The organism is Pseudomonas sp. LBUM1657, assembly GCF_059716075.1.
This window is the reverse complement of record NZ_CP166799.1, coordinates 4,486,135-4,530,000: the sequence shown is the minus strand read 5'-3', so window position 1 is coordinate 4,530,000 and position 43,866 is coordinate 4,486,135. Positions and strand designations below refer to the sequence as shown.

Annotated in this window: 36 protein-coding genes, 2 rRNA genes and 1 pseudogene (2 of these 39 cut by a window edge); 27 read left to right on the top strand and 12 right to left on the bottom strand. The window is 60.3% G+C overall.

From position 1 onward, the window contains the following. Both ACA055_RS20855 and rrf read left to right on the top strand, forming a co-directional pair. Window positions 1–1,656, top strand: a 23S ribosomal RNA gene (locus ACA055_RS20855) (it extends 1,236 nt beyond the left edge of the window). A 156-nt stretch (window positions 1,657–1,812) separates the two neighbouring features. Next, window positions 1,813–1,928: ribosomal RNA gene (gene rrf / locus ACA055_RS20850) — 5S ribosomal RNA — on the top strand. Between the two features lie 112 nt (window positions 1,929–2,040). Here the strand turns inward: rrf and ACA055_RS20845 are convergent. After that, a complete protein-coding gene (locus ACA055_RS20845) occupies window positions 2,041–2,964 on the bottom strand; it encodes a TIGR03571 family LLM class oxidoreductase (protein WP_497680367.1) in 924 nt (307 codons plus the stop codon). 231 nt (window positions 2,965–3,195) lie between these two features. Between ACA055_RS20845 and mrdA the strand changes: the two genes are divergently transcribed. Beyond that, a complete protein-coding gene (mrdA, locus tag ACA055_RS20840; protein ID WP_497680366.1) occupies window positions 3,196–5,088 on the top strand; it encodes a penicillin-binding protein 2 in 1,893 nt (630 codons plus the stop codon). A 12-nt stretch (window positions 5,089–5,100) separates the two neighbouring features. On the opposite strand, the gene ACA055_RS20835 is transcribed toward mrdA, so the two are convergent. Next, the gene (locus ACA055_RS20835; RefSeq protein ID WP_497680365.1) at window positions 5,101–6,060 is read right to left on the bottom strand and encodes a LysR family transcriptional regulator; all 960 of its coding nucleotides are present in this window, start codon (window positions 6,058–6,060) and stop codon (window positions 5,101–5,103) included. A gap of 156 nt (window positions 6,061–6,216) precedes the next feature. Here ACA055_RS20835 and ACA055_RS20830 point away from each other — a divergent pair, with 156 nt between their 5' ends. From ACA055_RS20830 to ACA055_RS20805, 6 genes are all read left to right on the top strand, one after another. Continuing rightward, window positions 6,217–7,518: an MFS transporter gene (locus tag ACA055_RS20830; protein ID WP_497680364.1), complete on the top strand. Its 1,302-nt coding sequence runs from the start codon at window positions 6,217–6,219 to the stop codon at window positions 7,516–7,518. Beyond that, a complete protein-coding gene (locus ACA055_RS20825) occupies window positions 7,515–8,270 on the top strand; it encodes a class II aldolase/adducin family protein (protein WP_497680363.1) in 756 nt (251 codons plus the stop codon). Before ACA055_RS20830 ends, ACA055_RS20825 begins: the two co-directional genes overlap by 4 nt. Further along, window positions 8,267–9,208 carry a 2-hydroxyacid dehydrogenase gene (locus ACA055_RS20820; RefSeq protein WP_497680362.1) on the top strand — a complete coding sequence of 314 codons (942 nt, stop codon included), beginning with the start codon at window positions 8,267–8,269 and terminating at the stop codon, window positions 9,206–9,208. Before ACA055_RS20825 ends, ACA055_RS20820 begins: the two co-directional genes overlap by 4 nt. Before the next feature lie 130 nt (window positions 9,209–9,338). Continuing rightward, window positions 9,339–10,718 (top strand): MFS transporter, encoded by a 1,380-nt coding sequence (locus ACA055_RS20815; protein WP_497680361.1) that lies wholly within the window; start codon window positions 9,339–9,341, stop codon window positions 10,716–10,718. 18 nt (window positions 10,719–10,736) lie between these two features. Then, window positions 10,737–11,129 carry a RidA family protein gene (locus ACA055_RS20810; RefSeq protein WP_497680360.1) on the top strand — a complete coding sequence of 131 codons (393 nt, stop codon included), beginning with the start codon at window positions 10,737–10,739 and terminating at the stop codon, window positions 11,127–11,129. Next, window positions 11,122–11,733 carry an RraA family protein gene (locus tag ACA055_RS20805; RefSeq protein WP_497680359.1) on the top strand — a complete coding sequence of 204 codons (612 nt, stop codon included), beginning with the start codon at window positions 11,122–11,124 and terminating at the stop codon, window positions 11,731–11,733. Before ACA055_RS20810 ends, ACA055_RS20805 begins: the two co-directional genes overlap by 8 nt. Here ACA055_RS20805 and ACA055_RS20800 read toward each other — a convergent pair. Then, window positions 11,730–12,650: a LysR family transcriptional regulator gene (locus ACA055_RS20800; RefSeq protein ID WP_497680358.1), complete on the bottom strand. Its 921-nt coding sequence runs from the start codon at window positions 12,648–12,650 to the stop codon at window positions 11,730–11,732. The genes ACA055_RS20805 and ACA055_RS20800 overlap by 4 nt on opposite strands. 161 nt (window positions 12,651–12,811) lie before the next feature. Between ACA055_RS20800 and ACA055_RS20795 the strand changes: the two genes are divergently transcribed. From ACA055_RS20795 to qhpG, 7 genes are all read left to right on the top strand, one after another. Continuing rightward, window positions 12,812–14,122: an MFS transporter gene (locus tag ACA055_RS20795; protein WP_497680357.1), complete on the top strand. Its 1,311-nt coding sequence runs from the start codon at window positions 12,812–12,814 to the stop codon at window positions 14,120–14,122. A gap of 23 nt (window positions 14,123–14,145) precedes the next feature. After that, entirely contained in the window at window positions 14,146–15,375 is a 1,230-nt protein-coding gene (locus tag ACA055_RS20790; protein ID WP_497680356.1) for a Zn-dependent hydrolase, read from the top strand. Between the two features lie 153 nt (window positions 15,376–15,528). Continuing rightward, the gene (locus ACA055_RS20785) at window positions 15,529–16,554 is read left to right on the top strand and encodes a histone deacetylase family protein (RefSeq protein ID WP_497680355.1); all 1,026 of its coding nucleotides are present in this window, start codon (window positions 15,529–15,531) and stop codon (window positions 16,552–16,554) included. A 237-nt stretch (window positions 16,555–16,791) separates the two neighbouring features. Beyond that, the gene (locus ACA055_RS20780; RefSeq protein WP_497680354.1) at window positions 16,792–18,696 is read left to right on the top strand and encodes a sigma-54-dependent Fis family transcriptional regulator; all 1,905 of its coding nucleotides are present in this window, start codon (window positions 16,792–16,794) and stop codon (window positions 18,694–18,696) included. Then, complete coding sequence (locus ACA055_RS20775; protein WP_497680353.1) at window positions 18,696–20,414, top strand: ABC transporter ATP-binding protein; 1,719 nt, start codon at window positions 18,696–18,698, stop codon at window positions 20,412–20,414. The genes ACA055_RS20780 and ACA055_RS20775 overlap by 1 nt, the downstream gene beginning before the upstream one ends. Continuing rightward, window positions 20,404–21,081, top strand: coding sequence for a subtilisin-like serine protease QhpE (gene qhpE / locus ACA055_RS20770; protein WP_497680352.1), 678 nt, complete (start codon window positions 20,404–20,406; stop codon window positions 21,079–21,081). The genes ACA055_RS20775 and qhpE overlap by 11 nt, the downstream gene beginning before the upstream one ends. Further along, complete coding sequence (gene qhpG, locus ACA055_RS20765) at window positions 21,078–22,367, top strand: flavin-dependent monooxygenase QhpG (RefSeq protein WP_497680351.1); 1,290 nt, start codon at window positions 21,078–21,080, stop codon at window positions 22,365–22,367. The genes qhpE and qhpG overlap by 4 nt, the downstream gene beginning before the upstream one ends. A gap of 122 nt (window positions 22,368–22,489) precedes the next feature. Here qhpG and ACA055_RS20760 read toward each other — a convergent pair whose 3' ends face one another. Continuing rightward, window positions 22,490–23,980 carry an aldehyde dehydrogenase family protein gene (locus ACA055_RS20760; protein WP_497680350.1) on the bottom strand — a complete coding sequence of 497 codons (1,491 nt, stop codon included), beginning with the start codon at window positions 23,978–23,980 and terminating at the stop codon, window positions 22,490–22,492. A gap of 285 nt (window positions 23,981–24,265) precedes the next feature. On the opposite strand from ACA055_RS20760, the gene ACA055_RS20755 reads away from it, so the two are divergent. Next, the gene (locus ACA055_RS20755) at window positions 24,266–24,520 is read left to right on the top strand and encodes a DUF1652 domain-containing protein (RefSeq protein ID WP_497680349.1); all 255 of its coding nucleotides are present in this window, start codon (window positions 24,266–24,268) and stop codon (window positions 24,518–24,520) included. Window positions 24,521–24,568: 48 nt separating this feature from the next. Here the strand turns inward: ACA055_RS20755 and ACA055_RS20750 are convergent, their stop codons facing one another. Continuing rightward, on the bottom strand, window positions 24,569–24,925 hold the full coding sequence (locus ACA055_RS20750; protein WP_497680348.1) for a hypothetical protein: 357 nt from the start codon (window positions 24,923–24,925) through the stop codon (window positions 24,569–24,571). A 344-nt stretch (window positions 24,926–25,269) separates the two neighbouring features. Between ACA055_RS20750 and peaA the strand changes: the two genes are divergently transcribed. From peaA to peaD, 4 genes are all read left to right on the top strand, one after another. Further along, window positions 25,270–26,850 carry a quinohemoprotein amine dehydrogenase subunit alpha gene (gene peaA / locus ACA055_RS20745; RefSeq protein WP_497680347.1) on the top strand — a complete coding sequence of 527 codons (1,581 nt, stop codon included), beginning with the start codon at window positions 25,270–25,272 and terminating at the stop codon, window positions 26,848–26,850. An 81-nt stretch (window positions 26,851–26,931) separates the two neighbouring features. Then, window positions 26,932–28,362, top strand: coding sequence for a quinohemoprotein amine dehydrogenase maturation protein (gene peaB / locus ACA055_RS20740; RefSeq protein ID WP_497680346.1), 1,431 nt, complete (start codon window positions 26,932–26,934; stop codon window positions 28,360–28,362). Between the two features lies 1 nt (window position 28,363). Further along, window positions 28,364–28,687, top strand: a complete 324-nt coding sequence (gene qhpC / locus ACA055_RS20735; RefSeq protein WP_008027961.1) for a quinohemoprotein amine dehydrogenase subunit gamma — start codon at window positions 28,364–28,366, stop codon at window positions 28,685–28,687. A 24-nt stretch (window positions 28,688–28,711) separates the two neighbouring features. Next, window positions 28,712–29,830: a quinohemoprotein amine dehydrogenase subunit beta gene (gene peaD / locus ACA055_RS20730; protein ID WP_497680345.1), complete on the top strand. Its 1,119-nt coding sequence runs from the start codon at window positions 28,712–28,714 to the stop codon at window positions 29,828–29,830. Window positions 29,831–29,950: 120 nt separating this feature from the next. Here the strand turns inward: peaD and ACA055_RS20725 are convergent, their stop codons facing one another. Both ACA055_RS20725 and ACA055_RS20720 read right to left on the bottom strand, forming a co-directional pair. After that, window positions 29,951–30,352: a lysozyme inhibitor LprI family protein gene (locus ACA055_RS20725; RefSeq protein ID WP_497680344.1), complete on the bottom strand. Its 402-nt coding sequence runs from the start codon at window positions 30,350–30,352 to the stop codon at window positions 29,951–29,953. Between the two features lie 52 nt (window positions 30,353–30,404). After that, window positions 30,405–31,325, bottom strand: a complete 921-nt coding sequence (locus ACA055_RS20720; protein ID WP_497680343.1) for an ADP-ribosylglycohydrolase family protein — start codon at window positions 31,323–31,325, stop codon at window positions 30,405–30,407. Window positions 31,326–31,522: 197 nt separating this feature from the next. Here ACA055_RS20720 and ACA055_RS20715 point away from each other — a divergent pair, with 197 nt between their 5' ends. Continuing rightward, window positions 31,523–32,011 (top strand): SRPBCC family protein, encoded by a 489-nt coding sequence (locus ACA055_RS20715; protein WP_497680342.1) that lies wholly within the window; start codon window positions 31,523–31,525, stop codon window positions 32,009–32,011. 7 nt (window positions 32,012–32,018) lie between these two features. Then, window positions 32,019–32,822, top strand: coding sequence for an aminoglycoside phosphotransferase family protein (locus ACA055_RS20710; RefSeq protein WP_497680341.1), 804 nt, complete (start codon window positions 32,019–32,021; stop codon window positions 32,820–32,822). 633 nt (window positions 32,823–33,455) lie between these two features. Here the strand turns inward: ACA055_RS20710 and inhA are convergent. Then, a complete protein-coding gene (gene inhA, locus ACA055_RS20705; protein ID WP_497680340.1) occupies window positions 33,456–34,142 on the bottom strand; it encodes an isonitrile hydratase in 687 nt (228 codons plus the stop codon). An 88-nt stretch (window positions 34,143–34,230) separates the two neighbouring features. On the opposite strand from inhA, the gene ACA055_RS20700 reads away from it, so the two are divergent. Further along, window positions 34,231–35,214: a GlxA family transcriptional regulator gene (locus ACA055_RS20700; protein ID WP_497680339.1), complete on the top strand. Its 984-nt coding sequence runs from the start codon at window positions 34,231–34,233 to the stop codon at window positions 35,212–35,214. On the opposite strand, the pseudogene ACA055_RS20695 reads toward ACA055_RS20700, so the two are convergent. From ACA055_RS20695 to ACA055_RS20680, 4 genes and pseudogenes are all read right to left on the bottom strand, one after another. Then, a pseudogene (locus ACA055_RS20695) lies at window positions 35,183–35,326 on the bottom strand (alpha/beta hydrolase); the annotation flags it as partial. The gene ACA055_RS20700 and the pseudogene ACA055_RS20695 overlap by 32 nt on opposite strands. 41 nt (window positions 35,327–35,367) lie before the next feature. Next, window positions 35,368–35,757, bottom strand: a complete 390-nt coding sequence (locus ACA055_RS20690) for a hypothetical protein (protein ID WP_497680338.1) — start codon at window positions 35,755–35,757, stop codon at window positions 35,368–35,370. A gap of 264 nt (window positions 35,758–36,021) precedes the next feature. Further along, on the bottom strand, window positions 36,022–37,848 hold the full coding sequence (locus ACA055_RS20685; RefSeq protein WP_497680337.1) for a glycoside hydrolase family 15 protein: 1,827 nt from the start codon (window positions 37,846–37,848) through the stop codon (window positions 36,022–36,024). Then, window positions 37,841–38,629 carry an SDR family oxidoreductase gene (locus ACA055_RS20680; protein ID WP_497680336.1) on the bottom strand — a complete coding sequence of 263 codons (789 nt, stop codon included), beginning with the start codon at window positions 38,627–38,629 and terminating at the stop codon, window positions 37,841–37,843. Before ACA055_RS20680 ends, ACA055_RS20685 begins: the two co-directional genes overlap by 8 nt. Before the next feature lie 265 nt (window positions 38,630–38,894). On the opposite strand from ACA055_RS20680, the gene ACA055_RS20675 reads away from it, so the two are divergent. From ACA055_RS20675 to ACA055_RS20665, 3 genes are all read left to right on the top strand, one after another. After that, window positions 38,895–40,067: an MFS transporter gene (locus ACA055_RS20675; RefSeq protein ID WP_497680335.1), complete on the top strand. Its 1,173-nt coding sequence runs from the start codon at window positions 38,895–38,897 to the stop codon at window positions 40,065–40,067. A gap of 121 nt (window positions 40,068–40,188) precedes the next feature. Continuing rightward, a complete protein-coding gene (locus ACA055_RS20670; protein WP_497680334.1) occupies window positions 40,189–40,923 on the top strand; it encodes a thioesterase II family protein in 735 nt (244 codons plus the stop codon). 241 nt (window positions 40,924–41,164) lie between these two features. Continuing rightward, window positions 41,165–43,866 carry the 5' end (the start) of a non-ribosomal peptide synthase/polyketide synthase gene (locus ACA055_RS20665; protein WP_497680333.1) on the top strand. The gene runs 8,284 nt beyond the window's last position, so the window shows 2,702 of its 10,986 coding nt (coding positions 1–2,702); it begins with the start codon at window positions 41,165–41,167; the stop codon falls past the right edge of the window.

Here is a 43,866-nt window from a genome sequence, read left to right as displayed (position 1 = left end):
TGCGAATGCTGACATGAGTAACGACAATGGGTGTGAAAAACACCCACGCCGAAAGACCAAGGTTTCCTGCGCAACGTTAATCGACGCAGGGTTAGTCGGTCCCTAAGGCGAGGCTGAAAAGCGTAGTCGATGGAAAACAGGTTAATATTCCTGTACTTCTGGTTATTGCGATGGAGGGACGGAGAAGGCTAGGCCAGCTTGGCGTTGGTTGTCCAAGTTTAAGGTGGTAGGCTGGAATCTTAGGTAAATCCGGGATTCTAAGGCCGAGAGCTGATGACGAGTGTTCTTTTAGAACACGAAGTGGTTGATGCCATGCTTCCAAGAAAAGCTTCTAAGCTTCAGGTAACCAGGAACCGTACCCCAAACCGACACAGGTGGTTGGGTAGAGAATACCAAGGCGCTTGAGAGAACTCGGGTGAAGGAACTAGGCAAAATGGCACCGTAACTTCGGGAGAAGGTGCGCCGGTGAGGGTGAAGGACTTGCTCCGTAAGCTCATGCCGGTCGAAGATACCAGGCCGCTGCGACTGTTTATTAAAAACACAGCACTCTGCAAACACGAAAGTGGACGTATAGGGTGTGACGCCTGCCCGGTGCCGGAAGGTTAATTGATGGGGTTAGCTAACGCGAAGCTCTTGATCGAAGCCCCGGTAAACGGCGGCCGTAACTATAACGGTCCTAAGGTAGCGAAATTCCTTGTCGGGTAAGTTCCGACCTGCACGAATGGCGTAACGATGGCGGCGCTGTCTCCACCCGAGACTCAGTGAAATTGAAATCGCTGTGAAGATGCAGTGTATCCGCGGCTAGACGGAAAGACCCCGTGAACCTTTACTATAGCTTTGCACTGGACTTTGAATTTGCTTGTGTAGGATAGGTGGGAGGCTTTGAAGCGTGGACGCCAGTTCGCGTGGAGCCAACCTTGAAATACCACCCTGGCAACTTTGAGGTTCTAACTCAGGTCCGTTATCCGGATCGAGGACAGTGTATGGTGGGTAGTTTGACTGGGGCGGTCTCCTCCTAAAGAGTAACGGAGGAGTACGAAGGTGCGCTCAGACCGGTCGGAAATCGGTCGTAGAGTATAAAGGCAAAAGCGCGCTTGACTGCGAGACAGACACGTCGAGCAGGTACGAAAGTAGGTCTTAGTGATCCGGTGGTTCTGTATGGAAGGGCCATCGCTCAACGGATAAAAGGTACTCCGGGGATAACAGGCTGATACCGCCCAAGAGTTCATATCGACGGCGGTGTTTGGCACCTCGATGTCGGCTCATCACATCCTGGGGCTGAAGCCGGTCCCAAGGGTATGGCTGTTCGCCATTTAAAGTGGTACGCGAGCTGGGTTTAGAACGTCGTGAGACAGTTCGGTCCCTATCTGCCGTGGACGTTTGAGATTTGAGAGGGGCTGCTCCTAGTACGAGAGGACCGGAGTGGACGAACCTCTGGTGTTCCGGTTGTCACGCCAGTGGCATTGCCGGGTAGCTATGTTCGGAATAGATAACCGCTGAAAGCATCTAAGCGGGAAACTAGCCTCAAGATGAGATCTCACTGGGACCTTGAGTCCCCTGAAGGGCCGTCGAAGACTACGACGTTGATAGGTTGGGTGTGTAAGCGCTGTGAGGCGTTGAGCTAACCAATACTAATTGCCCGTGAGGCTTGACCATATAACACCCAAGCAATTTGTTGGCCTGAAAGGGCACCAGATTGCGGTGTGTGAAGACGAAACGAACCGAAAGTTCGAGAAACAAACACACAAACTATCGCATACCCATTCGCTGGAGCGTGAACCTGCAAAGGCCCACGACCTGGCTCCCGAATTTCTTGACGACCATAGAGCATTGGAACCACCTGATCCCATCCCGAACTCAGCAGTGAAACGATGCATCGCCGATGGTAGTGTGGGGTTTCCCCATGTGAGAGTAGGTCATCGTCAAGATTAAATTCCGAAACCCCTATCTGCGTATGCAGGTAGGGGTTTTGTTTTGCCTGCAGAAAAGTGGCGTAAAAAGGGACAGCCGAATGGCTACCCCTTGTTCCCAGCAGCTTCGTTAAAGAAACCTCGGCAAAACGTGTTCGGCAATCTCTTCAATAACCTCAGCAACCGGTCGTTCGCTTCGACGTAGATGCAAACCAACATGCTGCACGCCGGCCTCACGCAGCGCTTGAAGCTCGTCGATTAACGCCAGGCGTCCACAACTGCCGCCGAAACGCACACGTCGCATCGGAGCGTGGGGATTGCTCGCCAAGTCCAGGTGCACGAAGCTGATATAGGGTTTGTTACCTCCCACCTCCCGCCACAATCCCACTCTGCGGCGATGTTCGTCCGGAATGCCAGGGTAGGCGAGCCATCCATCCATGTGCTCACCGATCCACGCAGGAGATTGCTGACCAAGCCCTGCAACCAGCAATGGCACCGGCTGATCAGGCTTCGGAAGCAATTGGGCACCTTCAGGCAGTCGCCCTTCACCTTGGCTACGCAACAACTCAACCGTATCGCGGAAGATCTCCCCGCGTTGATCGTAGTCCACGCCAAACAACGGATATTCCATTGGTCGGTCGCCACTGGCGACACCCAGGAGCAGACGTCCATCACTCAACTCATCGACACTGTTAGCCGCCTTGAGCGTTAGCCAGGGCTGGCGCAAGGGCAATACCACTGCCGCTGTACCCAGCATGATGTTTTCCGTGATTCCCGCCAGGTAGCCAAGGTAGGAAAAGGTTTCGAACACTTGTGCGGCATCACCAAAGTTGGGGTCGTAAACCGGTACGTCGCGAACCCACAGCGCGCCGAAACCTGCCTTGTCAGCCAGACGTGCCATGGCAGCATGCTGCTTCAAATTGGGAACACCAAAAGGCCGATTCTCGGCCAATCGTAGTTGTTGACCATTGCTAGACCAATCGTTATCCAGCGGCAATTCCAGCCCAATGGAAAACCCACTCAAGCGGAGTAATCGTTGAAATCGTGGATGCATGAAAAAACTCCCAAACGGAATGACATACACCCAGTATCTAGAGGCATACCCGCAAGAAAAATGCATGAATGGGAATATCAATCTTGAGTAATGCGCACGAGTCAGCCCATTCGAGGAAATCGCGCTAAAGTGACCGCCCAGATTTTGGTATGGTGCAGCTCGATTTTTTACGGATTGATTTCATGCCCACGGATCGGCGCCCTCCTTTTTAGTCAAAGAGCTGCCGCAGAAATGCCCCAACCGATACCGATCAAGGACCCCGAAAAAGAGACGCGCCTGGTCAACAAAAGACTGATGGCCTGCGCCTTGTTCGTGGTCGCCATTACCTGCGCGCTGGTGGTGCGCCTGTATGTTCTTCAGGTGGTCGAGTTCGATTACCACTCGACCATCTCCGAAAACAACCGAGTCCACGTCCTGCCAATCACACCCACCCGCGGTTTGATCTATGACCGCAATGGCGTGGTCCTGGCGGATAACCGGCCCAGCTTCAACTTGACCATCACCCGCGAACGCGCATCCGATGTAAATGAAGAGCTGGATGAGGTGATCAACCTCCTGCATCTGCCCGCCGAAGACCGCGCGCTGTTCGACAAGGCCATGAAACAGGCGCGGCACCCGTTCGTGCCGGTCACCCTGTTCTATGAATTGAGCGAAGAACAGATTGCGGTACTGGCGGTCAATGAGTTCCGTCTGCCCGGCATCGATGTCGAACCACAGTTCGTTCGCCATTATCCGATGGGCGCGCATTTCGCCCATTCCATTGGCTACGTCGGTCGTATCAACGAGAAAGAATCCAAAGCCCTCGATACGGTGGAATACCGTGGCGCCCAATCCATCGGCAAGACCGGCATTGAAAAATTCTACGAGTCCGAGCTGCACGGCCACGTCGGCTACGAAGAAGTCGAAACCAACGCCCAGGGCCGCGTGCTGCGGGTGCTCAAACACACCGATCCGATTCCCGGCAAGAACATCGTACTGAGCCTGGACGTCAAACTGCAGCAGGCCGCTGAGGACGCCTTGGGTGATCGGCGTGGTTCCGTGGTCGCTCTCGATCCGTCGACGGGTGAGGTGCTGGCCATGGTCAGCAAGCCAAGTTTCGACCCGAATCTGTTTGTCACCGGCATCAGCTTCAAAGAGTACGCGGCGCTGCACGACTCCATCGATCGACCATTGTTTAACCGTGTGCTGCGCGGCCTCTATGCGCCGGGCTCGACCATCAAGCCTGAAGTGGCGATTGCCGGTCTCGACGCCGGCGTGGTGACCCCACAGACCCGCGTCTTCGATCCGGGTTATTACCAATTACCCGACTACGATCACAAGTACCGCAACTGGAACCACAGTGGCGACGGCTGGGTGGACATGGACGCGGCGATCATGCGCTCCAACGACACCTACTTCTACGATCTCGCTCATAAACTGGGGATCGATCGCCTGCACGATTACATGGCCATGTTTGGTCTTGGCGAGAAGGTCTCGCTGGACATGTTCGAAGAGTCTGCCGGTCTGATGCCGTCCCAGGCCTGGAAGCGCGCCACGCGCCGGCAGCCATGGTTCCCCGGCGAAACGGTGATCCTCGGCATTGGTCAGGGCTACATGCAGGTCACGCCGCTGCAGCTGGCCCAGGCCACGGCGCTGATCGCCAACAAAGGTGTCTGGAATCGACCGCACCTGGCCAAGACCGTGGACGGTGTAGCACCGGTGGATGAGCATCCGATGCCGAACATTCTGTTGAAAGATCCGCGTGATTGGGAACAGGTCAACCACGGCATGCAGATGGTGATGCACGATGCCCGCGGGATTGCCCGAGCGGCAGCGGCGGGGGCTCAGTACCGCATCGCCGGCAAGAGTGGTACCGCGCAAGTGGTGGCGATCAAGCAGGGCGAGCGCTACAACCGGGCGAAGACCCTGGAGCGTAACCGCGACAACGCCTTGTTCGTTGGTTTCGCCCCGGCGGAACATCCGAAGATTGTCATCTCGGTGATGATCGAAAACGGTGAGGCCGGTGGTCGTGTCGCCGGCCCTGTGGTGCGGCAGATCATGGATGCCTGGCTTCTCGATCAGGACGGTCACTTGAAGCCACAATACGCCACGCCGAGCAAAGTGCCTGGCGCCCCTCACGTCTAAACGATCAACGCTTCACAGCACAGGCTCACGAATACTGAGCATGTGCTGGAAGCTTTCGAGGAATACGGTTTCGGCCTGACTCATCTTCTGCTCGCGATTCCACAGCAGCTGGATATCGAAATCCACCACCCCGTCTTCCGGCGGCAAACGCCAGAGCAAACCTTGCTCGACATCCCGCCGCACCAAATGCGTGGGCAGGCAGCCAATACCGAACCCTGCGCAGATCAAGCGATAAATCTCTTCAAAACTCGTCGATGAAGCGACGATCTTGCCAGTAAAGCCTTGCTGGTCGCGGAACAGTGTCAGCGGTGAAAGGTTGCCGCCGAGCTGGTCGCTGGTGAAGCTCACGAAGTTCTCTGCGGCGAGCTGTTCCAGCGTCAAATTCTCCTGTCCAAACAACCGATGCCGCTGTCCACAAAAGTACGCATAACGCTCGCGAAACAGCACGCGTTGCTCCAGTCGCGGTTGCGGTAAACGGCACAGGCCAACGCCAATGGTCGCGGTCTTTTGCAGCAGCGAACTGATGATGTTCGAGCTGCCCATGACTTCCACTTCAAACTCGATTTTCGGGTGGGTTTCATGGAAGTCAGCGAGGAACTCATCGTAGTGCCGCGCTTGCACGCCGCTGACGGTGAGGATGCGAATCTTGCCGACGACGTCGTCGTGACGACTTTCCACCACCGTGCCCAAGCGAGAAATATCCCCATAGATATCCGCTGCAATGCGCAGGACTTCTTCGCCGGTTTCCGTCAGATCAAACCGCCGCCCGCTCCGGGCAATCAACACACATTCCAACTGTTCTTCCAGCCGTTTCAGCGCCTGGCTGACGGCCGACTGCGTGATGTGCAAGCGTGCAGCTGCGCGGCTCATGCTGCCTTCCTGGCCGATCACCAGATAGGTGCGCAACAGGTTCCAGTCGAGGCGGTCATTGAGAAAGCGGCGACCGACCCACGGGTTGGTAGTGGAGGGCATAGGGTTCCATGTAGTAGCAGGGCTAATAGTAAAGATAAGAATTTGAAAATTGACTAATCCTGGCATGGAAGCGATAAAGCCCACAAGCGCCACAGAGTGCAAACCGTCACCAGCCTTCAGCACCTGCCCAAAACTATAAATACACAGGGTCCTTGCATGCACACTACCCCTCAACCGCGTCGAGCCGCGGCCGCAGCCTTCATTGGCACGACCATCGAGTTCTACGACTTCTACATTTACGCCACGGCGGCGGCGTTGGTGCTTGGGCAAGTGTTCTTCCCTAGCAGCGACCCGGTGATGAGCACCTTGGCAGCCTTCGGCAGTTTCGCCGTCGGCTTCATCGCCCGTCCCATGGCCGGCATGGTATTCGGGCACCTGGGTGATCGCCTGGGCCGCAAAAAAATGTTGCTGGTGACCATGGCCCTGATGGGCGTGGCGACTGCCGGTATCGGTCTGTTGCCCAGCTACGCCAGTGTCGGCATCTGGGCACCGATCGGTCTGATCGTGTTGCGTTTGATCCAGGGTATTTCGGTCGGAGGCGAGTGGGGCGGTGCCGTGTTGATGGCCAGCGAACACGCACCGGCCAAGCGCAAAACCTTCTACGCGTCTTTTGCCCAGCTCGGCAGTCCGGCCGGTTTGTTGCTCGCCTTGATTGCCTTTCGCCTGGTGACCTCCCTTGAGCCGGAAGACTTCCTCGCCTGGGGCTGGCGTCTGCCGTTTCTCGCCAGTGGTGTGCTGATGATGGTCGGCTTGATGATCCGTTCCGGGGTCCATGAGTCGCCGGAATTCGCCAAGGCCCGGGACAACAACGAGACCGCCAAGTACCCGGTGAAGGACGTGATCCGCACCTGCTGGCGGCAGATCCTGTTTGCCGCCGCCGCTGTGACCATCGGTTCGGCCGGGTTCTTTTTCACCAACACCTTCATGATCACTTACGTCACTCAGTATCAGGGCATCCCGCGTTCGACGATTCTCGATTGCCTGTTCCTGGTGACCGTCATTCAGTTGCTCTCGCAACCGCTCTCCGCGCTGCTCGCCGAACGCATCGGCGAAGGACGCTTTCTCAAGCTTGTCGCATTGTTGTGCATGGTCACGCCGTACCCGATGTTCTTGCTGGTGGGCACGCAGAACATCGTCCTGATGACCATCGGCATCGCCCTCGCGGTCGTGATCCTCTCGGCGCTGTACGCGGTGATCGCCGGTTACATGACCCAGGCGTTCCCGGTGCACCTGCGCTATTCAGGCATTTCCATCGCTTACCAGTTGAGTTGCGCGCTGGCCGGCGGCACCACGCCGCTGATCGGCACGCTGCTGGCCAGCAAGTTTTCCGGACAATGGTTGCCGCTGGCGGTGTTCTTCACCTTGCTCTCGGCCCTGTCCCTGATCGGTGTTTGCGGCCTGGCCCGCCTGCGCGCCAACCCGGTCGTCACCCACGCTGCTAAAGAGGTGTATTCGTGAGTAAACCCGCACACATCGACCCGGTTGAATGGCAAGCCCGATGCGAGCTGGCGGCGCTGTATCGCCTGGTCGCGCACTTTCGCATGACTGACCTGATCGACACCCACATCACCCTGCGGATTCCGGGGCCCGAGCATCATTTTCTGATCAATCGCTACGGGGTGATTTTCGACCGCATGCGCGCCTCGGATCTGGTGCGCATCGATCAGGAAGGACGTGTCGTCGACCCGACTTACGCAGGTCATCGAGTCAATGGCGCAGGCTTCGTCATCCATTCCGCAATCCACATGGCCCGCCCGGACCTCAACTGCGTGATCCACACCCACACGGCCGCCGGCATGGCGGTGGCCGCGCAGAAGCAAGGCTTGTTGCCGATCAGTCAGCACGCGTTGAAGTTCTATGGGAAGTTGGCGTATCACACCTATGAGGGCATCGCCCTGTCGCTGGATGAGCGCGAGCGTTTGATTGCTGACCTAGGGCCACACCGGGCGATGATTCTGCGCAATCACGGGTTATTGGTCGGCGGCTCGGGTGTGGCCCAGGCGTTCCAGGAAATCCATTTTCTGGAGCGTGCCTGCCAGGCGCAGGTTGCGGCCCTGGCCGGTGGTTCGGAACTGCATTACCCGTCCCCGGAAGTCTGTGCGCACACCGCCGAACAGTTTGACCGCGATGAACAGGACAACATCATCGACCTGGCCTGGGAGGCCGCTTTAACCCTGATCGAATCCCAGCGCGAGTCCTACTTATCTTGAAAACCGTCATTAATACCGTGGTTTTGCTGTCTCGCGACAACCTGCTGCTCAAACAACTGCAGGCTGCGTTTGCCCGCAGTGCGCCGCAGCTCACTACCGTGCTGGCCGATGATCCGCAGGCGAGGAATGCGCAGATTGCTGCGTGCTGGTTTCCCTTGCCCGGCAGCCTTGCGGCGTTGCCGAACCTGCAAGTGATTCACTCGGTGGCGGCGGGGATTGATCATCTCGATCATGACCCGTTGTGCCCAGACTTGCCGGTGTGCCGAGTGGTCGATCCCGGCCACCGCCAGGGCATGACCGAGTACGTGCGCTGGGCGGTGATTCACTACCATCGCGGCTTCGACCAAGTACTGACGCAGCAACAGGGACAGCGTTGGGAACGGCCGCTGCAACGGGCTGCGGGGCAGTTCAAGGTCGGTGTGATGGGCCTCGGTTCTTTGGGCAGCGCCATCGCCCAGGATCTGGCCGCAGCGGGTTACGACGTCCGTGGCTGGGCACGTCGCAGCAAAGACTTGCCGGGTGTGCAGACGTTCGCCGGCGCGCAGAATCTGAACCCGTTTCTCGACGGACTGGAGTTGCTGATCAACCTGCTGCCGCTGACCAGTGAAACCCGCGGCATCCTCGGCAATGCCACGTTCGAACGATTGGCGAATGGCGCAGCGCTGGTCAATTGTGGTCGCGGCGGGCATCTGAATATCGATGACCTGGAACACGCCCTCAGCCGAGGAAAACTTCGCGGTGCTTTACTGGATGTTTTCGAACAGGAACCGCTGCCGGTCGATCATCGTCTCTGGACAATGCCCGGCGTCACCCTCACACCGCACATGGCCTCTGCCGCTTCCCACGACTGTATTGCCGAGCAAGTAGCGGAGAACTTTCGCCGTTTAAATGCCGGTGAATCGTTATTGAATTGCGCCGACAGAACACTGGGTTATTAATAAGAAAGTGCCTTGCAAACTCGCCCACTAAGTTGGGCGAGATATAACAACAATCCCTCACCCTCGAACGTATTACTGCCAGTCAAAACAATTAAATAAACGAGTTCTAGAAGAATTCCTGGAGACAGTGATGAGCGATCTATCGTCTGTAGAAAAGTCCGGTGCACCTGCGCAAACGGAAATCAGCATGAAGAAAGTAGCCGTGGCCAGTGTCATCGGCACCACGGTGGAATGGTACGACCTGTTTGTGTTCGCCACGGCTTCGGCGCTGGTGTTCAACAAAGTGTTCTTTCCGGACTTCGATCCGTTGATCGGAACATTGCTGGCTTTCGGTACATTTGCTTCGGCGTATCTGGCCCGGATTGTCGGCGCGGCCCTGTTCGGTCATTTCGGTGACCGGTTAGGGCGCAAGTCGATGTTGTTGGTTTCGCTGTTGACCATGGGTGCCGCTACTTTCGCCATCGGGTTATTGCCGAACTACGCAGCCATTGGTATCTGGGCGCCGATCCTGTTGTTATTGCTGAGGGTGATTCAAGGCCTGGCACTGGGCGGAGAGTGGGGCGGGGCGGTGTTGATGGCGGTGGAACATGCGCCGGCCAACAAGCGTGGTTTGTACGGTTCCTGGGTGCAGATTGGCGTCCCGGCCGGGACCATGATTGCCAACCTGGCCTTTTTGGTGATTGCGGCGTGGTTGTCGCCGGAAGACTTGTTGGCCTGGGGCTGGCGTATCCCGTTCCTGGCCAGCGTTCTGCTGATTGCCGTGGGTTTGTATATTCGTCTGAACATCGCCGAAACCCCAGCCTTCAACAAGGTCAAGGAAGCCGAGGTGCAGGTGAAGATGCCGCTCGCGGAAGTGTTTCGCAAGTACTGGAAGCAAGTGGTGCTGGGCGGCATCGCCACCATGTCGACCGGCGCATCGTTCAACATCATCGTTGCGTTCGGCCTGACGTACGGCACGCAGAATCTCGGGTTCAGCCGCAGCGTGATGCTCGGCGTGGTGTTGCTGTCCTGCGCCTGGTGCATCGTCATGTTGCCGGTGTTCGGCGCATTGTCGGACCGCTACGGACGCAAGCCGATCATCGTCGCCGGCATCGTGGCCGAAGCCCTGGTGGCGTTCCCGTTGTTCTGGTTGATGGACACCAAAGAGCTGTCGCTGGTGATCTTCGGTTACCTGCTGTTGATGACCGCGTTCGCCGCCAACTACGGGCCGATCGCGACCTTCCTCGCCGAGCTGTTCGGCACGCGGGTGCGTTATTCCGGGTTGTCGATCAGCTACATGTTGTCCGGTCTGCTCGGCAGTGCGGCGACGCCTATTGTCACCACTGCATTGCTGGCGGCCACCGGCCAAGGTTCTTCGGTCGCCTGGTACATGATCGGCGCGGCGTTGATTTCCCTGATCGCACTGTTGCTGCTGACCGAAACCTTCAAGAGAGACATCAGCGAAATCCCGACGGCCGTTCCGGCCGGCGATCCAGCCCTTGGCAAACCTTTCAAATCGGCCACCGCCTGATCAATGGAGTTCAACAGCATGCGCAGAATCCAGTCAGCCCCGGGCTTCATCGGCCCGGTCGGCCCTTACTCCCAAGCGGTGGTCAGTGGACATCTGGTGTTCACCGCCGGGCAGATTCCGGCCCAGTCCGGGCTCGAAGACCAACCGGCCCATTTCACCGAACAAGTGCGGCAAACCTTGCGCAATCTGGAAGCGATCCTGATAGAAGCCGGCTCCGATTTCAGCCACGTGATCAAGGTCAACGCCTACCTGACAGATCCCGCGCAACTGGAGCCGTTCAACGCGGTGTATCGCGAACTCCTCGGCCATGCGCCGCCGGCCCGCACCACGGTCTGCGTGGCTCTGTGGGGCGTTTCGTTGGAAATCGATTGCGTCGCCGAATTGATTACGAAGGAGTCGAAAAATGGATGAATCACAGCTGATCGAGCAGCTCAACGCAGTGAGCTTTCCAACCCTCGGGCATTTTTTGGAGGAGGGTTTTGCCGACTCGCAACTGCGGGCCATGGTGCCCAATGTGAAACTGGTCGGCCGCGCGTTGACCCTGAAACTGGTGGGCGCCGATGCTATCGCGGTCAACCAGGCATTGGCGCTGATCCGGCCCGGTGATGTATTGGTGATCGACACCGGTGGCGACTGGCAGCACGCGCCGGTGGGCGCGGTCACCAGTTGCGCGGCGCGTTGCGCGGGGGCGGTGGGCATCGTGGTGGATGGCGTGGTGACGGACCTGCTGGAGTTACGCGAGGCCGGGCTGCCGGTCTTCGCTCGCGGCACCAGCCTGCTGACCACCAAGCTGCATGGCCGTGGCGACAGCCAGATCAATCAACCGATTCACTGTGCCGGTGTCACGGTACATCCGGGGGATCTAGTGCTGGCGGATGACAACGGTGTGCTGTTTCTGGATCAGCAAACAGCAGCCGGCGTCATCGAACTGGCCTTGGCCTCCGATCGCGCCGAGCCGCGTTTATTGGAGCGCTTGCGTGCCGGTGAGCCGGTGGCGCAGGTCTTGCGCGTTTAGGCCGTCAGGCAGCGTTGCAGGCTCTCGATGAACATCGTCTCGGCCCGGCTCATGCGCTGCTCGCGGTTCCACAGCAAATGAATGTCCACATCGGCAATTCCTTCGTGGGGCGGCAGGCGCCAGAGCAATCCGGCGTCGACGTCAGCCGCCACCACATGCTCGGGCAGACAGCCGATGCCGTACCCGGCGATCACCAGTCGCCGGACTTCTTCCAGGTTCGGTGACGCGGCGACGATCCGTCCGCTGAAGCCTTGCTGATCACGAAAAATCGTCAACGGCGAGAGCATGCCGCCGATTTGATCGCTGGTGAAACTGACGAAGTTCTCCCGCTGCAAATCCCCTTCCGCGACGTTCTGCTGGCCGAACAGTGCATGGTGCTTGCCACAGAAAAAAGCATAGCGCTGACGCAGGAACAGCCGCTGTTCCAGGCGCGGTTGCGGGCGGCGATTGAGACTCAGGCCAAGGGTGGCGGTCTTTTCCTGCAAGGCGCTGACGATGTCGGAACTGGTCATTACGTCGACTTCCAGATCGACCCGCGGGTGTTGCCGATGAAAATCGGCGAGGAAGTCATCGAAGCGTTCCGAGAAGATCCGACTGATGATCAACAGCCGCACCTTGCCGATCACTTCGTCGGCCGGTTGCTCCAGCACGCTGCTGACTTGGGACATCTGCCCATAGATTTCCCCGGCCAGCTCGAAGATCTGCTCGCCGACTTCGGTCAGGGCAAAACGCGGTCCGCGCCGGGCGATCAACTGACGACCCAGTTGCTCCTCCAGCCGCTTCAGCGCCTGGCTCACCGCCGGTTGTGTCAGGTGTAAACGGGCGGCGGCGCGGCTGATGCTCAGCTCCTGGCCGATCACCCGAAAGGTGCGCAGCAGGTTCCAGTCGAGTCGGTCATTGAGCAGGCGTTCGGCCATGGTGAGTCTCGATTATAAGGTGGCGTAATAGTTCGCATAATAAATAGAAAATTGACTAATCATAGCCCCGAGTCGATAAATCAACCCCAGACAGGCGCCGCCAGAGCGCCTTGAATCGCCGTTTCTCTCCTGCCAAAAAAACAATCAAAGGAGCTCGACCTATGAAGCCCCAAGCTTCGCCCCAGCCGCGCCGTGCGGCAGCCGCTGCCTTTATCGGCACCATGATCGAGTGGTACGACTTCTACATCTACGCGACCGCCGCCGCCCTGGTGTTCGGCGCGTTGTTCTTTCCCTCCGACGACAAACTGTTCAGCACCATGGCGGCCTTCGGCACCTTCGCCGTGGGCTTTTTTGCTCGACCGTTGGGCGGGATTATCTTCGGCCATATCGGCGACCGCATCGGCCGCAAGAAATCGCTGATCATCACCTTGCTGATGATGGGCGTGGTCACGGTGTGCATCGGTTTGCTGCCGACCTACGCACAAATCGGCGCCGCGGCACCGGTGCTGCTGATTCTGCTGCGCATCGTCCAGGGCATCGCCGTTGGTGGTGAGTGGGGCGGGGCGGTGTTGATGGCCGGTGAGCATGCGCCGAAGGGCCGTCGCAATTTCTTCGCGTCGTTTGCCCAACTGGGTAGCCCGGCGGGGTTGATCCTGTCGCTGCTGGCGTTCAGTGCAGTAACCCGTTTGCCGGAAGAAGACCTGATGAGTTGGGGCTGGCGTCTGCCGTTCCTCGCCAGCTCGCTGTTGTTGCTGGTGGGCCTGGCGGTTCGCCTGGGTGTGAACGAATCACCGGAGTTCCTCGCCAGCCGCGAACTGGCCGCCAAAAGCACGCGCAAGGAGCAGGCGCCGGTGATGGAAGTGCTGCGCACCGCGTGGCGTCCATTGCTGCTGTGCATCGGCGCCAACACCCTCGGGATCGCCGGGGTGTATTTCACCAACACCTTCATGATCGCCTACACCACCCAGCAACTTGAACTGCCACGCTCGCTGATCCTTGAGTGCCTGTTTGTGGTGGCGATCATTCAGTTCTGCATTCAGCCATTGGCGGCGTGGGTCGCGGAAAAAATCGGCGCGACACGTTTCCTATGCCTGGTGTCGTTGCTGGCCATGGCCTCGCCATATCCGATGTTCGTGCTGGTGAGCTCGGCCCAGGCGCCGCTGATCATCCTCGGCATCGCCCTGGCGGTGGTGTGCATGGCGTCGTTCTACGCAGTGATCGCCGGTTACGTCAGCGGCATGTTCGAGACCCGCGTGCGCTACACCGCGATCTCGTTGGCGTACCAGATTTGCGGTGCCGTGGCCGGTGGCTTGACGCCGCTGATCGGCACGATGCTGGCGCACAAATTTGCCGGTCAATGGTGGCCGATGGCGGTGTTCTACAGCCTGATCGCCGCGACTTCACTGATCTGTGTCCTGTCCCTTGCCCGTCGCCATGCCAGCGCTGAACGCGTGGAAATGGCCAACGCTTAATCAAAGTTTTCCAGGAGTGACTCATGTTGAAGATCAATGGCGAACGCCTGTGGGCGAGTCTGATGGCCATGGCCGAAATCGGCGCGACTGCACGGGGCGGAAGCTGCCGCCTGGCCCTGAGCGATGAAGACAAGGCCGGTCGCGAACTGTTTGCCCACTGGTGCCGCGAAGCCGGAATGACCCTGAGCGTGGATGCCATCGGCAACCTGTTCGCCCGTCGCGCCGGCACCGATCAGGATGCTGCGCCGGTGATGATGGGCAGCCACCTCGACACCCAACCCGAAGGCGGCCGTTTCGATGGCGTCTACGGTGTACTCGCCGGCCTGGAAGTGGTGCGTTGCCTGAACGATTTGGGCATCCAGACCCGCAAGCCGCTGGAAGTCGCGGTGTGGACCAACGAAGAAGGCGCGCGCTTCACCCCGGCGATGTTTGGCTCGGCAGTGTTCACCGGGATCATGGACCTGGACGCGGCGTTGGCGGTACGGGACGTCGATGGCATCAGCGTTGCCGAGGCCTTGCAGCGCACCGGGTATGCCGGCGGGCGTCCGTTGGGCGGCGCGGTGGACGCGTACTTTGAAGCGCACATCGAGCAGGGGCCGATTCTTGAAGACAACGCCAAGAGCATCGGCGTGGTCAGTGGCGGCCAGGCGATTCGCTGGCTCGACGTGCGTGTCGAAGGCATGGCCGCCCACGCCGGCACCACGCCGATGCCGTTGCGCAAGGACGCCTTGTACGGCGTGGCGCGGATGATTCAGGCGATTGAAAGCCTGGCCACTGACTTCGCCCCCGAAGGCTTGACCACCGTCGGCGAGTTGAGCATCAACAAGTCGTCGCGCAACACCATTCCGGGGCTGGTGAATTTCACCGTCGACCTGCGTCATCACCGCGACGAAGCCATCGATGCGATGGAGCAGCAGGTTCGTGCGCGACTCCAGGCGATTGCCGATGGCCGTGGTTTGAATCTGACAATCACGCCGCATTGGATCAGTCCGGCGACACCGTTCGATGCCGATTGCGTGGCAGCGGTGCAGCAGGCGGTGGACGCGCTGGGCTACGCTCAGCAATCGATTGTCAGCGGTGCCGGGCATGACGCGATTCACCTGGCGCGGTTCTGCCCGACGGCGATGGTGTTCATCCCGTGCGTTGGCGGCTTGAGTCATAACGAAGCTGAAGATGTGCTGCCAGAAGATGTGCGTCAGGGGACTGATGTGCTGCTCAATGCTGTCCTGAGTCGTGCCGAAAAAGTCGAGTAAAAACGCAATCCATGTGGGAGCGGGCTTGCTCGCGAATGCAGAGTGTCAGCCAACGTCAATGCTGAATGACACACCGCATTCGCGAGCAAGCCCGCTCCCACAGTTGGACGCGTTCAGTTTCAAGAATTGCTTTAGCTGACAGGAATTTATCCCATGCGCAGTTTTTTCCATCCCGAACAATTGCTTCACCATCCACGCAGTTACTACTCCCGTGGGCAGATGCGCACGCCGCAGGAAGTGCCGGAGCGCGCTCAACGATTGGTGCAGGCTTCGCACTCGCTGGGCTTCAAAGTTGAACAGCCGACCGATGCCGGGCTCGATCCGCTGCTGGCGGTGCACGGTGCGCCATACCTGGCGTTCCTGCAGGAAGCCCATCAGCGCTGGAAGGAAATCCCCGAGGATTGGGGCGATGAAGTGATGTCCAACATCTACGTCCGCGAGCCCAACGCCCTGCGCGGGATTCTCGCCCAGGCCGCCCGTTATCTGGCGGACGGCAGTTGCCCGGTGGGCGAGCAGACCTGGCGCTCGGCTTATTGGTCAGCGCAGAGCGCGATTGCGGGTGCGCAGGCGTTGCTTGATGGCGAGCCGGCTGCGTATGCCTTGTGCCGTCCACCGGGGCATCACGCCCGGGCGGAAGCGGCGGGTGGCTTCTGTTATGTGAACAACGCAGCAGTGGCTGCGCAGGTGTTGCGCGGCGGGTTTGCGCGCGTCGCGATGCTCGACACTGACATGCACCACGGTCAGGGGATTCAGGAGATTTTCTACGACCGCGATGACGTGCTGTACGTCTCGGTGCATGGTGATCCGACCAACTTCTATCCGGGAGTCGCCGGGTTTGCCGATGAGCGCGGTGTCGGGGCGGGCGAGGGCTTCAACCTCAACTTGCCGATGGCGCATGGTGCGAGTGAGGCGGATTTTCTGGGACAACTGGACGTGGCACTCAAAGCGGTGACGGACTTCGATGCCGAGGTGCTGGTGCTGTCCCTGGGGTTCGATATCTTCGAGCTGGACCCACAGAGCAAAGTGGCAGTGACGCGTGAAGGATTTGCCGTGTTGGGCGAGCGGATTCGCAGCCTTGGGTTGCCGTGTTTGATCGTGCAGGAGGGCGGGTATCACCTGGAGAGTCTTGAGGATAATGCCCGGGCGTTTTTTGTGAACGCCGAGGTGTGGCAGATCTGAGTTTGGTGGTGCCTGGGAGGCCGCTTTCGCGAGCAAGCCCGCTCCCACATTGAATCGCGTTTACGGTGAGAACGCGGTCAAATGTGGGAGCGGGCTTGCTCGCGAAGAACGATAACTCGATCCACCAGATGAAACACAGGCGCTCTATGGCACTTGCCATCGCCCTGACGTTAACGTAAAGATTGCGGCAGGGCGCTGATCTTGAAAAGCGCAGGGCGGACCGATCCGGAGCGCTTGATGACGCTAATAAAAACAACTTCCCCCAAGCTGCACCGTGAAGCCCGGCTGGCCCGGGAAAAACTACATCTGGAAGGCGAAGTCCCCGATGGCGTGTTGCGGGCGGAAATCGATGCGTCGTGGCGGCGCAGCCTCAGTCATGGCGTGCATTTCAACGCCAAGCACGAGCTGGCGCTGGAATCGAGCGCGAGCCTGGACGTGCTGTTGGCGAGCAATCGGCTGCTGATCGACGCGGCGTTGCCGGCGATCGATTACCTGGCTGAACGCCAGGGCAAGGAAGGGCTGATCATCCTGGCCAATTCCGACGCCACCATTCTTGCCGTCGAGGGGCGCGCCGATCGCCTCAAGGGCAGCGGCCTGCAAGACATCACCCTCGGTGCCTGCTGGAGCGAAGCCGCTCGCGGCACCAATGCCCTCGGCACCGCGCTGGTAGAAGCCCGACCGACGTTGATCGATTGCGGTGAACACTACCTCGATCGCCTGACCGATTTTTCCTGCACTTCGGTGCCGATCCATTGCCCGCAGGGCGACATCCTCGGCGTCCTCGACCTGACCCGCGAAGGCCCGCTCGGGCGCGTCCACGACAGCACCGCGTTGCTGGCGATGGCCGTCAGCCAGATCGAAAGCCGGGTGTTCAACGCCAGTTATCCGGACCAGATCGTCCTGGCGTTCCACAGCCGGCGGCAATACCTCGAATCCCCATGGCAAGGCCTGCTGGCGGTGAGCCTCGGCGGACAGATTCTCGCGGTCAGCGCCCAGGCCTGCCAGTTGCTGCATGCCGAGCGTTCGGCGCTGGTCGGTCGACGCTGCGAAGAGTTCCTCGGGGTCGATGGTTTGCAACTGTTGTCGCGTCTGCACCAGGGCGGCGTCGGCAGCTTGCAGACCGCCAAAGGCGAATTTTTCTACAAAACCCTGCGCGCGCCGCAACGGTCGATCAACGTCAGCACGCCACCGCGCAGCACCGTCAAAACCGCCAAACCACAACCCGATCTCGAATCCCTCGCTGGTAGTAATGTCCGTTATGCCCGGGCCTTGCGCATGGCCCGCCAAGGCCTGGCCAATGAACTGCCGGTGTTGTTGCTGGGTGAAACCGGCACCGGTAAAGAAGTGATCGCCCGCGCCCTGCACATGGCCGGAACCCGTTGTGACAAACCCTTCGTCGCGGTCAACTGCGCAGCGATCCCCGAAGGCCTGATCGAGTCGGAACTGTTCGGCTACCGTGAGGGCGCGTTCACCGGCTCCCGCCGTGGCGGCATGATCGGTCGCCTGCAACAGGCCCACGGCGGGACCTTGTTTCTCGATGAAATCGGCGACATGCCGCTGGCCTTGCAAGCCCGTCTGTTGCGGGTGTTGCAGGACCGAAAAGTTGCGCCGCTGGGCGCCGGCGAGGAGCAGGACATCGACGTCGCCCTGATCTGCGCCACCCACCGCGACCTCAAGCGTCTGGTGGAAGAAAAGCACTTCCGCGAGGACCTGTTCTACCGGGTCAACGGCATCAGCGTGATCCTCCCGGCCCTGCGCGAACGCGACGATTTCAGCGGTCTGGTCGGCCGCCTGCTGGCCAAGCTCGACGCGCCGACGATGGTTCTGCACGACGATTTGAGCCGTTTGCTCGGTCACTATCACTGGCCTGGCAACATCCGCCAACTGGAGATGGTCCTGCGCACCGCGCTGGCCATGCGCGAGCCGGGGGACACCGTGCTCACCCTCGACCATTTGCCCGACAGCATGCTCGACGAGTTGACCGCTACCGAACGTCCGCAGGCCGGCAGCATTCGCGAAAATGAACTGGAGCTGATTCGTCAGTCCCTGGACACGCACCAGGGCAACGTCTCGGCCGCCGCCGACGCCCTGGGCATCAGCCGCGCGACCCTGTATCGCAAGCTCAAACAGTTGCGCTCGTGATGCAGCGCTTGATCGTTCGGCTGATCCACAGCCAGGACCCCGAAGCGCTGCAAGTGGCGTTGCGTTGGCTCTACAGTTTTGTGCGACCCCATCGTCTGGCGATTGCCGGGCTGCTCGGTTTATCGGCCTGCGCTTCGGCGCTGGTGCTGGTGCAACCCTGGTTGACCAAACTGCTGATTGACGATGGCCTGCTGGCGCGCAACTTTTCCATGCTGGTGCTGATCGCCGGGCTGATGATCGTCGCCGGGTTGCTCGGCACGCTGCTGTCGGGCATCAATCGTTACCTGCACACGCGCCTGTCCGGGCGGATTCTGTTTGCTCTGCGCGACGACCTCTATCGGCATTTGCAAACCCTGTCGCCGAGTTTTTACGGTCAGCGACGCATCGGCGACCTGATGTCGCGCCTCGATGGCGACGTCGCAGAGATCCAGCGTTTTGCCGTGGACTCGCTGTTCTCGGCGGTATCGAGCGTGATCGGTCTGGTGGTCGCCGTGGCCATGTTGCTGACCCTGTCGTGGAAGCTCTCGTTGCTGGCGCTGGTGCTGATTCCCCTGGATGTGCTCTGGCTGCGCTGGATGCGGCGCAAGGTCGAACGTGACGTGCGGCAGTTGCGCGAACGTTCGGCGGACATGTCTTCGTTTATGGTCGAGACATTGCCGGTGATGAAATTCATCCAGTCCGCCGGCCAGCAACAGCGTGAAGCGCGACGGCTGGAAACCCTGGGCCATGGCTACATGAGCCAGTTGCTGCGCCTGCAAGTCACCGAGTTTTTCACCCAGGCAGTGCCCGGCACGCTGACCTCGTTGTCCCGGGCATGCGCATTTTTGATTGGTGGTTACTGGGTGGTGCAGGGGACTTGGCAACTGGGGGCGCTGATTGCTTTTTCGACTTATCTGGGCATGGCGGTCGGACCAGTGCAGAGTCTGCTCGGGCTCTACGTCGCCATTCAGCGCATGACCGTCAGCCTCGGGCGCGTGATGGAGTTGCGTGGCGAAGAGCCGACCGTCCTCACACCGGTTACGCCGAAGCCGATGCCGACTTCCGGCGAACTGCGCTTCGATAATGTGCACTTCAGCCATCCCGGTCGCCCGACCACCTTGCGCGGCATCGAAGCGTGCATTCCCTACGGTTTGAAAGTCGCCCTGAGCGGCGGCTCCGGGGTCGGTAAATCCACCCTGATCGACCTGCTGCAACGCCACCACGATCCGCAGTCCGGCCGGGTGTTGCTGGGGGAGGTCGATCTGCGGGAACTGGACCTGTTCCAGTTGCGTCGGCGGATTGCCGTGGTCAGCCAGGACATCGTGCTGTTTCGCGGCAGCCTCGCCGACAACCTGGCCTACGCCGTGCCGGACGCCAGTCGCGAAGCGATTGCCGAAGTCGCTCGTCTGGCGCAACTCGACAGCCTGATCGCGTCCTTGCCCGAAGGCCTCGATAGCCCGTTGGGCGAGCGCGGCCAGCAGTTGTCCGGTGGGCAGAAACAACGCATCGCCATCGCTCGGGCACTGTTGCAGGACCCTTTGATTCTGGTGCTGGACGAAGCCACGTCGGCGGTCGATGAAGCCACCGAGCGGGAAGTGATCGAAGCCATCGACCGACTGTTTGCCGGGCGCACGCGCATCCTGATCAGTCACCGTCCCTCCACCCTGGCCGATGCCGATCTGCGCTTTGAATTGCTCGACGGCGTGCTCACTTCAAAAACGGTGCTGCATGAAGCCTGAGTTGCGGATCGGCGTGGTGGACAGTGGTCACTCCGCGGCGCAGCGGGTGCAAGTGGTCGGTGGTCGACGGTTTTCGCTGCTGGAGGACGGGCTGGCGGAAAGCGACTTGCGTGACGATCCGCTCGGCCATGGCAGCGCAGTCATCGAGGCCATCGGTCGGCGAGCACCCTCGGCGGTATTTTATGTGGGCCAGGTGTTCGATCAGCGTGGCGTCACCAGCGCCTTGCAGATCGCCACAGCCATCGACTGGCTGGTGGCGCAGAACGTTCGATTGATCAATCTGAGCCTCGGTTTACGACAGGATCGCAGCCTTCTGCGTGAAGCCTGCGCAGCCGCGGTGGCGCGGGGCATTTTGCTGTGTGCGTCCAGCCCGGCTCAGGGCGAAGGGGTGTTCCCGGCGAATTATCCGCAGGTGCTGCGAGTGACCGGCGATGCGCGTTGCGCCGAACAGGAATGGTCGTGGCTCAACAGCGCTCAAGCGGATTTTGCGGCGTGTGTGCATGGCACGTATCCGGGGCAGTCGGGCGCCAGTCTGGGGTGCGCGGCGTTGAGCGGGCACATTGCGGGTTTTCTGGTTGCACATCCCGAGGCGAGCAACGAACAAGTGATCGAGTGGCTGCGGGAGAATGCCCGCTATCGCGGTCCTGAACGGCGCTTTGGCCCATGATTTTGATTCTTGGCGCTGGGCCTGCGGGAGCGGCGGTTGCCTTGGGTTTGCGTCGGCTGGGTTACCCCGTGACGCTGATCAGCGAGTGGCGCCGGTTTGCCGCGCTGGAAGGGGTTTCCGTGCGGGTGCTCGACGCCTTGCGCGGCGCGGGCCTGAATCAGGCGCTGGCGGATGCGGCGTTGCCTTCCCAGCGACAGGTGTCGTGGAACGGCCAGCAGCATGCGCAAAACATCGAATTCCTGTTGGACCGCCCAAGCTTTGATCGAGGCTTGCGCGAAGATTTGCGTCTTGCGGGTGTCGAGGTGATCGAAGGCCGGGTGCTTGCGGTCCAGACATCGGCAGAGGGGCATCGGATCGAGTTGGAAGGGCGTGAAGCACTGCTCGCGGACTTTCTGGTGGAAGCCCGCGGGCGTCAGGCGCCAGCCCTCGGCAAAGGCCTGCGTGGCCCGGAGACCGTCAGCCTGCTCAATCGCTGGCAAGGCACGCCGGGTCACACCGCCAGCGCCGTGGAAAGCCTGGTAGGCGGCTGGGCCTGGATGGCACGGCGGGCCGACGGCCAGTGTTATTGGCAATGGACGGTGGATGTGGCCAGCGCCGAATTACCGGGCAAGGCGATGTTGCTCGATTACTGTCGTCAGCGGCGCCAAGGCTCAGCGCTGGCTCAGGCGTTTTTCGGTGCCGAGCCGGAGATCGATCTGCAGCTGCATGCTCGCAGCAGCACCGCGATTCTTTGCCCACAGGTGTGTGGCGATAACTGGATTCGCGTCGGCGATGCGGCAATGGCGGTGGACCCGCTGTCGGGCAACGGGATTTTTCAGTCACTGTCTTCGGCATTGCAGGCACCAGCGGTGATCAACACGCTGCTGCGTAAACCCGAGCGAGCAGGGCTGGCCCAGCGCTTTCATCAGCAACGGGTGGCGGAGTTGTTTTTGCGTTTTGCGCGGATCGGTCGGGACTTTTATGCGGATGAACAACGCTGGTCGGATCAGCCGTTCTGGCTGGCTCGGCGGCAGTGGCCGGATGCGGAAGTTGCGCATGCCGAGGCGGATTTTGCTGCGCTGCGCATTGAGCGGGCGCCGGTGCTGAAGGATGGTCTTGTCGATGAGGCCGAGGTGGTGATCACGGCGGATCAGCCGCTGGGGATCTGGCATGTGCAAGGGGTTGAGCTGGCGCCGTTGGTGCGGCGGTTGCGTAGCGAACCGGCGGAACAGGCGTTGGCCGGGTTGTCGGTGGAGCAGGGGCGGGTGGTTCGGGGGTGGTTGTTAAGTCAGGGGTTCAAGCCCTGATATGTGTAGCGGCTGGTCTGGCCTCTTCGCGAGCAAGCCCGCTCCCACATTTGATTTGTGTACGACGCAGATCAAGTGTGGGAGCGGGCTTGCTCGCGAATGGATCTAAAGAACGCCGCGAATTACAACTTGATCAACACCGACTTCAACTCGGTGTAATGCTCGATCGCCGCATACCCCATCTCACGTCCGACCCCGGACATTTTGTACCCGCCAAACGGCAGCGCCGGGTCGAGGGCGCTGTGGCAGTTGACCCATACCGAACCTGATTTGATCCGCGGAATCATCCGGTGCACGGCCGCCAGATCATTGGACCAAACGCTCGCCCCCAGCCCATAAGGACTGTCATTGGCCATGCGTAACGCATCGGCCTCGTCATCGAACGGAATCGCCACCAGCACCGGGCCGAAGATTTCCTCCTGTACCAGTGAATGCTTCTGATCGACATCGACGATCACTGTCGGTTTGACGAAGAAGCCTGGCCCGAACTGTTCGCCGCCGCAGGCGATCGTCGCGCCGCTTTCGCGGCCCATTTCGATGTAACGATAAACCCGCTCCTGCTGACGCGCGGAGATCAGCGGTCCCATCTCGACACTCGGGTCCAGGCCGTTACCCAGCTTCATAGCGTTGGCGATGTCGGCGATGTCCGCCACCACATTGTCGAAATGCTTGCGCTGCACATACAGTCTGGAGCCGGCGCAGCACACCTGGCCCTGATTGAAGAAAATCGCGCTGGCGGCACCCGCTGCGGCGGTTTTCAGGTCGGCGTCGGCCATAACGATGGTCGGCGATTTACCGCCCAGTTCCAGGGTCACGCGGGTCATCGAGTCCATGGCGATCTTGCCGATCTGCTTGCCCACGGCGGTGGAGCCGGTGAAGGTCAGTTTGTCGACCAACGGATTGTGGGTGAGCGCGGAGCCCGCGGTGATGCCAGTACCGGTGACCACGTTGAACACGCCCTCGGGGTAACCGGCTTCCAGCACCAGTTCGGCGAGTTTCAGCGCGGTCAACGGTGTTTCGTCGGCGGGTTTGAGTACCACGGTACAACCGGTGGCCAGGGCCGGGCCGAGTTTCCAGCACGCCAGCAGCAGCGGGAAGTTCCAGGCGACGATAGCACCGACCACGCCCACCGCTTCGCGGCGAATGAAACTGTGGAACTGATCGTTGGGCATCAACGGCATCGAGACCTCAACGCTGGAACCCTCGATTTTGGTCGCCCAGCCTGCCATGTAGCGCAGGAAGTCGATGGACAGTTGCACGTCCATGACCTGCGCCACCGCCGCGCTTTTGCCGTTGTTCAGGCATTCCAGTTGCGCCAGCAGTTCGGCGTCGCGCTCCATCAGGTCGGCGAGTTTCCACAACAGGTTCTGCCGCTCCCGGGAACGGGTGCGGGTCCAGGCCGAATCATCGAACGCCCGGCGGGCGGCGAGCACGGCGCGGTCGACATCTTCAGGGGTGGCCCGTGGCACCACGCACAGCACTTCGCCGGTGGCCGGGTTGTGCAGGGGCATGGTCTGGCCGTCGGCGGCTTCGACCCAGTCGCCGCCGATAAGCATGCGCGGGGCGCGCTGGATGAACGCTGACGTGGCGGGAAGCAAATAAGGGAGGGGCATTTGTCGAGACCTCTTGTTGTTCGTGAAACGTGGCTTTCTTAACGGCTGGCAATGGCTGTGCCAAGTATCCGGCAGGGTTGGATAGGCCTTGGTCCACGGGGTTTCGCATGATGCAAACGGATCATGGTAACTGCGTTTTTTTCGCAAATTGCGACAACTCTGAGACGACGAGCAACCGGGTTGCGACCTTGAGACACCGACTATTGAGGACTAGAATTTTCAGGCTCGGTGGGTGAAATGACGGACCATTCATCCGGCCACACATCTGGCGCAAGGGAGGTAACGATGTTCCTTTCAACCCTGGAAATTCAAAACATCATTGAGCACAGTTTTCTGCCGTCGGTCTGCACCTGCAGCATGGAGGCGGACCAGTCCATGACGATTCGGGTCTGTGATTGCATGACGGGGAAAGTGGATCTGGTGGCCACTCACGTTCCCGTGTGGACACTGGACAGTCCCCATGCGATTGCAGTGCTGATTGCAGAAATGCACCAAGAAATCAACGCGCACAAAGGTGTGCCCCCGACGTTTTCCAGCTAAACCGACGTCACGCCGCACCACGTGGGTGGTGCGGCCCGCGCCGACTGTTCAGGCTGCAAATTTTCGACAAATTTCTTCGAACGTGTTGCCATCCACGGCGGCCAAGAGTTTCCGGTCGTCCTTGAGCGTCGCCAGAAACGTCACCTCAGTCTCCTTGCCAGCCAGCATGAACCCGGCAATCGCACCAATGGGCCCCAACAGCATGGCCCCGGCGACGCCGAACCCGATGGCATCCTTGATGTTGTTGATCGAATCTTCGTTGGCCACATCCACGCGCTTGAACGATGAGAGCGGGAGGGTGATGCCGGGCCACGGATGAAGCGACGTTCTTAGGGTAAAAACGCCATCCCGATACTCTCCATCACCCTGCAGAAAGTCCCCGGCCAGGACAGTGATGCTTGCCATTGTTTTATCCCCTGATCGGCAATCGGTGAACAACCATTTCGCGCCTGCTGGCGAGGGGCGTCAATCGTTGGGCGATGAACTGTTCCGGCGAGGGCATCTATGCTGTCTCAGACTGCAACACCTGTCGCGATATTAGACGCGGGTGACCTCGTTCAAGCCTGGCCGAATGCAGCCAAATTAACGCAACTGCTTGATTCAAAAGCTTATCGGCAAGCTGGCACGCTCCGTGTATTGCTCACTGCAGACGTTTCTCTTGCCTCCGTCTGCGGTTCGCCGCCGGCGGCAGAAACCATAAAAACGATAAGCCACAAAAATAAGAAAGCACCGTGCGAGGTTCGACGTTGATGAAGAGAAAACTCCGATCAGGCCTGAGCGCCAGCCTGCTGGCCGTGGCCGCTTGCGTAGCGCTGCATTCGCCTTACAGCCTGGCAGCCCGTGATGCCCAGGCCATCCTCAAGGAAACCTGTCAGGGCTGCCACACCCCCGAAGCCGATAACGGCCTGAGCCGCATCAGCCATCAGCGTAAAACGCCGGAAGGCTGGTTGATGAGCATCGCCAGGATGCAGATCATGCACGGTTTGCAGATCAGCGATGACGACCGCCGCACCCTGGTCAAATACCTGGCCGACACCCAAGGCCTGGCGCCCAGCGAAACCGACGGTGTGCGTTATGCACTGGAGCGTCGGCTCAATACGGTCGAGAAGTTCGACGACCAGGTCAGCCAAATGTGCGGCCGCTGCCACTCCGGAGCGCGGGTCGCCCTGCAACGGCGTCCGGCCCAGGAGTGGGAGCGCCTGGTGAACTTCCACCTCGGCCAATGGCCGTCCCTGGAATACCAGGCCCTGTCTCGCGACCGCGACTGGTTCGATCTCGCTCGCAAAGAAATGGTGCCGCTGTTGGCCAAGCGTTATGCGCTGGACAACCCGGCCTGGAAAAAATGGCAGAGCACGGCACCGAAAGCCGATGCCCTGGTGGGGGACTGGAGCTTCAGCGGCCACTTGCCGGGTAAAGGCGAACTGGCCGGGGTGATGAGCGTCAGCGCCGATGGCAGCGATACCTTCAAGGTCAGCGTCAAAGGCCAATACGCCGACGGCAGCCCGTTCAACGGCGACGGCAGTGCGATTCTCTACACCGGCTACGAATGGCGCGGCAACGTGACCATCGATGGCGTGACCATGCGCCAGGTGTTCGCCGCCCAGGGCAACGCCATGCAAGGCCGGATGTTCGAGGCTGAGCACGACGAACGCGGCCTGGACTTCATCGCGGCGAAGCAGGGCAGCAGTCGCTTATTGGCGGTGCAACCCGGTTATCTGAAGGCTGGCAGCGAAACCGAAGTCACATTGATCGGCAGCGGTCTGCAAGGCAAACCGAACTTTGGTAAAGGCGTGGAAGTGGTCGAAGTGCTGGAACAAAGCCCAGAGCGCATGCGGGTCAAACTCAAGGCCGCGACCAATGCCCAACCGGGTGTGCGCACGGTGACCGTCGGCACGCTGAAAGGCCCGACACTTGCGGTCTACAGCAAGATCGCCGAAGTCAAAGTCGTGCCGGCGTTCTCGGTGGCGCGGGTGGGCGACGGCGGCGGTTCGACGCCGAAAGTCCAGGGCCGGTTCGATGCCGAAGCCTGGGGCAAGGGCGCCGATGGCAAGCCGTATCGCATCGGTGTGTTCCCGGCGCAATGGTCGGTTGAAGCCTTCGACGAGCGCGCCAAGGAAGACGAGGACGTCAAGTTCGCCGGCACCATGCAGGCTGACACCGGCGTGTTCACCCCAGGCGATGCCGGGCCGAACCCGCAGCGCAAAATGTCCACCAACAATGCCGGCAACCTGAAGGTCATCGCCGCGGTCGACGACGCAGGCAAAGCCCTGACCGGCGAAGGCCAGATGATCGTGACCGTGCAACGCTGGAACAATCCACCCATTCCATGAGTTGGCTGAACTCTTACCGCTTCAGACACTTTTCGGAATGACCGCAGGCCTCGTAAAACGGGGTTTGCACAGGAGGTTGCAATGGGCGCTATTTTGAATCTGGTCGAGCGGAACCTGCACGAAGTGCACGTCGATGCCGACCGCATGCTGTTTCACATCCCTAGCAGTTCGCTGTTCGCCAGCGATGAGCTGACGGGCACCATCATCGATACGTTGCGCGGTCCCGGCTGTTCGTCGGACGACTTGATCCAGCGTTTGGCCGCGCGCTTTAACGGCGAAGAAATCACCGAGACCCTGCGCGAGCTGATGGCCCTGGAACTGGTCAGCGACGGTTCACCGCTGACCCCGGACATCGGCACCAAACGCGTCGAGCGCACCGCGATCAATACCGTGGTGTTGAACGTCAACACCGGCTGCAATTTGAGCTGCACTTACTGCTACAAGGAAGACCTCGACAAACCGTCGGCCGGCAAGAAGATGGACGTCGAAACGGCGGTTGCGTCGGTGGAAATGCTGTTGCGCGAATCGCCTGATGAAGAACGCTTCACCGTGGTGTTTTTTGGCGGTGAGCCGCTGAGCAACCGCAAGCTGATCGAGTACATGGTCGACTATTGCGAGAAGCGTTTCCGCGAGGCGGGCAAGTTCGTCGAGTTCGTCATGACCACCAACGCCACGTTGCTCACGGAAGAGACAGTGGACTATCTCAATGCCCACCGTTTCGGGCTCTCGGTCAGCATTGACGGGCCAAAAACCGTGCACGACCGCAACCGCATCACCGTGGGCGGGCAGGGCACGTATGACGTGGTGCGGCGCAAGGCCGAGATGCTGCTGTCGCGCTACAACAGCCGTCCGGTGGGCGCGCGGGTGACCCTGACCACAGGCGTTACGGATGTTGAAACCATCTGGGATCACCTGTTCAACGAACTGGGTTTTGCCGAAGTCGGCTTCGCCCCGGTGACCTCCGGCGACATCAGCACCTTCAATCTGTCCAGCGACGAACTGATCGAAGTCTTCGCCAACATGAAGAAGCTCGGTCGGCGGTATCTGGAAGCAGCCCTGGAGCACCGCAACATCGGTTTTTCCAACCTGCACCAGTTGATCACTGACATCCACGAAGGCCACAAAAAAGCCCTGCCATGCGGTGCGGGCCTGAAGATGCTGGCGGTGGATCACAAGGGTGAATTGAACCTGTGCCACCGCTTTACCGGCTCGTCACTGCCGACCTTCGGCAACGTCCACAGCGGCGTGAAACAAGTGGAGTTGAACGACTTCCTGTCCCAGCGTCTGGACCGCACCAACACCGGCTGCGAAGACTGCCAGATCCGTAATCTCTGTTCCGGCGGCTGCTACCACGAAAGCTACGCCCGTTACGGCGACCCAACTCACCCGACCTATCACTACTGCGAACTGATGCGTGACTGGGTCGACTTCGGCATCGAGGTCTACACCCGGATCATGGCCCACAACCCTGCGTTTATCAGCTGCTACATCACTCCGCGCAAGGCTCACTGATATGAAACATCTCAAGGCAATCAATAACAAAGCGCTGAAACTCGATGAGGCCGCGGCCGAAAACCGTATCGAAGAAGTGGTGGCGATGAGTTCCGTCGCCGGCTGCGCGTCGACCACCGATCCAGGGTGGGAAATCGATGCGTTTGGCGGTGTGTCGTCGCTGTGCCAGCCGATGGAAGCCGACCTTTATGGCTGCTCCGACCCTTGCTGGTGGCCGGCCCAGGTGCCGGACATGATGAGCACCTACCCAGACTGGAACAAGGATGCCCAGGCGTCCAACGACAACTGGCGCAACCTCGGGACTGTCTTTCCAAAAGACAAATGACCGGATACGAAGAAGGATTCCAGCATGCCTAGCATCAACGCCTGCGGCCTGGCCGCGTTCGCCGTCCTGAGCGTGTGTTCGCTCACTGTTGTGGCCGATGAAAACACCGGTCTCCAAACCGGTCACGAGTACATGGTGACCACCAATTACCCGAACAACCTGCACATCATCGATTTGGCCACGGACACCTTGTTCAAGACGTGCAAGCTGCCCGACGCCTTCGGTCCCGGCACCGTCCAATTGTCACCGGATCGCAAGACTGCTTATGTGTTGAACAATCACTATGCGGATATCTACGGCGTCGAACTGGACAGCTGCAAACAGGTGTTCCATGCCAGCATCACGCAGAAGCCGGGGGAGAAAGCGAAGTCGATGTTCGCCTTCACCGTCAGCCACGACGGCAAGGAACTGTTCACCATCGCCAACCCGACGTTGATGCTCAACGATCGCTACGAAGTGCAGCAACCCCGGCTCGATGTGTACGCCACCGATGCCGGCCTGAACGCCAAACCGGTGCGCAGTTTCCCGGCGCCGCGGCAGCTGACCATCATGCAGAGTGGCGATGACGGCACGCTGTACGTGGCGGGGGCGGACGTCTACAAGGTCGATGTGAAAACCGGCAAGTTCGATGTGCTGATCCCCAGCCGTCACTGGAAACGCCCGAACTACAGCGCACCGGACGTGCTCTACGTGTGGAACCAACAGACGTATCGTCACGATTTTTCGCTGCTCTACACCGCCGCGAAATTCAAGGACAAGAAGCAGGACCCGGCCACTGCCGAGTACCTCTATGGGCTGTTCAGCGTCGACCTGAAAACCGGCAAGACCGAAACCACCGACTTCGGTCCGCTGACGGAAATTTACTTCAGCGGCATGCGCTCGCCCAAAGACCCGAACCTGATGTTCGGCGTGCTCAACCGTCTGGCCAAGTACGACATCAAGCAGAAAAAAATGCTCCAGGCAGCAACGCTTGATCACTCCTATTACTGCATTTCCTTCAACAAGGACGGCAGCAAGATCTACCTGGCCGGGACGTTCAACGATGTGGCGATCTTTGATCCCGAGAGCATGAAGCAGATTGGCAACATCAAGTTGCCGGGCGGGGATATGGCGATTACCACGGCGCAGATATTTACTCGGTAACTGTGGCGTCTGGGCGGACGCTTTCGCGAGCAAGCCCGCTCTCACATTTGATTTGTGTACGACGCAGATCAAGTGTGGGAGCGGGCTTGCTCGCGAACAGACCCTTTAAACAATCAAGACTTACTGGCCAGGCACCGGGCAACTCATATCCCCCTCCTGACACTTCAAATAATTCTTGAAAGTCTCAACCCGCGCCTTGGTCAGATCCGTTGTGCAGTTGCTGTAGATCAGCGGATAAACACTGCCGCCCTCCACCCCGGAGGCCGAGAACTTGCACTCGGCATCCCGGAACGCCACCCACGCTCGTTGTGCGCCGACCAGCAGTTTCTTGCTGTCGGGGTTGCCCTTCAAACGCGTGGTGATCTGCTGGTACAGCGCATTCAATTCCTTATCGACTGCCTTGTTCTGCTGCGCCGCACATTGATTCATCGTCGCCTGATCGGTGGCGTTGTCGCAGTCCACGGCATGGGCAGCGGTGGTGAACAGCAGCGGCGTCAGCGCCAGGAGAAAGCGTGGGTGCATAGGGGGCTCGCTGTAGACATGGAAAGTTGAGGTGCAGTGTAGCGAAGCAGTGTCAGCTTGCGGTGTGAGCAGTTGAAGCCCTGAGCAATCGGTCAGCGTAAGCCTCGATGTCTTCACGCCTGTGTATCTTCGTCAGCCAGCGCTCTGGAATGGCCTGCACGCCGTAATGAGCCCCGGCCAACTGACCGACGATGGCGGCGGTGGTGTCGGCGTCTTCGCCCAGGTTGGCAGCTTTCAGGATGGCGGTTTCGAAGCTGTCGGTGTGATGGAAGCACCACAAGGCCGCTTCCAGTGACGCAACGCAGTAACCGCTGCCACGGATTTCACGTTCAGGTTTGTCGAGGTAATCGCCTTTGGCGATGGCGGCAACTTTGGGTTCCAGGAATGTGGTGTTTGACACGTTGAGCACCTCCGCTTTGGGCGTGTCTTGCAACGCTTTATGGATCAGATCGGAAAACAACTGACAGCATTCGACCGCCTCCGGCGCGGCGTGAGTGGTGCGCGAGCTGTTTGCGGCAAACGTCCTGATCCGTTCGCGGTCGGGGAAGTAGTACAGGACCACCGGTACCAACCGCATCAACGAGCCGTTACCAGCCGTATAAGGATCGCTGGACCCCGCAAAGGGTTCGCCGGTTTTTTGATAACGGGTCAGGGCATCGCTCACGGTCATGCCAATGTCGAAGCATTCGCCGGTTGAGCTCAGATAACCCCATTGCCACCAATCGAGGTAGCGGCCCATCTGGTCAGCAGCATCGAAGCCGTTTTGAGTCAGCAGACTTTCCGCCAGGCACAGTGCCATCGAGGTGTCATCGGTCCATTGCCCCGACTTCAGGTTGAAGGGGCCACCGCCAATCATGTCGGTCAAGGGCTCGAACGAACCCCTTGGCTGGAACTCGACGCTGGTGCCCACGGCATCGCCGCAGGCCAGGCCCAGCATAGCTCCGCGATAACGTTCCGAGAGTGAAGGCTGCATGAGTCGTCCTTGTCTTAAGTCAATTTCGCTGTAAACGTTAGCAGCTTCGGGCACTGGCTTTTGTCGTTAAGCCAGAACTTACGGTTGCAAATGCAGCCGAATATTTCAGACAGGGTTGATTGCACAGCCCGATTGATACAACTTTAGGGTTGGTCTTGTGGTCTTACTGGCCTACTGTTCAATACGGGAGGTGACTTATGAATCCAGCATCAGATCGCATCGAAAGGAAGATCCTGCTCAAGGCGCCGCGCTCGCACGTGTGGCGCGTGCTGGCCAATGCCGAAGCGTTTGGGCAATGGTTTGGCGTGGCGCTGGAGGGCAAGCGTTTTGTCGCCGGCGAGTGGACTCAGGGGCAGGTCACATACTCCGGTTATGAGCACGTATTGTGGAATGTGCTGGTGGAACGGGTCGAGCCGGAGCGGGTATTTTCGTTTCGCTGGCACCCGTATGCAGTGGAACCCGAAATCGATTACACCCAAGAGCCCACCACGCTGGTCAAGTTCGAGCTCGAAGACATGGATGAAGGCACGTTGCTCAAGGTCTCCGAATCCGGTTTCGATCACATTCCCCAGTCGCGTCGTCTCAAGGCGTTTCGGATGGACAGTCGGGGCTGGGATGAGCAGATGGGCAATATCGAAGAGTTTCTGAAAACCAGCGCCAAGGAGCGTGAGCGTCAGGCAGATTGATAGCAGCGTGTTCGATGCCTGGTTGAAACGCTGGGCCCTGGTGCCGGATGGTGATCCGATCATCACGCCCGGCAGTCGTTTACTGCCGGTACGGATGGGTGATGTGCCGGCCATGTTGAAGATCGCTATCGATGCCGAGGAAAAATTCGGCAATCTGTTGATGACCTGGTGGGACGGCGAGGGCGCTGCCCGGGTTTTCGCCCATCACGGTAACGGGTTGTTGATCGAGCGTGCCATGGGCCAGCGATCGCTGATGCACATGGCGCTCAACGGTCAGGATGACGAAGCCAGCCGGATCCTGTGTGCGGCTCTGGCGCGACTGCATGCTCCACGTCTTTCACCGCCGCCCCCGCTGGTTCCATTGGCCTCCTGGTTCGAGGCGTTGCATCTGGCGGCTGGACAGCAGGGTGGCCCTTATTCCCGCAGCCTTGCCACTGCCGAAGCCTTATTGGCCGAACCGCAGGACGTGGTGGTGCTGCACGGCGATATGCATCACGACAATGTTCTGGACTTCGGCCCGCGAGGCTGGCTGGCCATCGATCCCAAACGGGTGATTGGCGAGCGCGGTTTCGATTACGCCAACCTGATCTGTAATCCCGAATTGCCTACGGCGTCGGACCCGGGACGCTTCCAGCGGCAAGTCGAGGTGGTGGCTGACGCCGCCGGGCTTGAACGTCGGCGATTGCTGCAATGGGTGCTGGCGTTTGCCGGATTGTCTGCAGCCTGGTTTCTTGAGGATGGCGATACCCTTGCGGCCGAAGGTCAGCTGCAGGTCGCGGATCTCGCGGCTTCCAGGCTGGGTGCCGGATAGGTCTAAGGGTTTTCGGAAGGGCGACTATAGCGAATGTCTTACACGCAATGGTAACTATGTCGCCTATTGCAGATTGGATCCGATGCGTAATCTAGCTTCATCAACTGAAGCACAGGAAGTGCTCAGGATCATGGATGATCGACCATAAGCAAGGAATCGCTGCCGACAGGGAGTCGTAATGGTCTTGGGAAAAACCCGCTTCGGCGGGTTTTTTTTCGTCTGCGGAAAATGTCAGTCATCATCCTGTGGGAGCGGGCTTGCTCGCGAAAGCGGTGTGTCATTCAACAGAGGCGTTGAATGTGCTGGCCCCTTCGCGAGCAAGCCCGCTCCCACAATTGACCGAGTATCGATGTGCTCTGATGGTCAATGGCTTACACCAGAGCGCTGGTATGTCCTCTGTTTACCCTTGGCCGATGCGCTTATTCTGGATCCATCAACTGAGCTGCAGGATGCACTCAGGATCACGGATGATCGACCATTGGCCAGGATGGCTGCCGACAGGATGTCGAAAATGGTCTTGAGAAACCCGCTTAGGCGGGTTTTTTTATGCCTGAGATAAAAGCCCGATCAAAAAATGCCCGGCACATTGGCCGGGCACGGCTGCGAGAGCGTTGTCTCTCGCAGCCTTTCTTTTCACTGAAGGAGGAGCTTCGCCGCCGCTCGTTCGGTGATTTCCGACCGCAATTTCAACGAACCGGCGGCACGATTGCGGGCTTCCTCCAATACGCTCACCGGAGCGGTTTCCGGGCAACCCGAAGCAAACGGTGGCGCCGGCGCGTATTCCAGTTGCAATTGCACCAGCTCTGCCGTGTCCTTATCGAACAACTCCGCGGCCAGGGTCAGGGCAAAATCAATCCCTGCGGTGATCCCACCGCCGGTCAGCAGATTGCCATCGCGTACCACGCGATCGTTCACCGGGATCGCCCCCAGCGGCGCGAGCAATTCGTGATAAGCCCAGTGGGTGGTGGCGCGTTTACCCTTCAATAAACCTGCCGCACCGAGCACCAGCGCGCCGGTGCAGACCGACGTGACATAACGCGCGTTCACGGCCTGAGCCTTGATGAAGGCCAGCGTCTCGTCATCCTCCATCAACGGCCCGACGCCGCTGCCGCCGGGAATGCAGATCACATCCAGCGGCGGGCAATCGTCGAACGTGGTGGTCGGTTTCAGCACCAGACCGGTGCTCGCGGTGACCGGCACCAGGTCCTTCCAGATCAAATGCACCTTCACGTCCGGCAGCGAGGCGAGCACGTCGTAAGGGCCGGTCAAGTCCAGTTGCTGAACCTGTGGGAACAACAGAAAACCGATCTGCAGCGTCATGGTGTTTTCTCATGAGTAGGTGGACGACTTCACTCTAGGCCCGTAGGATCTGGCGCATACGCCAATAACCCCACGAATTACGCCAATCATGCCGAAAACCATTCACGTGCTCGCCTTTGCCAACGTGCAACTGCTCGACGTCACCGGGCCATTGCAGGTGTTTGCCTCGGCCAATGACATCGCACGCCAGCAAGACTTGCCACCGCCTTATGCACCCTCGGTGATTGCCAGTGGCGGCGGGGCGGTCATGTCGTCGGCGGGGTTGGCACTGTTGGCCGAACCCTTGCCCAAGCAGGGCAGCGACACCTTGATCATCGCCGGTGGCTGGGGTGTTTATGCGGCGGCGGAGGACGAGTCGCTGGTGGCTTGGGTGCGTGAACACGCCTCCGGATGCCGGCGAGTGTCGTCGGTGTGCACCGGGGCGTTTTTGCTGGCGGCCAGCGGTTGGCTCGATGGCCGCCGCGTTGTCACCCACTGGACCCGCTGCGAGCAGTTGGCGCAGCAGCATCCGCGATTACGGGTCGAACCCAATCCGATCTTCATCAACGACGGCCCGGTCTGGACCTCGGCCGGAGTGACCGCCGGCATCGACCTGGCGTTGGCCATGGTTGAGGAAGACCTCGGTCGGACGATGGCTCTGGAAGTCGCTCGGCAACTGGTGGTGTTTCTCAAACGACCGGGAGGGCAGTCACAGTTCAGCGTCACCCTGTCATTGCAGAAGGAAGGCAACCGGTTCGACGAACTTCACGCCTGGATCAGCGAGAACCTCACCATGGATTTGGGTATTCCGACCCTGGCCCTGCAGGCCGGTATGAGTGAACGCAGCTTCGTGCGTCACTACCGCGCCGACACCGGCCAGACGCCGGCCCGGGCCATCGAACTGATCCGGGTCGAGACGGCGCGGCGGTTGCTCAGTGATACCTGTGTGCCGATCAAACGGGTGGCGGTGCAATGTGGTTTTGGCAGTGAAGAGACGCTTCGGCGCAGTTTTCTACGGGCCATGGGCGTGACGCCGCAAGCCTATCGCGAGCGGTTTTCCGTCAGCCCTCCAGCAGATCCAGTAGAGCCTTGATGGTCGCGTCGGGAGCTTCTTCGGGAATGTTATGCCCGACACCCGCCAATACTCGGCGCTCGTACCTCCCGGTGAAATGCTCGGCGTCCTCGTCGACTTCCGGCGCCGGTCCGTCCATTTGACTCTCCAGATTGGGCGGTTTTGGCCTGCTTCTCAGACTTCGGTTTCCGCCACCTGATTGAAGTACTTCGACCGATCCGGCGTAAACGTCACCACCATCCTGGTTCGCGAGCAGGTCAACGCCCGTTCTTCACCCAGATCAATATCCAGATCCTCCCCGCGCAACCCCTGCCACTGGGCGAGGTATTTGAGGGAGCCGTATTTTTCGAGTTTCTTCAGGCTGCGGGCGACGCCGCCTTTCCAGCCCAGCACCGGGAGTTCTCCGGCGAGGCATTGTTGGGCGAGGTCGGGGAAGCGGGCGGCGCGCTGGCGGCCGATTTCCCAGCATTTGATCAGGCCTTTGTCCTGGGCTTCCCACAATTGGTCGCGGTTCAGGCCGGATCGGAGTGGCGTGTCGATGCTGCGGTGGATGCGCTGGGTCATTCTGGTTCCTTGAATTCGGGTTTTGTTGGACAGCTCCGCTGTACCCGTTGAGTGTCGATGGTAGGGGGGGATGTAACGAGTGGCAACAAACGTTTTCGGGCTGTAGGAACGCCGTACTTCGTGGCGATTGGGCAGGTTTGTTTAGTGGTTGTAGGAGCCTGGCTTGTACCGGTCACCGATTCTTTCGGCGGTATTCAGTCAATCTGGTGTTGTGACTGATGGCCCCTTCGCGAGCAAGCCCGCTCCCACATTGGAACTGCGCGCTCAAGGCTGCCAATAATTCTTCTCCCCACTCAATTTCCGGTCGAGAAAACTCGCCGCGCTGATCAGCGCCAGGTGTGTCAGCGCTTGCGGGGTATTGCCCAGATGTCGCGCATGGCTGTCGAATTCTTCGGCGTACAAACCCAGCGGGTTGGCGTACCTCAGCAGTTGTTCAAACTCCAGATGCGCCTTTTCCACCTGGCCGGCACGGGCCAGGCATTCGACGTACCAGAACGAACACGCGGCGAACGCGCCTTCGGTGCCGGCCAGGCCGTCGATCTGGTTTTCTTCATTGCGATAGCGGTAGACCATGCCGTCGCGCACCAGGGTTTTCTGGATGGCTTCCAGGGTCGAGAGCCAGCGCGGGTCCTTGGCGCTGACGAAGCGCACCAATGGCATCAGCAGCATCGAGCCATCGAGCGCCGTGCCACCCTTGTACTGCACGAAATGGCCACGTTCTTCGTTCCAGAAGTTGTTCCAGATGTCGGCGTAGATCGCCTGGCGCGTCTGGTCCCAGCGGGCGAACGGGGCCGGCAGGGAGCGTTTGGAGGCCAGGCGAATGGCCCGATCAAGGGCGACCCAGCACATCAGTCGCGAATGCAGGAAGTGATGCTGTTCGCCGCGCATTTCCCAGATGCCGACGTCCGTTCGTTCCCAGGTTTCACAGACCTGATCGACCACTTCCACGGCGTGTTTCCAGCCTTCGTGGGAGATGGCTTCGCCGTATTTGTTGACCAGGTACACCGCGTCCATCAGCTCGCCAAAAATGTCGAGCTGGACCTGGTCGTAGGCCTGATTGCCGATGCGCACCGGGGTCGCACCGCCATGACCGGACAGGTGCGGGAGTTCGGTTTCCGGCAGTTCCTGGCGACCGTCGATGGCATAGAGAATGTTGAGCTTCATCGGTTTACCGCAGCAATCGCTGACCCGTCCGCGCAACCAGCGCATGTAGGCGTTGGCTTCTTCAACGAACCCCAGGCGCATAAAGGCGTAGACGGTGAACGAGGCGTCGCGGATCCAGGTGTAGCGGTAATCCCAGTTGCGCTCGCCGCCGGGTGTTTCCGGCAGGCCGAAGGTCGCGGCGGCGAGGATCGCGCCGTGTTTGCGCGAGGTCAACAGCTTCAGGGCCAGGGCTGAGCGGCTGACCATTTCCCGCCAGCGACCGCGGTAGTTGGATTGGCCGATCCAGTCGCGCCAGTACTTCAGCGTGCGTTCCAGGCACATCGAGGCACCGCCTTCCTTGAAGCGTGGATCGTCGATGCCGCCGAGCAGGAATTCGGCGCTCTGGTCCTGTTCGAGGGTGAATTCGGCAACGGCCGCGTGGGAGTCGATACGCAAGGGTTGATCCGAACACAGCCGCAGGGACAGTTGATCGGCGGCGTCGAAGATCACGTCTTTTTCATCCATGCGCGCACGGGTCTTGGCGCGTGCGTAGTCATGGCGCACGGCGCAGCGCATGTGGAACGTCGCCTGGCCGCTGACCACCCGCACTCGCCGCATCAGCACCGGCAGGTCGTCCTCGCTGTCACCGATGGGCAGCAGGTCGGTGACTTCGACCACCGCGTGCTCGCTGAGCCAGCGGGTTTGCAGGACGTTGGTGTCTGGCAGGTAGATCTGCTCGCGGCGGGCGTCGGGCAGGTCCGGCGACAGTTGGAAAATGCCGGCGTCGGGCGTGTCCAGCAGCGAGCAGAAGATCGACGGGCTGTCGAATTCCGGCCAGCAGAAAAAGTCCACGCTGCCCTTGTCGTTGACCAGTGCCGCACTGCGCATGTCGCCGATGATGCCGTGGGCATCGATGGCGCTTTGTCGTTCGGGGTGATGATCAGCCATTGCCACGGAACTCCGGATAGAGGCTCATGCCGCCGTCAATGAACAGGGTCGTGCCGACGATGTAGTCGGACGCATCGGACGCGAGAAAGACCACCGCGTTGGCAACATCCTCGACATCGCCAACCCGGCCGTATGGGATCAGTTTGAGCAATGTTTGCTCGCCGGCGTCACGGTTGATCGCCGTGCGGATTGCCCCCGGCGCGACACCGTTGATGCGGATGCGCTGGTGGCTGACTTCCTGGGCGAGGGTTTGCATCAGCAGGTCCACGCCGCCCTTGGACGCGGCGTAATTGACATGGCCGGCCCAGGGAATGCGCTGGTGCACCGAACTCATGTGGATGATCTTGCCGGCGGCCCGCGAGACGCCTTCGCGAATGCCTTGTTGGTTGAAAATCCGCAGGGCGGCGCGGGCACAGAGGAACTGGCCGGTAAGGTTGACACCAATCACCTGGTTCCAGTCGGCGAGGCTCATGTCCGCGGCCGGGGCATCTTTTTGCATCCCGGAATTGGCCACCAGAATGTCCAGGGCACCGAAGGCTTCGAGGGTTTGGGCGAAGAGTCGTTCGACGTCGTCTTCTTTGGAGACATCGGCACCGATCGCGATGGCCTGGCCGCCTCCGGCGTTGATCTGCCGGGCCAGTTCTTCGGCGGGAGCAGCCTGGGAATGGTAGTTGATCACCACGGCGGCCCCGGCATCGGCCAGAGCCTTGGCCACACCGGCACCGATGCCGGAACTGGCGCCGGTGATCAGGGCGACTTGTTGCTCGAGGGAAAGCTGCATGAACGTCAGCGCCTTGAGTGGAGGGCTTAACTAGCTGACTGACGGGTGCTGGCGAGAGTTCACGTCGAACCATGAAAGTTTCGTCATCTGATCGTTCCGGTCTCTTCGCGAGCAAGCCCGTTCCCACATTGGAACCGTGTTTACAGGGCAAATGTGGGAGCGGGCTTGCTCGCGAAGGGGTCTTCACATTCAACCAACAATTAGCGGCTTTCCCCTCCATCAGCCTTTGTGGCAACTTGCAGGCCCTTGTCGAGACCTGCAACCCATGGCAAACCCCTACCGCGAACTATTCAACGCCCCAGGCAGCAGAGCTTTTGTACTGGCGGGGATGATCGCGCGCATGCCGATTTCCATGACTGGCATCGGCCTGATCACCATGCTCTCGCAATTGCAGGGCGGCTATGGATTGGCCGGCGCGGTGGCGGCGACGTTTGCCCTGGCCACGGCGTTTTGCGCACCGCAGGTGTCGCGGCTGGTGGACCGTTTCGGGCAGCGGCGGATCTTGCCGGTGTCGGCGCTGGTCGGTGGCGGGGCGTTGCTGATGGTGTTGCTGTGCACCCGTTTGCAGGCGCCGCAGTGGACGTTGTTTGTGTTCGCCGCGCTGGCCGGTTGCATGCCAAGCATGTCGGCCATGGTGCGGGCGCGCTGGACCGAGTTGTATCGCGGTCAGCCGCAATTGCAAACCGCCTATGCCCTGGAGTCGGTGCTCGATGAAGTCTGCTTCATTGTCGGGCCGCCGTTGTCAGTGGGGTTATGCGTGGTGGCGTTTCCCGAGGCCGGGCCGTTGGCGGCGTTGCTGATGCTGGCGTTTGGGGTTACGGCATTTGTCCTGCAACGTGGCACCGAGCCGCCGGTGCATCCCCACGAGGAACATCACTTGGGCTCGATGATTCGTTCCGTCGAGATTCAATTGCTGATGCTGTTGATGGTCGCCATGGGCACCATCGTCGGCGTGGTGGACGTGGTCAGTGTGGCCTTTGCCCAGCAACAGGGCCAACCGGCGGCGGCGAGTATTGTGCTGTCGGTGTATGCCATCGGCTCGTGCCTGGCCGGGCTGGCGTTCGGGGCGTTGCGCTCGAAAGTGCCATTGCCGCGATTGTTTCTGTACGGCGGGGTGGCGACGGCGGTGACCACGTTACCGTTGCTGCTGGCGGCGAACATTCTCGGGTTGTCGCTGGCGGTGTTCGTCGCGGGGTTGTTCTTTGCGCCGACGCTGATTGTCGCGATGGCCCTGGTGGAGCAAATCGTCCCGCCGGCCAAACTCACCGAAGGCCTGACGTGGCTGGTCACCGGGTTGAGCATCGGCGTAGCCATCGGCGCTGCCAGTTCCGGGTGGCTGGTGGATGCGTTTGGTGCGCGTAGCGGGTTCTGGGTGGCGATTGCGGCGGGGGCGGTGGTGCTCGGTTCCGCAGTGCAAAGTTTCCGCCATTTGAAATAGAGAATAAATGTGGGAGCGCGCAAGTCGAATCGTCGCACCGCCGCTCCCACATTGGATCTATGACTAATTCAAGGCGTGCCTCATCCGTTCTCTAATACAGACAACTTTTGAGGTAAGCCCGGTGACCCAGCTGACATTGCTCTGCCTGCCCTATTCGGGCGCGAGTGCCATGGTCTACAGCCGCTGGCGGCGCAAACTGCCGGAGTGGCTCAAGCTGCAGCCCGTGGAATTGCCAGGACGTGGCGCCCGGTTTGGCGAACCCTTGCACACCGACATGCGGCGGCTGGCGTTGCAACTGGCCCGTGAACAAATGGCCACGCTCAAGGCGCCGTACGCGTTGTTCGGCCATAGCCTTGGCGCGTTGCTGGCCTGCGAGATGGCCCATGCGCTTCGCTCGCTGGGCTGCCCGGAGCCGGTGGCGCTGTTCGCTTCGGGCACCGCCGCGCCAACGATGCGTGCCGACTACGACCGGGGTTTTGCCGAACCGAAAACGGATGCCGAACTGATCGAGCAGTTGCGCACGCTCAATGGCACCAGCGAAGAAGTGCTGGCCAATGAAGAGCTGATGAGTCTGACCCTGCCGGTGCTGCGTGCGGACTTTCTCCTCTGTGGGCGTTTCGAGCCAATCCAGCGCCCGTTGCTCAAATGCCCGGTACACGTGCTCGGCGGCAATGCCGACCGCGCCACCACCGAGCAGTTGATCGGCTGGAGCAAGGAAACCCGCGGCAGTTTTTCCGTGGACATGCTCGCCGGCGGCCATTTCTTCATCCATGAGCAAGAGGCCAAGGTGCTGCGGGTGATCAAGGATCAGCTTGAGGTTCATCATCGGCGGCATGCCATGGCCGCCAGCGCCTGACTCGGTCAATGTGGGAGCGGGCTTGCTCGCGAATGCGGTTAATCATTCAACTTTAATGTTGGCTGACCCACCGCTTTCGCGAGCAAGCCCGCTCCCACATTTCGTTTTGCACCAATCTCATACTCTGCGTTCCACCTCCTTTCTGATACTTGTTCTCATTCGCTAATTTTTCCCGTCTGCATTCGTTTTATAGGGACGACGTGCCTTTGTGCTTCCTGCCTACTGAACCGGATGCTAAGAAATGAATGCTGAAGACTCCTTGAAACTTGCTCGCCGGTTTATCGGGTTGCCCCTGGAAAAGCGCCAGATGTTCCTTGCGGCCTTGCAAAAGGAAGGTGTTGATTTCGCCCGGTTTCCGATTCCTGCCGGCGTAGAAGCCGAAGATCGCCAGGCGTTGTCGTACGCCCAGCAACGCATGTGGTTTCTCTGGCAGCTGGACCCGCAAAGTGGTGCCTATAACCTGCCGGGCGCGGTGCGTCTGACCGGGCGTTTGCACCTGACAGCGTTGGAGCAGGCCTTCGCCAGTCTGGTGGCGCGTCACGAAACCCTGCGCACGGTGTTTCAACCTCAGGCCGACGACACCTTGCAGCAAGTGCCGGCCGCAGCGCCGCTGGTGATCGAGCAGGTGGATTTCAGCGCCTTGCCCACCATCGAGCGAGAACAGGCCGTGGCCCGGGCGGCCGGGCAGCAATCGGTGCTGCCCTTCGACCTGGCGGTCGGCCCCTTGCTGCGGGTGACCTTGCTCAAGCTCGCCGATCAGGAACATGTCCTGCTGCTGACCCTGCACCACATCGTTTCCGACGGCTGGTCGATGAACGTGCTGATCGACGAATTCATCCGTTGCTACGACGCCTTCGAGGCGGGCGCACAACCGCAACTCGCACCCTTGCCGATCCAGTACAGCGACTATGCGTTGTGGCAACGTCGCTGGCTGGAAGCCGGTGAGCAAGCGCGCCAACTCGACTACTGGCAGGCGCAACTGGGGGACGAGCATCCGGTACTGGAACTGCCCACCGATCATCCGCGCCCGGCGATGCCGAGCTATCGCGGGACTCGCTACGAATTCGCGGTCGACGCGCAGTTGGCCGAGCAACTGCGGGCCACGGCGCAGAAACACAACATCACCTTATTCATGCTGCTGCTCGGCGCCTTCAATGTGCTGCTGCACCGCTACACCGGGCAGACCGACATCCGCGTCGGCGTGCCGATCGCCAACCGCAACCGCGCCGAGATCGAAGGCCTGATCGGCTTCTTCGTCAACACTCAAGTGCTGCGCACTCAACTCGACGGTCAGACTCGGGTCGACGATCTGCTGCGCGCCATCAAGGAAACCGCCCTCGGTGCCCAGGCCCATCAGGACTTGCCGTTCGAGCGCCTGGTCGAAGCCCTGAAACTCGAACGCAGCCTCAGCCACACGCCGCTGTTCCAGGTGATGTACAACCACCAGCCGCAGGTCGCGGACATCTCCACCGTCAGCACCGCCTCCGGTCTGGCGCTGGGCGTGATCGAGTGGGAAGGGCGCACCACCCAGTTCGACCTGACCCTCGACACTTACGAGAAGGGCGGCAAGCTGCACGCCGCGCTGACCTACGCCAACGACCTGTTCGACGCCACGACCATTGCGCGCATGGCGCAGCACTGGACGCATCTGTTGCAGGGCATGGTCAGCGATACGCAGCAACGCATCAGTGATTTGCCGCTGCTGGAGAAAGCCGAGTATCAGCGCATCGTGCATGACTGGAATCGCGCGGACGAAAGCTTCGCTCAAGACCTGTGCATTCATCAGTTGATCAGCCAACAAGTCGCCACAAACCCGACGGCACTGGCAGTGACCTTCGCGACCCAACAGCTGACTTACAACGAACTCGACACTCAGGCCAATCGCCTGGCGCACAAACTGATCGAACTGGGCGTGGGCCCGGAAGTCCGGGTCGGTGTGGCGATGCAGCGTTCCGACAGCTTGCTGGTGGCTTTGCTCGCGGTGCTCAAGGCCGGTGGCGCCTACGTGCCGCTGGACCCGGATTACCCAGCCGAACGCGTTGCCTACATGCTCGAAGACAGCCGCGCTCTGGTGCTGCTGACCGAACAGGCGGTTGCCGCGACATTGAACGTGACGGCCGATACTCAAGTCTTGCTGATGGACGACATCGAATCGGTGCTGGCCGCTTACCCGAGCAACGCGCCGACCACTCGCGTCACGCCGGATAACCTGGCCTACGTGATCTACACCTCCGGCTCCACCGGCAAACCCAAAGGCGTGGCCATCGCCCATCGCAACGTGCTGGCGCTGATCGACTGGTCGAAATCGGTCTACAGCCGCGACGACATTCAAGGCGTTTTGGCGTCCACCTCGGTGTGTTTCGACCTGTCGGTGTGGGAGCTGTTCGTGACCCTGGCCAACGGCGGCTCGGTGATCATCGCCCGCAATGCTCTGGAGTTGCCGCAGCTGCCAGCCCGGGATCAGGTGCGACTGATCAACACCGTGCCGTCGGCGATCAATGCGTTGCAGCGCGACGGGCAGATTCCGCCGAGCGTGCGCATCATTAATCTGGCCGGCGAGCCGTTGAAGCAAAGCCTGGTGGACGCGCTGTATCAGCAGCCGACCGTCGAGCACGTCTACGATCTTTACGGCCCGTCGGAAGACACCACCTATTCGACCTGGACCCGTCGCGAGGCGGGTGGCGTCGCCAACATCGGCCGCCCCCTCAAGCACACCGCCAGTTATTTGCTGGATGCCGATCTGCAACCGGTGCCGCAAGGCGTGTCGGCCGAGCTGTACCTGAGCGGCGCCGGCATCACGCGCGGTTACCTGGCACGGCCGGGCATGACTGCCGAAAAATATGTGCCGAACCCGTTCACCAGTAACGGCGAGCGCTTGTACCGCACCGGCGACCTGACTCGTTATCAGGCCGACGGCTCGTTGCAATACGTCGGGCGCATCGA

What these genes read in the sequence shown, in the direction of transcription:
- ACA055_RS20845 (WP_497680367.1), bottom strand. Translation starts at nt 2,964, where the DNA reads ATGCATCCACGATTTCAACGATTACTCCGCTTGAGTGGGTTTTCCATT.
- mrdA (WP_497680366.1), top strand. Translation starts at nt 3,196, where the DNA reads ATGCCCCAACCGATACCGATCAAGGACCCCGAAAAAGAGACGCGCCTG.
- ACA055_RS20835 (WP_497680365.1), bottom strand. Translation starts at nt 6,060, where the DNA reads ATGCCCTCCACTACCAACCCGTGGGTCGGTCGCCGCTTTCTCAATGAC.
- ACA055_RS20830 (WP_497680364.1), top strand. Translation starts at nt 6,217, where the DNA reads ATGCACACTACCCCTCAACCGCGTCGAGCCGCGGCCGCAGCCTTCATT.
- ACA055_RS20815 (WP_497680361.1), top strand. Translation starts at nt 9,339, where the DNA reads ATGAGCGATCTATCGTCTGTAGAAAAGTCCGGTGCACCTGCGCAAACG.
- ACA055_RS20810 (WP_497680360.1), top strand. Translation starts at nt 10,737, where the DNA reads ATGCGCAGAATCCAGTCAGCCCCGGGCTTCATCGGCCCGGTCGGCCCT.
- ACA055_RS20805 (WP_497680359.1), top strand. Translation starts at nt 11,122, where the DNA reads ATGGATGAATCACAGCTGATCGAGCAGCTCAACGCAGTGAGCTTTCCA.
- ACA055_RS20800 (WP_497680358.1), bottom strand. Translation starts at nt 12,650, where the DNA reads ATGGCCGAACGCCTGCTCAATGACCGACTCGACTGGAACCTGCTGCGC.
- ACA055_RS20795 (WP_497680357.1), top strand. Translation starts at nt 12,812, where the DNA reads ATGAAGCCCCAAGCTTCGCCCCAGCCGCGCCGTGCGGCAGCCGCTGCC.
- ACA055_RS20790 (WP_497680356.1), top strand. Translation starts at nt 14,146, where the DNA reads ATGTTGAAGATCAATGGCGAACGCCTGTGGGCGAGTCTGATGGCCATG.
- ACA055_RS20785 (WP_497680355.1), top strand. Translation starts at nt 15,529, where the DNA reads ATGCGCAGTTTTTTCCATCCCGAACAATTGCTTCACCATCCACGCAGT.
- ACA055_RS20780 (WP_497680354.1), top strand. Translation starts at nt 16,792, where the DNA reads ATGACGCTAATAAAAACAACTTCCCCCAAGCTGCACCGTGAAGCCCGG.
- ACA055_RS20775 (WP_497680353.1), top strand. Translation starts at nt 18,696, where the DNA reads ATGCAGCGCTTGATCGTTCGGCTGATCCACAGCCAGGACCCCGAAGCG.
- qhpE (WP_497680352.1), top strand. Translation starts at nt 20,404, where the DNA reads ATGAAGCCTGAGTTGCGGATCGGCGTGGTGGACAGTGGTCACTCCGCG.
- qhpG (WP_497680351.1), top strand. Translation starts at nt 21,078, where the DNA reads ATGATTTTGATTCTTGGCGCTGGGCCTGCGGGAGCGGCGGTTGCCTTG.
- ACA055_RS20760 (WP_497680350.1), bottom strand. Translation starts at nt 23,980, where the DNA reads ATGCCCCTCCCTTATTTGCTTCCCGCCACGTCAGCGTTCATCCAGCGC.
- ACA055_RS20755 (WP_497680349.1), top strand. Translation starts at nt 24,266, where the DNA reads ATGTTCCTTTCAACCCTGGAAATTCAAAACATCATTGAGCACAGTTTT.
- ACA055_RS20750 (WP_497680348.1), bottom strand. Translation starts at nt 24,925, where the DNA reads ATGGCAAGCATCACTGTCCTGGCCGGGGACTTTCTGCAGGGTGATGGA.
- peaA (WP_497680347.1), top strand. Translation starts at nt 25,270, where the DNA reads ATGAAGAGAAAACTCCGATCAGGCCTGAGCGCCAGCCTGCTGGCCGTG.
- peaB (WP_497680346.1), top strand. Translation starts at nt 26,932, where the DNA reads ATGGGCGCTATTTTGAATCTGGTCGAGCGGAACCTGCACGAAGTGCAC.
- qhpC (WP_008027961.1), top strand. Translation starts at nt 28,364, where the DNA reads ATGAAACATCTCAAGGCAATCAATAACAAAGCGCTGAAACTCGATGAG.
- peaD (WP_497680345.1), top strand. Translation starts at nt 28,712, where the DNA reads ATGCCTAGCATCAACGCCTGCGGCCTGGCCGCGTTCGCCGTCCTGAGC.
- ACA055_RS20725 (WP_497680344.1), bottom strand. Translation starts at nt 30,352, where the DNA reads ATGCACCCACGCTTTCTCCTGGCGCTGACGCCGCTGCTGTTCACCACC.
- ACA055_RS20720 (WP_497680343.1), bottom strand. Translation starts at nt 31,325, where the DNA reads ATGCAGCCTTCACTCTCGGAACGTTATCGCGGAGCTATGCTGGGCCTG.
- ACA055_RS20715 (WP_497680342.1), top strand. Translation starts at nt 31,523, where the DNA reads ATGAATCCAGCATCAGATCGCATCGAAAGGAAGATCCTGCTCAAGGCG.
- inhA (WP_497680340.1), bottom strand. Translation starts at nt 34,142, where the DNA reads ATGACGCTGCAGATCGGTTTTCTGTTGTTCCCACAGGTTCAGCAACTG.
- ACA055_RS20700 (WP_497680339.1), top strand. Translation starts at nt 34,231, where the DNA reads ATGCCGAAAACCATTCACGTGCTCGCCTTTGCCAACGTGCAACTGCTC.
- ACA055_RS20690 (WP_497680338.1), bottom strand. Translation starts at nt 35,757, where the DNA reads ATGACCCAGCGCATCCACCGCAGCATCGACACGCCACTCCGATCCGGC.
- ACA055_RS20685 (WP_497680337.1), bottom strand. Translation starts at nt 37,848, where the DNA reads ATGGCTGATCATCACCCCGAACGACAAAGCGCCATCGATGCCCACGGC.
- ACA055_RS20680 (WP_497680336.1), bottom strand. Translation starts at nt 38,629, where the DNA reads ATGCAGCTTTCCCTCGAGCAACAAGTCGCCCTGATCACCGGCGCCAGT.
- ACA055_RS20675 (WP_497680335.1), top strand. Translation starts at nt 38,895, where the DNA reads ATGGCAAACCCCTACCGCGAACTATTCAACGCCCCAGGCAGCAGAGCT.